The 57,671-nt window shown below is 71.9% G+C and carries 36 protein-coding genes and 1 riboswitch (2 of these 37 cut by a window edge); of the genes, 13 read left to right on the top strand and 23 right to left on the bottom strand.

Annotation, left to right across the window (positions count from 1 at the left end):
* Positions 1-1,534, bottom strand: the 5' portion of a protein-coding gene (locus tag ABZ854_RS01570) for a DUF5682 family protein (protein ID WP_361202507.1). The gene continues 920 nt to the left of window position 1, outside the view; 1,534 of the gene's 2,454 nt are visible here — the first part of the coding sequence; the start codon lies at positions 1,532-1,534; its stop codon lies off the left edge, out of view.
* Positions 1,531-2,730 carry an AAA family ATPase gene (locus ABZ854_RS01565; protein WP_361202505.1) on the bottom strand — a complete coding sequence of 400 codons (1,200 nt, stop codon included), beginning with the start codon at positions 2,728-2,730 and terminating at the stop codon, positions 1,531-1,533. Before ABZ854_RS01565 ends, ABZ854_RS01570 begins: the two co-directional genes overlap by 4 nt.
* 132 nt (positions 2,731-2,862) lie before the next feature.
* On the opposite strand from ABZ854_RS01565, the gene ABZ854_RS01560 reads away from it, so the two are divergent.
* Together ABZ854_RS01560 and ABZ854_RS01555 are read left to right on the top strand one after the other, a co-directional pair.
* The gene (locus ABZ854_RS01560; protein ID WP_361202503.1) at positions 2,863-4,215 is read left to right on the top strand and encodes an SWIM zinc finger family protein; all 1,353 of its coding nucleotides are present in this window, start codon (positions 2,863-2,865) and stop codon (positions 4,213-4,215) included.
* A gap of 185 nt (positions 4,216-4,400) precedes the next feature.
* Positions 4,401-6,035, top strand: coding sequence for a DUF5691 domain-containing protein (locus ABZ854_RS01555; RefSeq protein ID WP_361202501.1), 1,635 nt, complete (start codon positions 4,401-4,403; stop codon positions 6,033-6,035).
* Between the two features lie 110 nt (positions 6,036-6,145).
* Here the strand turns inward: ABZ854_RS01555 and ABZ854_RS01550 are convergent, their stop codons facing one another.
* The gene (locus ABZ854_RS01550; protein WP_129307316.1) at positions 6,146-6,562 is read right to left on the bottom strand and encodes a cobalamin B12-binding domain-containing protein; all 417 of its coding nucleotides are present in this window, start codon (positions 6,560-6,562) and stop codon (positions 6,146-6,148) included.
* A gap of 234 nt (positions 6,563-6,796) precedes the next feature.
* On the opposite strand from ABZ854_RS01550, the gene ABZ854_RS01545 reads away from it, so the two are divergent.
* The gene (locus ABZ854_RS01545; RefSeq protein WP_361202499.1) at positions 6,797-7,648 is read left to right on the top strand and encodes an alpha/beta fold hydrolase; all 852 of its coding nucleotides are present in this window, start codon (positions 6,797-6,799) and stop codon (positions 7,646-7,648) included.
* A gap of 220 nt (positions 7,649-7,868) precedes the next feature.
* The gene (locus ABZ854_RS01540; RefSeq protein WP_361202497.1) at positions 7,869-9,419 is read left to right on the top strand and encodes a M23 family metallopeptidase; all 1,551 of its coding nucleotides are present in this window, start codon (positions 7,869-7,871) and stop codon (positions 9,417-9,419) included.
* Between the two features lie 42 nt (positions 9,420-9,461).
* Here ABZ854_RS01540 and pcrA read toward each other — a convergent pair whose 3' ends face one another.
* Positions 9,462-11,942, bottom strand: coding sequence for a DNA helicase PcrA (gene pcrA / locus ABZ854_RS01535; RefSeq protein ID WP_361202495.1), 2,481 nt, complete (start codon positions 11,940-11,942; stop codon positions 9,462-9,464).
* Positions 11,943-12,225: 283 nt separating this feature from the next.
* Positions 12,226-12,398: riboswitch (cyclic di-AMP (ydaO/yuaA leader) on the top strand.
* Positions 12,399-12,405: 7 nt separating this feature from the next.
* Between pcrA and ABZ854_RS01530 the strand changes: the two genes are divergently transcribed.
* Together ABZ854_RS01530 and ABZ854_RS01525 are read left to right on the top strand one after the other, a co-directional pair.
* Positions 12,406-13,638 (top strand): C40 family peptidase, encoded by a 1,233-nt coding sequence (locus tag ABZ854_RS01530; RefSeq protein WP_361202493.1) that lies wholly within the window; start codon positions 12,406-12,408, stop codon positions 13,636-13,638.
* Between the two features lie 112 nt (positions 13,639-13,750).
* Positions 13,751-14,719 carry a tellurite resistance/C4-dicarboxylate transporter family protein gene (locus ABZ854_RS01525; protein ID WP_361202491.1) on the top strand — a complete coding sequence of 323 codons (969 nt, stop codon included), beginning with the start codon at positions 13,751-13,753 and terminating at the stop codon, positions 14,717-14,719.
* Positions 14,720-14,779: 60 nt separating this feature from the next.
* On the opposite strand, the gene ABZ854_RS01520 is transcribed toward ABZ854_RS01525, so the two are convergent.
* On the bottom strand, positions 14,780-15,133 hold the full coding sequence (locus ABZ854_RS01520; RefSeq protein WP_361202489.1) for a hypothetical protein: 354 nt from the start codon (positions 15,131-15,133) through the stop codon (positions 14,780-14,782).
* Between the two features lie 287 nt (positions 15,134-15,420).
* On the opposite strand from ABZ854_RS01520, the gene ABZ854_RS01515 reads away from it, so the two are divergent.
* Positions 15,421-16,485 carry an NlpC/P60 family protein gene (locus ABZ854_RS01515; protein ID WP_361202792.1) on the top strand — a complete coding sequence of 355 codons (1,065 nt, stop codon included), beginning with the start codon at positions 15,421-15,423 and terminating at the stop codon, positions 16,483-16,485.
* Positions 16,486-16,527: 42 nt separating this feature from the next.
* On the opposite strand, the gene ABZ854_RS01510 is transcribed toward ABZ854_RS01515, so the two are convergent.
* A complete protein-coding gene (locus ABZ854_RS01510) occupies positions 16,528-17,277 on the bottom strand; it encodes a response regulator transcription factor (RefSeq protein WP_361202487.1) in 750 nt (249 codons plus the stop codon).
* Positions 17,274-18,566 carry a PspC domain-containing protein gene (locus tag ABZ854_RS01505; RefSeq protein ID WP_361202485.1) on the bottom strand — a complete coding sequence of 431 codons (1,293 nt, stop codon included), beginning with the start codon at positions 18,564-18,566 and terminating at the stop codon, positions 17,274-17,276. Before ABZ854_RS01505 ends, ABZ854_RS01510 begins: the two co-directional genes overlap by 4 nt.
* Positions 18,567-18,747: 181 nt before the next feature.
* Here ABZ854_RS01505 and ABZ854_RS01500 point away from each other — a divergent pair, with 181 nt between their 5' ends.
* Positions 18,748-20,253 (top strand): PspC domain-containing protein, encoded by a 1,506-nt coding sequence (locus tag ABZ854_RS01500; RefSeq protein ID WP_361202483.1) that lies wholly within the window; start codon positions 18,748-18,750, stop codon positions 20,251-20,253.
* Positions 20,240-20,458, top strand: a complete 219-nt coding sequence (locus tag ABZ854_RS01495; protein WP_361202481.1) for a hypothetical protein — start codon at positions 20,240-20,242, stop codon at positions 20,456-20,458. The genes ABZ854_RS01500 and ABZ854_RS01495 overlap by 14 nt, the downstream gene beginning before the upstream one ends.
* Before the next feature lie 177 nt (positions 20,459-20,635).
* Here ABZ854_RS01495 and ABZ854_RS01490 read toward each other — a convergent pair whose 3' ends face one another.
* The gene (locus ABZ854_RS01490) at positions 20,636-21,166 is read right to left on the bottom strand and encodes a DoxX family protein (RefSeq protein WP_361202479.1); all 531 of its coding nucleotides are present in this window, start codon (positions 21,164-21,166) and stop codon (positions 20,636-20,638) included.
* A 204-nt stretch (positions 21,167-21,370) separates the two neighbouring features.
* Positions 21,371-22,657: a hypothetical protein gene (locus tag ABZ854_RS01485; RefSeq protein ID WP_361202477.1), complete on the bottom strand. Its 1,287-nt coding sequence runs from the start codon at positions 22,655-22,657 to the stop codon at positions 21,371-21,373.
* A gap of 190 nt (positions 22,658-22,847) precedes the next feature.
* On the opposite strand from ABZ854_RS01485, the gene ABZ854_RS01480 reads away from it, so the two are divergent.
* Entirely contained in the window at positions 22,848-23,753 is a 906-nt protein-coding gene (locus ABZ854_RS01480) for a DUF4429 domain-containing protein (RefSeq protein WP_361202475.1), read from the top strand.
* A 20-nt stretch (positions 23,754-23,773) separates the two neighbouring features.
* Here ABZ854_RS01480 and ABZ854_RS01475 read toward each other — a convergent pair whose 3' ends face one another.
* Together ABZ854_RS01475 and guaA are read right to left on the bottom strand one after the other, a co-directional pair.
* On the bottom strand, positions 23,774-24,568 hold the full coding sequence (locus ABZ854_RS01475; RefSeq protein WP_361202473.1) for a class II aldolase/adducin family protein: 795 nt from the start codon (positions 24,566-24,568) through the stop codon (positions 23,774-23,776).
* A gap of 128 nt (positions 24,569-24,696) precedes the next feature.
* A complete protein-coding gene (gene guaA / locus ABZ854_RS01470) occupies positions 24,697-26,274 on the bottom strand; it encodes a glutamine-hydrolyzing GMP synthase (protein ID WP_361202471.1) in 1,578 nt (525 codons plus the stop codon).
* A gap of 291 nt (positions 26,275-26,565) precedes the next feature.
* Between guaA and ABZ854_RS01465 the strand changes: the two genes are divergently transcribed.
* On the top strand, positions 26,566-26,871 hold the full coding sequence (locus ABZ854_RS01465) for a chorismate mutase (RefSeq protein ID WP_361202469.1): 306 nt from the start codon (positions 26,566-26,568) through the stop codon (positions 26,869-26,871).
* A 657-nt stretch (positions 26,872-27,528) separates the two neighbouring features.
* Here ABZ854_RS01465 and ABZ854_RS01460 read toward each other — a convergent pair.
* From ABZ854_RS01460 to ABZ854_RS01425, 8 genes are all read right to left on the bottom strand, one after another.
* Positions 27,529-29,346, bottom strand: a complete 1,818-nt coding sequence (locus ABZ854_RS01460; RefSeq protein ID WP_361202467.1) for a GMC family oxidoreductase — start codon at positions 29,344-29,346, stop codon at positions 27,529-27,531.
* A gap of 54 nt (positions 29,347-29,400) precedes the next feature.
* Entirely contained in the window at positions 29,401-31,020 is a 1,620-nt protein-coding gene (locus ABZ854_RS01455; RefSeq protein ID WP_361202465.1) for a succinic semialdehyde dehydrogenase, read from the bottom strand.
* Positions 31,021-31,502: 482 nt separating this feature from the next.
* Positions 31,503-31,925 (bottom strand): hypothetical protein, encoded by a 423-nt coding sequence (locus tag ABZ854_RS01450; protein ID WP_361202464.1) that lies wholly within the window; start codon positions 31,923-31,925, stop codon positions 31,503-31,505.
* Between the two features lie 12 nt (positions 31,926-31,937).
* Positions 31,938-38,777 carry an RHS repeat-associated core domain-containing protein gene (locus ABZ854_RS01445; RefSeq protein WP_361202462.1) on the bottom strand — a complete coding sequence of 2,280 codons (6,840 nt, stop codon included), beginning with the start codon at positions 38,775-38,777 and terminating at the stop codon, positions 31,938-31,940.
* A gap of 94 nt (positions 38,778-38,871) precedes the next feature.
* Positions 38,872-42,483 carry a LamG-like jellyroll fold domain-containing protein gene (locus ABZ854_RS01440; protein ID WP_361202460.1) on the bottom strand — a complete coding sequence of 1,204 codons (3,612 nt, stop codon included), beginning with the start codon at positions 42,481-42,483 and terminating at the stop codon, positions 38,872-38,874.
* A gap of 41 nt (positions 42,484-42,524) precedes the next feature.
* Positions 42,525-44,081, bottom strand: coding sequence for an integrin alpha (locus ABZ854_RS01435; RefSeq protein ID WP_361202458.1), 1,557 nt, complete (start codon positions 44,079-44,081; stop codon positions 42,525-42,527).
* A gap of 295 nt (positions 44,082-44,376) precedes the next feature.
* Complete coding sequence (locus ABZ854_RS01430; RefSeq protein ID WP_361202456.1) at positions 44,377-46,014, bottom strand: serine/threonine-protein kinase; 1,638 nt, start codon at positions 46,012-46,014, stop codon at positions 44,377-44,379.
* A gap of 53 nt (positions 46,015-46,067) precedes the next feature.
* Positions 46,068-47,738 carry a protein kinase gene (locus ABZ854_RS01425; protein WP_361202454.1) on the bottom strand — a complete coding sequence of 557 codons (1,671 nt, stop codon included), beginning with the start codon at positions 47,736-47,738 and terminating at the stop codon, positions 46,068-46,070.
* A 248-nt stretch (positions 47,739-47,986) separates the two neighbouring features.
* Between ABZ854_RS01425 and ABZ854_RS01420 the strand changes: the two genes are divergently transcribed.
* The gene (locus ABZ854_RS01420) at positions 47,987-48,400 is read left to right on the top strand and encodes a hypothetical protein (protein ID WP_361202452.1); all 414 of its coding nucleotides are present in this window, start codon (positions 47,987-47,989) and stop codon (positions 48,398-48,400) included.
* A 102-nt stretch (positions 48,401-48,502) separates the two neighbouring features.
* On the opposite strand, the gene ABZ854_RS01415 is transcribed toward ABZ854_RS01420, so the two are convergent.
* The 4 genes from ABZ854_RS01415 to ABZ854_RS01400 all read right to left on the bottom strand — a co-directional run bounded on the left by ABZ854_RS01415 (position 48,503) and on the right by ABZ854_RS01400 (position 57,225).
* The gene (locus ABZ854_RS01415) at positions 48,503-50,215 is read right to left on the bottom strand and encodes a protein kinase (RefSeq protein ID WP_361202789.1); all 1,713 of its coding nucleotides are present in this window, start codon (positions 50,213-50,215) and stop codon (positions 48,503-48,505) included.
* A gap of 128 nt (positions 50,216-50,343) precedes the next feature.
* The gene (locus tag ABZ854_RS01410) at positions 50,344-53,040 is read right to left on the bottom strand and encodes a protein kinase (RefSeq protein WP_361202450.1); all 2,697 of its coding nucleotides are present in this window, start codon (positions 53,038-53,040) and stop codon (positions 50,344-50,346) included.
* Between the two features lie 173 nt (positions 53,041-53,213).
* Positions 53,214-55,340 carry a protein kinase gene (locus tag ABZ854_RS01405; RefSeq protein ID WP_361202448.1) on the bottom strand — a complete coding sequence of 709 codons (2,127 nt, stop codon included), beginning with the start codon at positions 55,338-55,340 and terminating at the stop codon, positions 53,214-53,216.
* A gap of 178 nt (positions 55,341-55,518) precedes the next feature.
* Complete coding sequence (locus ABZ854_RS01400) at positions 55,519-57,225, bottom strand: glycerol-3-phosphate dehydrogenase/oxidase (protein ID WP_361202447.1); 1,707 nt, start codon at positions 57,223-57,225, stop codon at positions 55,519-55,521.
* A gap of 308 nt (positions 57,226-57,533) precedes the next feature.
* Here ABZ854_RS01400 and ABZ854_RS01395 point away from each other — a divergent pair, with 308 nt between their 5' ends.
* Positions 57,534-57,671: the start of a nucleotide sugar dehydrogenase gene (locus tag ABZ854_RS01395; RefSeq protein ID WP_361202445.1), read on the top strand. The gene runs 1,071 nt beyond the window's last position; 138 of the gene's 1,209 nt are visible here — the first part of the coding sequence; it begins with the start codon at positions 57,534-57,536; the stop codon falls past the right edge of the window.

Raw genomic sequence — 57,671 nt, 5'->3', positions numbered from 1 at the left:
CCGCCCGGTCCGCGAGCGCCTGGAGGACCACGGGCAGCGCCTCCGGCAGCCCGGCGAGCAGGCAGTGCTCGGCGAGCGCGGTGACGTCGGCGAGGGTCTTCGCCGCCGTCGCGTCCGCCTCGGCCCGGGCGGTGGCCGCGGCCAGCACGGTCGTCCCCCACACCCCCGCCTCGGCGACCCGCACCGACAGCTCGGGCTCCCAGCGCAGCCGCCAGGTCTCCCGGAAGGTGCCCGTACTCCCCCGCGACTCGGCCGGCTCCCCCCAGCCGACGCCGAGCAGCCGCAGCCGGTGCAGGAGTCCGCTCCGGCCGGCGTCGGTGTCCTTGCGCAGGTCGAGTTCCAGCTCCCGCTCCAGCGCCTCCGGCTTGAGCCGCAGCCGGCGCTGCTCCCGGGCCAAGTCGCGCTGCAGCGGCACCGCCGGCGAGGCCTCCGGGACCTCGCCCAGCACGTCACCCACCACGAGCCGGTCGTGCACCAGCGCCAGCGGCACGTCCGAGCCGTCGCACATCACCGCACGCACGGCGTCCGTGGTCTCCCCCAGGCCCGGCACCGGGCGCCCGCGCATCGCGGCCAGGGTCTCGGCGAGCCGGACCGCCTCGATGACATGCGCGGAGGACACGATGCGCCCCTCCTCGCGCAGCAGGCCCCCCACGTTCGTCAGCCACCGGGCGACGGGCCGGTCCGGCGACCGGAACAGATGCCCGTACCAGCCGGGCGACTCGATCCCGGCGCCGTACCCGCTCGTGCGGGCCAGCCTGCGGTGCGTCCACGGCACCCACGTCAGGTCCGCCTTGACCTTGGGCAGGCCCTTCAGCAGGGCGCGGTCGGCGGCGAGGGTGGTCTTCTGCCGCAGGGCCGGCACGTGCCAGGCACCGCAGACCACGGCCACCGCGTCCCCGCAGTCCCGCCGGGCCGCGCGCACCTGGAGCCGCATCTGCGCCTCACGCGCCAGGTCCCGAGGGCGCCCCCCGACGCCGTACCGCTCCCGCAGCGCGGCCATGGCCTCCGCCAGAGCGGCGAACGGTGCGAACGGGTCTCCCTTCCCGGCCCCCCGGTGCTCGACGGCGTCCTCCCACCACCGCTCGGGATCGTCGTACCCGGCGGTCTCGGCCAGTACGGCCAAGGGGTCGATCCGGACCTGGTCCTCGGCCCCCTCCGCCGGCTCCTCGCCCGGCCCCTCCCAGGCCAGGGTGTGTGCGGCCGGGAGGTCGACGAAGCGGGCCGGGACCCGGTGTTCCAGGGCCCAGCGGATCGCCACCCACTCGGGGCTGAACTCGGCGAACGGCCAGAAGGCCGAGCGGCCGGGCTCGTCCACCGCGTGGGCGAGCAGCGCCACCGGGGGCCGCATGCCGGGGTCGGCCGCCAGCGGGACGAGCGCGTCGGCCTCGGGCGGCCCCTCGATCAGGACGACGCCGGGCCGGGCGGCGTCCAGGGCGGCCCGCACCGCGCGGGCCGAGCCGGGCCCATGGTGCCGTACGCCGAGGAGCAGCGGCCCCGCGTCGAACGCCCCTGGCCGGACGGAGTCGTCGGTCATACGCTCACCTCCCGGCAGGCTCGGTAGAAGTCCTTCCAGCCGTCGCGCTCGCGGACGACCGTCTCCAGGTACTCCTGCCAGATCACCCGGTCGGCCGCCGGGTCGCGGACCACGGCGCCGAGGATGCCGGCGGCGACGTCCCCCGGGCGCATCACGCCGTCGCCGAAGTGGGCGGCCAGGGCAAGGCCGTTGGTGACCACGGAGATCGCCTCCGCGGTGGAGAGCGTGCCGCTGGGCGACTTCAGCTTCGTACGGCCGTCGGCGGTGACGCCGTCGCGCAGTTCGCGGAAGACGGTCACCACGCGCTGGATCTCCTCGATGCCGTCGGGTGCGGCGGGCAGGTCGAGGGAGCGGCCGATCTGGTCGACACGCCGGGTGACGATGTCGACCTCGGCGTCGGCGCTCTCCGGCAGGGGCAGCACGACGGTGTTGAAGCGGCGGCGCAGGGCGCTGGAGAGGTCGTTGACGCCGCGGTCGCGGTCGTTGGCGGTGGCGATGAGGTTGAAGCCGCGGACCGCCTGCACCTCCTGGCCCAGTTCCGGTATCGGCAGGGTCTTCTCGGACAGGATCGTGATCAGCGTGTCCTGGACGTCGGCCGGGATGCGGGTCAGTTCCTCGACGCGGGCGGTCATGCCTTCGGCCATGGCGCGCATGACAGGGCTGGGCACGAGGGCGTCGCGGCTGGGTCCGTGCGCGAGGAGCCGCGCGTAGTTCCAGCCGTAGCGGATCGCCTCTTCCGGCGTTCCGGCGGTGCCCTGGACGAGCAGCGTGGAGTCGCCGCTGACGGCCGCCGCCAGGTGTTCCGACACCCATGTCTTGGCGGTGCCGGGGACGCCGAGCAGGAGCAGGGCGCGGTCGGTGGCGAGTGTGGTCACCGCGACCTCGACGATGCGGCGCGGGCCCACGTACTTCGGTGTGATCACCGTGCCGTCCGGGAGGGTGCCGCCGAGCAGGTAGGTCGCCACCGCCCAGGGCGACAGCTTCCAGCGGGCCGGGCGCGGGCGGTCGTCCTGGGCGGCCAGCGCGGTGAGTTCGGCGGCGAAGGCGTGCTCGGCGTGCGGCCGCAGCGTGGACCCACCCGGCACTCCGGACGCCGGCTCCACGGAGTTCGGGTCTCCGGACACGGAGTTCGGGTCGACTGACGCGAGGTCGACGGACTTCGGGTCTACGGACGTCGGTTCCACGGACACAGTCATGGCTGAGGCCCCCTCCAGCTCGGCCGGTTCGGATCTGGTGTCCACCGTGCACCACGCCACTGACAATCGCTCTGACCTGCACAAACGAGCGCGCCGGGGTGATTGTCAGTGGTGGGATCTACCGTCGTTGGCATGACTGAGCACGGGGTGCGCTGGACCACGGAGCAGGTGCTGGCACTGGCGCCTGACGCCGCGTCACGCAGGGCGGGGAGCAAGCTGGGCGCCGCCGGGCCGTGGTCCGGGGCCGGCGGCAGCGGCGAGGGCACGGTGTGGGGGCTGTGCAAGGGCAGCGGCAGCAGGCCGTACCAGACGGTGGTGGACCTCGCGGACGCCGCAGGGCCCGCGTACAAGTGCAATTGCCCGAGCCGGAAGTTCCCGTGCAAGCACGCGCTCGGGCTGCTGCTGTTGTGGGCGGGCGGCGCCGAGGCGGTGCCGGTGGCGGAGCAGGCGCCGGACTGGGCCGAGCAGTGGCTGACGGGGAGACGCGAGCGCGCACAGGCCACACAGGGGGTAAGCGAGACAAGTTTCCCGGCCGCTGGCCCCGAGGCGGCGCGGCGCCGGGCGGAGCGGCGGGCCGAGCGGGTCACGGCAGGGGCGACCGAACTGGAGCAGCGCCTGGCCGACCTGCTGCGCGGCGGCCTGGCCGCGGCGGAGCAGGCCGGATACGGGCTGTGGGAGGAGACGGCGGCCCGCATGGTCGATGCGCAGGCGCCCGGACTCGCCTCGCGAGTACGGGGCTTGGGGTCCGTACCCGGCTCCGGGCCGGGCTGGCCGGTGCGACTGCTGGAGGAGTGCGCGCTGGTGCACCTCCTCGACCAGGGGTGGCTGCGCCGCGACCGGCTCCCGGCCGGCCTCGCGGCCACGGTCCGCTCCCGCGTCGGCGTACCGGCCCAGGCCGACGGCCCTCCGGTGCGCGACCGCTGGCTGGTCCTCGCCCAGTACGACACGGCCGACCCGAAACTGACGACGCGCCGGATCTGGCTGTTCGGCGCCGAGTCCGGTCACACTCGGCTGCTCCTCTCCTACGGCGCGGCCGGCCGGGCACCCGAACTGTCCCTGCCGGTCGGCCTGGCCCTGGAAGCCGAGCTGTCCGTGTTCCCCGGCGCCGGCCAGTCCCGGGCGGCCCTGGGCGAGCGGTTCGCCGCGCCCGCACCGGTTGCCGTACGCCCGCCGGGGCTGAGCCCGGCCGAGGCGGCGGCCCGCTACGGCGAGGCGCTGGGCGGGGATCCGTGGCTGGAGTCGGTGCCGGTCACCCTGGCCTCGGTCATACCGACCCCGGACGGCGAGACCTGGCAACTCGCCGACCCCGCCACCGAGTCGGCGCTCCCGCTCACCCCGGCCGCCCGCAGCCGCCCCGGTCTGTGGCGCCTGGTCGCCCTGTCCGGAGGTGGCCCGGTCACGGTCTTCGGAGAGTGCGGCCACCACGGCTTCACCCCACTGACGGCCTGGCCCGAGGGCCCCGGCGAACCGGTGACGCTGTGCTGAGGGCGTGACCTCAGCGGGACTCCGTGGCGTTGTCGCCGGGGCCGAGGACCACACCCTGTTCGGTTCGCCTCCGCTGAACCCCATCCGCTTGACCACATCCGACAGAAGGGAACCACATGGGCGGCACCTCGGCAGTCGTACGGAACCCGGCGCTCGTGACACCGGCGGGCGCCCCGGAACCTCGCATGTCACCGGATGACCCACACGCTCCGGCGGCGGCCCCGCCGGCCGCTTTCGCCTCCGCCGCCTGGGAAGACCTCGTCACCAGCGCGCTCCTCGGCACCGACCGGCGGCCGCCCGGGCGGGCCGGCGGCGGACGGGCGGCGCCCGTTGCACTGCTGGACGCCGCCGCCGTGGCGACCGTACGACGGCGGGCCGGGCTGCGGGCCGGACGGGCCGCGCGCCGCCCGGAACCCGCGCCCGCGGACCCGCGCCCGGCACTGCCCGGCGCGGCCGCGCGACGCCTGGCGCTGTTGCTCGCCGACCGGGCCGGGGGCGCGGGCGGCGGCCGCCGGGGCAGTTCACCGGACCTCATGGAGCTGTTGCCGCAGTGGCTCGCGGCAGCCAACGCACGCGGCTACGCGGCGCCTCCGCAGACGCTGCCCGCACTGCTCGACGCCGCACGCGGGCGAACCGACCTGCGCCCGGCGGCGCTGGCGTTCGCGGGCCCGCGGGCGTTGTGGCTGGCCCACCTGAACCCGGACTGGCGGTTCGCGCTGCGGGCCGCGCCGGGCGGCGGCTCGGCCCTGCCCGATCCCGCGGACGGTGAGGAGGTGCGGCGCCTGTGGGAGGAGGGGCTGTTCGCCGAGCGGGTCACGCTGCTCACCGCACTGCGGGCGCGTACACCCTCCGCGGCGCGGGAGTTGCTGACGTCGACCTGGCCGACGGAGCGGGCGGAGGACCGGCTGATGTTCCTCGATTCGCTGCGCACGGGGCTGGCCGCCGAGGACGAGCCGTTCCTGGAACAGGCCCTCAGCGACCGCAGCCGGAACGTCCGGGCGACGGCGGCCGAACTGCTGTCCGCCCTGCCGGACTCGGCGCTCGCCGCGCGGATGGCGGTGCGGGCCGCTGCCTGTGTCGCCGTCGACCGCACCGGCGAGCGGCCCGGACTCGTCGTCGAGGCGCCGCACGAGTGCGACCCGGGCATGGAGCGGGACGGCATCGTGGCCAAGCCCCCCACGGGACGCGGGGAACGGTCCTGGTGGCTGGGCCAGCTGGTGGAAGCGGCCCCGCTCAGCGCCTGGCCGGACCGGCTCGGCGGCCGTACACCGGAGCAGATCGTGGCCCTGCCGGTCGCCGACGACTGGCAGGGCGAGCTGCACGCGGCCTGGTGCCGGGCGGCGGTACGGCAGCGGGACGCGCGGTGGTCGCGGGCGCTGCTCGGGTCGCCGTCGGCTCCGGAGGCCGGTGGACCGGGCGCGGTGTCCCTGGCGGAGAGGGCCAAGTTGCTCGCCACGCTGGACTCCGCCGAACGGGCCGAGTGGGTGGCGGGATTCATCGCGACGCACGGCCTGTCGGAGGCGTTCCAGCTGCTCGGGGTGTGTGCGGTGCCGTGGGCTCCGCCGCTGGGCCGGGCGGTCGTGGACGCCCTCGACATCGCCCGGGACGCGGGCAGCTACCCGTGGAGCTTCAGCGGGGTGATGGGTCTGGCCGAGCGCTGCCTGGACACGGCGGAGGCGTCACGGCTGGACGCGCTGCTGGCGATACCCGACGAACGGGAGGACGCCTCGCCGGGGGCGGGCGGGTACTGGGCGGAGGCGTTCCAGCGGCTCGTCAGCACGTTGCGCTTGCGCTCGGCCATGGCCGAGGAGCTGGGGTGAGGGTGCGTTGACACGTGCGGTGGGCTGTGGTGGCCGGACCTGGGGGCTGCCGCCCCCAGACCCCCGCTTCGGCCTGCGGCCTCGTCCTCGAACGCCGGACGGGCTGGTCCTTACGCCCCCGCAGGCTGCCGCACGTTGCTGCGGACCCACTCCACGATGGACGCGGTCGTCGCGCCCGGGGTGAAGATCTCGGCGACGCCCTTCTCCTTCAGGGGCGGGATGTCCTCCTCCGGGATGATCCCGCCTCCGAAGACGAGGATGTCCGCGGCGTCGCGTTCCTTGAGCAGCTCGATGACGGCGGCGAACAGCGTGTTGTGGGCGCCGGAGAGGATGGACAGGCCAATGGCGTCGGCGTCCTCCTGGATGGCGGTGCCGACGATCTGTTCCGGCGTCTGGTGGAGCCCGGTGTAGATGACCTCCATGCCGGCGTCGCGCAGCGCCCGCGCGATGACCTTGGCCCCGCGATCGTGACCGTCGAGCCCCGGCTTGGCGACCACCACGCGGATCGGACCGGCTGCCACACCCATCACTGCCTCCATGAAGCGACTACAGAAGGACTACAGAAGCGACTGCTTCCGCCCGTATCGACAAGTACCGCACATTCCGGGCGGCCCGTCACCGTCGCGAAGTGAACGAACGTTATCTCCAGCATCCCGCAACCGGCAGTTTTACGGTGCGGACCGAGGGGGAAATCACATGGTGGGACATGAGGGCACACGGGGGACGGAGCCGTCCTCCCGTGCGCCGACAGGAGGTCGGCCATGAGGGTCACCGGTGCATTGCCGCTTTTCCTCCCGCTCTACCGCCGCCTGTGGCCCGGCAGACTCGCCGGTCTGTCCGTGGCCCTTCTGAAGGCCACCGCCCTGGAGGCGGCGATCCTGGCCGGTCACATGCTGCTGTACCCCACCGGTCTGCTGCAGGAGAGCCGGGCCCGCGTGCTCCCCGCGGGGGACGGTGCCGCCCGGCTGCCCGTCGAGTCCCGTCCGCCGGTCGTCCTGCTGCACGGCTTCATCGACAACCGCTCGGTCTTCGTCCTGCTGCGCCGCAGCCTCGCCCAGCAGGGCAGACAGCGCGTCGAGTCGCTCAACTACTCTCCGCTCACCTGTGACGTCCGCACCGCGGCCGAACTGCTCGGCCGGCACATCGAGGAGATCTGCGAGCGCACCGGAAGCGGCCGCGTCGACATCGTCGGCCACAGTCTGGGCGGCCTGATCGCCCGCTATTACGTGCAGTGCCTCGGCGGCGACCTGCGGGTGCGCACGCTCGTCACCCTAGGTACGCCGCACTCGGGCACCCGCGCGGTGCCGCTGGCCAACGCGCACCCGATCGTGCGGCAGATGCGCCCCGACTCGGCGGTCATCGAGGAGCTGACCAGGCCCGCGCCCGGTTGCCGTACCCGTTTCGTCGGCTTCTGGAGCGATCTGGACTCGGTGATGGACCCGCTGGACACGGCCTGCGTCGACCACCCCGACCTGATCGCGCAGAACGTCCGGGTGACCGGGATCGGCCACCTCGCCCTGCCCGTGCACCCCGCCGTCGCGGCCGGAATACGGGACGCCCTCGACGCCCCCCACCCGGCGGACCGGGTCACCGGCGGTCTGACGGTCGCCTGACGCCCCCCACAGGTGCGACACACAGGTGACGCACAGTCACCGCACATCGAACGACATTCGAACGCAAAGCCAAACTCGCGTCGGGCGTCCCCCGAAAGACGGGCGAATGCCCGTTTCAGGCCAACGCGAAACCAGCCGAAGATTGTCGCGCCCGTGTACTGCCGGGTACAGTCGCCGCACTGCTCTGGCAGCCCCTGTTGTCGAGGCGAAAGAGAAGTTGGTGAACGACCGTCACCCGTCGGGGAGCGCAACCGCCCCGGCCCCGGCTTCCGACGTCTCCGCCGCGCACTACGCGCCCTACGGCGGGCAGGAAGCCCAGTACGGCGACTTCACCACGTACGGCGATTACGCCGCCACCGGTTTTCCCGCACCGGTCACGTCCGCCACGGCCTTCGACAACGACCCCCTCTTCGGCAGCCTCCCGGGCACCGGACACGCCACCGCCGCCTACGACACCGGCCAGTGGCAGACGGACGGCACCGGCCACGCCTTCGCCCACGACCCGTACGCCGCCCAGCAGCACGCCCAGCACACCGGCTACGACTCCGGTGCCTACGACTCCGGTGCCTACGACACCACCGCCTGGACCGTCCCCGCGCAGGCCACCGGCAACGACATCAGCGGCCAGTGGGACGCGAGCGCCTGGCTCCAGCCGGACCCGGCCGCGAACGCCGACGCCACCCAGCAGTGGGCGTGGGGCACGCAGGCCTTCGACACGGGTGCGTACGACGCCACCCAGTGGAACTCCGCCGGCTCGGCGGCCGCGGAGCCCGCACCGCAGTCCGGAGAAGCGTTCGACGAACCGTTCGACCAGCAGGCCACCGCGACGTTCGCGCACGTCCCGTACGAGGAGCCCGGCGCCGGGCACGCGTACGCCGAGTCCGGTGCGACGCCGGACGGGTTCGGTGAACGCGGCGATGACGGCGGCGAGTTGACCGCCACCGGTGAGCTGCCCGCCGTACCGGACCTGCTGGACGACCAGGAAGAGGTCGTTCCCGTCCCCTCGCCCCGCGCGGGCGGTTCCCGCAGCGCCGGCCGGTCCCGTCGCCGTACGCCCCCCAAGCGGTCCGCGCTGCTGACCATCGCGGTGCCGTCGGCGTGCGTCATGGGTGTCGCCGGGATCGCGGCCGCCTCGGTCGGCAATCTCACCGACGGCGGCGCGGACACCACCGCCTCCGCCTCGGACGCGCACGCGGTGAAGCCGTCCGTCGCCAACAACAAGCTGGACACGCAGCTGCGCAGCCTCTCCGCCGGCGCCGACGACTTCGCCGACCGGGCCAGCCGCACGCAGGAGCGGATCGACCTCAAGACCCAGCAGGCGGAGGAGAAGAAGAAGGCGGCCGCCGAGGCGGCGCTCAAGGAGCGGCTGCGCCCCAAGTTCGTGCTCCCCGTCACGCAGAAGGGGCTCAGCGCCTACTTCGGCCAGGCCGGCGTCAACTGGATGTCCGTGCACACGGGCATCGACTTCCCGGTGTCGTACGGCACCACGGTGATGGCCGCCACCGACGGCGTCGTGTCCACGAAGTGGAACAGCGCCTACGGCAACATGATGATGGTGACGGCGAAGGACGGCACCCAGACCTGGTACTGCCACCTCTCGCACTACCGGGTCGCGCCCGGTACGACGGTCAAGGCCGGCGAGCCGATCGCCTACTCCGGCAACTCGGGCAACTCCACCGGCCCGCACCTTCACTTCGAGGTGCGCCCGGGCGGCGGGGCGGCCGTCGACCCGCTGCCGTGGCTGCGCAGCCACGGCCTGGACCCGACGTAACCCACCCCGACGCCGCCACCTCTCCGGCTCCGGTGCCGGTTCCTACAGCTTCTCCACCGGTGCGTACCGCAGCAGCAGCCGCTTCGGCTTGTCGTCGCCGAAGTCGACCGTCGCCTCCGCGTTCCCGCCGGTGCCCTTGACGGCGACGACCGTACCGAGGCCGAACTGGTCGTGCGTCACCCGGTCGCCGACGGCCAGGGCGACCACCGGCTTCTCGGCGGTGCGCCGCGTCGCGAAGCCGGACGCGCCGGAGGCCGAGGACCGGGAGCGGGTCGAGGACAGCGAGGCCGCGATCCCGGACGCGGGCCCGGAGGACGTCGGCGCGGTCGCTCCCGTCCGCTTCCACTCCACGTGGGTGGCCGGGATCTCCTCCAGGAAACGGGACGGCGGGTTGTACGACGGCTGTCCCCAGGCGCTGCGCATCGCCGACCGCGTCAGGTACAGCCGCTCCCGCGCGCGCGTGATGCCGACGTACGCCAGGCGCCGCTCCTCCTCCAGTTCCTTGGCCTGGCCGAGGGCGCGCATGTGCGGGAAGACGCCGTCCTCCATGCCGGTCAGGAACACCACGGGGAACTCCAGGCCCTTGGCGGTGTGCAGGGTCATCAGCGTGATGACGCCGTCGCCGTCCTCCTCGTCGGGGATCTGGTCGGAGTCGGCGACCAGGGCGACCTGTTCCAGGAAGTCGGAGAGGGTGCCCTGCTCGTCCTCGCCGCGCTCCTGCTCGAACTCCAGGGCGACGGCCGCGAGTTCCTGGAGGTTCTCGATGCGGGTCTCGTCCTGGGGGTCGGTGGAGTTCTGCAACTCGGCCAGGTAGCCGGTGCGTTCCAGTATGGCTTCCAGGACGGTCGCCGGTCCGGCACCGGACTCGACGATCGTGCGCAGGTCTTCCATCAGGGTGTTGAACCGCTTGACCGCGTTGGCGGAGCGCGCGGCCATGCCGTACGCCTCGTCGACCCGCTTCAGCGCCTGCGGGAAGCTGATCTTCTCGCGCTGGGCGAGGGCGTCGATCATCGCCTCGGCGCGGTCGCCGATGCCCCGCTTGGGCACGTTCAGGATGCGGCGCAGGGGCACCGAGTCCTCGGGGTTGGCGAGGACCCGCAGGTAGGCCAGGACGTCCCGGACCTCCTTGCGCTCGTAGAAGCGGACGCCGCCGACGACCTTGTAGGGCAGGCCGACGCGGATGAAGATCTCCTCGAAGACACGGGACTGGGCGTTGGTGCGGTAGAAGACGGCGACGTCTCCCGCGCGCGCGTCGCCCGCGTCGGTGAGGCGGTCTATCTCCTCGGCGACGAACTGCGCCTCGTCGTGCTCGGTGTCGGCGACGTAGCCGGTGATCCGCGCGCCCGTGCCGGCGTTGGTCCACAGGTTCTTCGGGCGGCGGGACTCGTTGCGCTCGATGACCGCGTTGGCGGCGGAGAGGATGGTCTGCGTGGAGCGGTAGTTCTGCTCCAGCAGGATCGTCGTCGCGTCCGGGTAGTCCTCCTCGAACTGGAGGATGTTGCGGATGGTCGCGCCGCGGAAGGCGTAGATCGACTGGTCGGCGTCGCCCACCACGCAGAGCTCGGCGGGCGGGAGGTCGTCCGGTCCGGGCGGTACGTCCTCGTCGTGCGCGCCGGTGCCGACCAGTTCCCGCACGAGCGCGTACTGCGCGTGGTTGGTGTCCTGGTACTCGTCCACCAGGACGTGCCGGAAGCGGCGGCGGTAGTGCTCGGCGACGTCCGGGAAGGCGCGCAGCAGGTTGACCGTGGTCATGATCAGGTCGTCGAAGTCGAGCGCGTTGGCCTCGCGCAGCCGCGACTGGTACAGGGCGTACGCCTGGGCGAGGGTCTTCTCGAAGCCGTCGGTGGCCTGGGCGGCGAAGTCCTCCTCGTCGATCAGCTCGTTCTTCAGGTTGCTGATCTTGGCGCTGAAGGACTTGGGCGGGAAGCGCTTGGGATCGAGGTCCAGGTCACGGCAGACCAGGGCCATCAGGCGCTTGCTGTCGGCGGCGTCGTAGATCGAGAACGAGGAAGTGAAGCCGAGCTTCTTCGACTCCCGGCGCAGGATGCGCACGCACGCGCTGTGGAAGGTCATCACCCACATCGCGTTCGCGCGGGGACCCACGAGGTGCTCGACGCGCTCCTTCATCTCGCCGGCGGCCTTGTTGGTGAAGGTGATCGCGAGGATCTGGCCCGGGTGCACGTGCCGCTCGGCGAGCAGGTGCGCGATGCGGTGGGTGAGCACACGGGTCTTACCGGAGCCGGCGCCGGCGACGATGAGCAGGGGCGAGCCGGCGTGCACGACCGCGGCGCGCTGGTTGTCGTTCAGCCCCTCCAGCAGCGCGGCGGTGTCGATGGCGGGGCGCGGGGCGCCGTCGCGGTAGTACGTGTCCCGGTCCGGGGGTACGTCGAACTCCCCGCCGAACAGATCGCCCGGAAGCGGCTCCGGAGCGTGATCGTCCTCGGGCGGTGGCGGGGGTTCCTCCTCGCGCCCGCGGGGGGGCTGGAGGGCCGCCAGGAAGCTGTCGTCAAAGAGGCTGCTCATCGCTCTCCGAGTCTAGGGCGCCCCACTGACAGCCGGTCGCCGACCCGGGAACATGGCCGGATTCCCGAAGAGTTGATCTACCCGCCTCGCGGGCCGTCCATTCCCTCACGCTGCGAAAGTGCCTGCTGGACGGTGTGTGACCGCCGCGCGGGGCAAGCGCGTTCATCCTTCGAGGTAACGAAAATGTATCGGACATATCACGCATCGACCTTCACAGAAGTCACACGAGTTGGCTAGGTTGCGTTCGGGCCGCACGACCCCTTCCGGTGAACCTCGCCGGTCCGGGCGGCCCCCGCCGAGTCCGGCAGCCCCCGTGCAGCGGGGCCCGGAGCCGGGGACCCACCGATCCTGGGGTGAATCGCCCTGTCCCGTCCGGGCCAGGGCCGTAGGGCAGCCTTCCGAACCATCCGCCCGAACCCGACAGCTAACCCGGTAGGCGGCACATTGGAAGGAGTCGCCACCCTTGGCGTCGCACCGCAAGCCGCGCCCCGCGGGGGCGCGCGGAGCAGGTCTCCGCACCCCCGCACTCGCCACCGCCGCGCTCACCTCCGTGGCCGTGCTGTCCCAGACGGCCGACGCCGCGCCCGCCGCCTCCGACGACGGCAGGCCGAGCCGGGAGGAGATCGAGAAGAAGGTCGACGACCTGTACCGGCACGCCGAGTCGGCGACCGAGAAGTACGCGGAGAGGCAAGCGGAGAAATACGCCGAGAAGTACGCCGGGACGTACGACGCGCCGAAGTACAACGCGGCCAGGGAGCGTGACGGCCGGCAGCGCAGCAGCCTCGACGCGCTGCGCGAGGAGGTGGCCCGGCGCTCGGGCCGCCTCAACAAGCCCCGCGCGGACCAGGTTTCGCCCGCCGGAGCCTCCGCGACCGTCCGGAGGCGGCTGGACGCCACCCCCGCGGCCGACTCGCCGGCCACGTCGCAGAACGACCTCCGGACCGCCAAGTCCGCCGTCCAGCACAAGCTCGCCACCGCGCGCGGGATGCTGATCCGACTGACCGAACAGGGGGCGGTGCGGCCGGCGGCAGCCGAACGTCACGGCTGGCAGGACACCCCTGACCGGCCGTCCAAGCCGACACCGCAACGAACGCACTGGCAGGACCCCGGCCCGGCGCCGACCCCACAGCCCGACACGACGACACCGAGTGGAATGTCGGGGCCGGTGGAGTCCGGCGGGTTGCCCGGGGTCGTCGAGTCGGCAGGGTCGCCCGGGGTGGCCGCGGCCGACGGGTTGCCCGGGTCGGTGCAGTCGGCGTCCGGCGGGTTGCCCGGGGTCGTCGAGTCGGGTGGCTCTCTTGGGCCGGGGGGATGGGCCGGGTCGGGCGGGTCGCGTGTCACCAAGGCCGAGAAGGCGCTCGCCTTCGCCCGCGCGCAGATCGGCAAGCCGTGCGTGTGGGGTGCGTCGGGGCCGGGCTCGTACGACTGCTCCGGCCTCACCCAGGCCGCCTGGAAGGCCGCCGGAGTCGCGCTGCCCCGCGCCACCCGCGACCAGGTCCACGCGGGCAGGACCGTCACCCTGGCCGAAGCCCGCCCCGGTGACCTGGTCTTCTTCCACGGCGACGCCGGCCACGTGGGCCTCTGGCTGGGCGACGGAATGATGATCCACGCCCCCAAACCCGGCACGTACGTCCGCGAGGAGTCGGTCCACCACGGCGGCGAATCCATGATCCACAGCGTGGTCCGACCGGCCTGACGGACGCGGCTACGGCGCCGTACCGTTCCTTTTCCCGGCCGCGCCGGACTTTTCGGCCGCCACGCGCGCGTGCCCCGCGCCCACGGCTCGCGCCGCTCCCTAGCATCGGCGCATGCCCGCTCTTTCCGCCCTGCTCGTCTGGTGGGCGTCGCGGCCGCCCGCCGCCGGGGCCGCCGTGATGGCGACCGGCATCCTGTCGGTGGCGCTGCACCTGACGGGCCGCGAGACGCTGTCGCTCGTCGTGCTCGCCATGGCCTGCGTCGGCTGGGTGGCCCTGGCCGCCGACTTCGTCCTACGGCTGCTCCGGGAGCGCCGGCGCTGGGTGGCCGAGGCGGAGACGCCGGGCGCTCTGACGGCCGTGGCGGCGACGACGGTGCTGGGGTCCCGGTTCGCGGCGCTCGGCTGGCCGGACCTCTCCAACGCGCTGCTGGCCCTGGCGGCGCTGCTCTGGCCCGTGCTGCTCGTGCTCGTCGTACGGCACTGGGGGCGGCGCATGCCGGGCGCGGTGTTCCTGTGCTGCGTGGCCACCGAGGGGCTCGCCGTCCTGTCCGCCACGATGGCGGCGGCGGAGACGGCGGCGTGGCTCGCGCGCGTGGGCCTGGTGTTCTTCTGGCTGGGCCTGGCCCTCTACGCGCTGGCCCTGACCCACTTCGACCCCCGGCAGTTGGCGCAGGGCGCCGGGGACCACTGGATCTCGGCCGGGGCGCTCGCCATCTCCGCGCTGGCCGGGGCGAAGCTGCTGGTCGCCGACAGCGCGCGCCTGTATCTGTGGAACAACGACGACCGCGATGTCCTGCGGACCGTGACGGTCGTGCTGCTCGCCATCGTCCTGGCCGCGTGGCTCGTCCTGATCGTCTGCGAGGTGGTCTGGCCTCGGTTCCACTACGACATGCGGCGGTGGTCGACGGTGTTCCCGCTGGGGATGACGGCGGCGGCGACTCTGTCGGCCTCGTCCGCCGTCGGCATCCCGTGGCTGAAAGATCTGGGCCGGGTGCTGGTGTGGGTGGCGGCGGCGGCCTGGCTCGTGGTCGCCACCGGCGCGGTGTTCGCGGCCCGCGAGGGGATCAGGAGGGAACGCTGACGACGCCCGGAACGCTCAGGGAGCGCTCCGGGTCACCACCTCCGGGTCACCACGTCGAGGTCACGACCACAGCACCGCGATGAAGATGTTCGCCATGGTCAGCCCGCCGACGAGGGCGAACAGGCCCTTGTCGATCCGTTCCTCGTCGCGCTTGACGTAGACCAGCCCGAGGATCACGATCAGCACGGCCAGCTTCACGCCCATCTTGACGGCGTTGACGTGGTGGTCTTCGGCCTGGTTGAGGCCGATCAGGGCCACGCCGGTGACCAGCATGGTCAGAGCGCCGTGCAGCATCCCGGGGACGAACCGGGCTGTGCCCTGGCCCATCGCCTTCATCTGGGTGAGGAAACCGCCGAGGAGCGCGGCGATGCCGATGATGTGCAGGCCGACGAAGAGATGGATGAGTACGTCCATGAGCCCGGAGCCTAATCAGGGGGCTCCGGGCCACTTGTCACCGGCCCCTCCCACCCGACCCATAGCACCGCAGGGCTCCCGCTCGCCCCAGGTCGGTCGCTTCGGTCAGCACGCTGTGTGAAGGGGACCACTCCAGTCACGCCATGCGGTCACATGCGGTCACCCGGCGGTCCAGGACAGCCAGTTCCGTACACGCGTTACCAAGCCGTCACCATTCGGCCTAGCGTCCTGCTCCAGATGACCGGGCCTCGGTCGTCCCAGCCGTACGGAAGGACGTGACGGTCCAGGTGGCAGCGCACCGCAAGCCCCGACAGCGCTCGCTCAGCGGCACGACGGTCCGGACGGCCGCCACCATAGCCCTGGCGGGCGCGGCCACCGCGACGGCGTTCGACGGGACCGGGCAGGCCGCGCCGCAGCTGACACCGGCGCAGGTGAAGACCAAGGTGGACAAGCTGTACCGGGAGGCGGAGACCGCCACCGAGAAGTACGACGGGGCCAAGGAGCAGGCCGACAAGGCCCAGCGGCGGCTGAGCTCGCTGCAGGACGAGTCCGCCCGCCGCCGGCTGAAGCTGAACTCGGCGCAGGAGGCGCTGGGTCTGGTCGCGGCCGCCCAGTACCGCGACGGCGGCATCGACCCCGCCTGGCAGCTCGCGCTGTCGAGCGATCCGGACCGGTACCTGGACAACGCCTCGTTCGCGGAGCGCGCCGGCCATCGGCAGGCCGGGCAGGTGGCCCGAGTGCGCCGGCAGTTGAGGGAGATCGAGCAGTTGCGGGGCGCCGCCCGAGTCGAACTGACCTCGCTCCGGTCGCGGCAGGCCGAACTGAAGCGGCAGAAGGAGACCATCAACGGCAAGCTGGACGAGGCCCGGCGGCTGCTGGCGCGGCTCAGCCCGCAGCAGCGGGCGCAGGTCACCGGCGCCGGCGCGGAGACCGACCGCGCTTCCCGGTCCGCGGCGGACGCCCGGACCGTCCTGGAGGGGGCCGGTTCCGCCACCGCCCCGAACTCCCGTGCCGCGGCGGCCGTCGCCTACGCCTACAGCAAGCTCGGCAGCCCCTATGTGTGGGGCGCGACCGGCCCCGACGCCTTCGACTGCTCGGGACTGGCGCAGGCCGCCTACCGCTCGGCCGGTGTCTCCCTCCCCCGCACCACCTACGCCCAGATCGACGCGGGCCGCCGCGTCTCCCGCTCCGAACTTCAGCCGGGGGACCTGGTGTTCTTCTACTCCGGCATCAGCCACGTCGGGATCTACGTCGGCAACGGCCAGATGATCCACGCGCCGAACCCCTCGGCCCCGGTCCGGCTGGCCCCGATCGACCTGATGCCGTTCGCGGGGGCGACCCGGGTGGCGTGAGGGGTGGCCCGTGAGGGTCGCGACCGCGCGTGCCGGCCGGGTTCAGACCAGGCGGCGTGCCGTCGCCCAGCGGGTCAGCTCGTGCCGGTTGGACAGCTGGAGCTTGCGCAGGACCGCCGAGACATGGGACTCGACCGTCTTCACCGAGATGAACAGCTGCTTGGCGATCTCCTTGTACGCGTAGCCCCGAGCGATCAGGCGCAGCACCTCCCGTTCCCGCTGGGTGAGCCGGTCGAGGTCCTCGTCGACGGGCGGAGCATCGGTCGAGGCGAAGGCGTCGAGGACGAACCCGGCGAGGCGCGGGGAGAAGACGGCGTCGCCCTCCTGGACCCGGAAGATCGAGTCGACCAGGTCGGTGCCGGTGATGGTCTTGGTGACGTAGCCGCGGGCGCCGCCGCGGATCACGCCGATCACGTCCTCGGCGGCGTCCGAGACGGACAGCGCCAGGAAGCGGACGGGCCGCTCGGCGTCCGCCATCAGCGGGGCGCAGCGGCGCAGGACCTCCACCCCGCCGCCGCCGGGCAGGTGCACGTCGAGGAGGACCACCTCGGGCCGGGTGGCGGTGATGACCGTGACCGCCTGGTCGACGTCGGCAGCCTCGCCGACGACCTCGACACCGGTCCGGTCGGTCTGGCCGATCTCGGCCTGCACGCCGGTGCGGAACATACGGTGGTCGTCGACGAGCACCACACGCACCCGCCGCCCGCCCGCGCCCTCGTCCACGGGCCGGCCGGACCCGGCCGTCTCCGCGGCCCCCGCCGCTGTGCCGTTCGCCTCGGTCGCGTCGCTCATGACGTCTTCTCCGCCCTCTCCATCTCCAGCTCGACCTCCGTGCCACCGCCCGGCACCGCCCGCAGCCGGGCCGTGCCACCGTTGCGTTCCATACGGCCGATGATCGATTCTCTGACGCCCATGCGGTCGGCGGGTATCGAATCCAGGTCGAACCCGGGGCCGCGGTCGCGTACGGACACGAAGACCGTCCTTCCCTCGACCTCGGCGTAGACCTGTACGGCGCCGCCGTCGCCACCGTACTTGGCGGCGTTGACCATCGCCTCGCGCGCGGCCTGCATCTGCGCCGCGGTCCGCTCGTCGAGGGGGCAGTCGCCGACCACGACGACCTCGATGGGCACCCCGTGCTTGTCCTCGACCTCGGCGGCGTTGCGGCGCACCGCCTCGGCGACCGTGTCCGGCTCGTCGGCCTCGTCCTTGCCCGTGCCCTCGGGCTTGTACAGCCAGGTGCGCAGGTCGCGCTCCTGGGCGCGGGCGAGGCGCCGGACCTCTCCGGCGTTGTCGGCGTTGCGCTGGATCAGGGTGAGGGTGTGCAGCACGGAGTCGTGGACGTGCGCGGCGACCTCGGCCCGCTCCTGGGCGCGGATGCGCATCAGACGCTCCTCGGACAGGTCCTGCGTCATCCGCACCAGGTAGGGGCCGGCGAGCAGCGTGATGCCGACCAGGACGGCGAGCGCGGCCTGGAGGACCGCGCCGAGGTGGGCGGCCGAGCCCTGCATGATGAAGATGGCGGAGACGCCGGCCGTGACCAGCAGGACGCCGCCGCCGGCCCGCAGGAGACTCAGGGTGCGGCGCCGGCGGCCGGCCTCGACCCAGCGCGCCCGGCGGGCGTTGTCCGCCTGGCGCCAGACGAGGGCGACACCCGCCGCGACCAGCACGGCGGGGACGAGGTACGCCTTGGCGGCACTGCCCAGGTTGACACTGCTCACGAAGACCATGGACACGATGACCATGAGCAGCAGTGCGGCCAACTGTCCCTTGTCCGGCTTGCGGGCCACGAGCCTGCGGCGGCCGTCCGCCGCGGTCTCGGTGCCGACGAGCGCGGGCGGTTTGTGGTCGCCGACGCCTCCGACACCGAGCGGGACGAAGAACCAGAACGCGGCGTAGAGCAGCGCGCCGAGTCCGTTGGCCATGAACAGGCCGACGAAGACGAGCCGGACCCAGACGACGGGCAGCCCGAGATGCCCGGCGAGGCCCCGCGCCACTCCGCCCAGCCAGCGACCGTCGCTGCTGCGGTAGAGCTTGCGCGGCGGCCGCGGGTCGTCGAGGGGTGTCGCTGCGGCTTCCGGCATGCCATCGATGGTCACACGGCCGCCGGATCCGGGGCATCAGGGTCGACCCCCGAGACTCCCCTGATCTTCGATTCGACTGCGGTGATCGAACATCTCCCCCGGCCGTCTCAGGGCCGATTTCAGGGTTCGCCCAGGGTCGTCCCGGCTCCCGCCACGGCTGCCGGGCCGTCACCATGGACGCATGACGGATCACGAGCACGCCGCGACGGGTCCGGGACCCGGCACCGGCCCGCGCCCGGCCCCGGGCTCCGGACCGACGGATGCCGCGCCCGCCGCGACGGACAGGACGGGAGCGACGGAGGCGCCAGGCGACCACGCGGAGAAGCGGAACAGCCGAGCGGGCGCGGACAAGGGGGCCGACGGTCCGGGCGACGGCCCCGGCGGTTTCGAGCCGGACACCTCCGGCACCCCTCAGCCTTTCCTGCGCGACCGCCGGCACCGGGTGATCGCGGGTGTGTGCGCGGGGCTGGGGCGGCGGACCGACCTGGACCCGGTGATCTTCCGCATCACCCTGGCCGTGCTGGCCGCGACCGGCGGGATCGGCCTCATCTTCTACGGGTTCGCCTGGCTCCTCGTGCCCTACGAGGGCGAGGAGGAGAACGAGGTCCGCAAGCTCCTGACGGGCCGGGTCGACGGCCAGGCGCTGGCCGCCGTGCTGTTCGCGCTGGTCGGCTGCGGAGTGCTGCTGACCATGATCAAGAACGGAGGGGTGCTGGCCTTCGCCGTGGTGCTGTCCGTGCTGCTCGCCGGCGCCGGGTACTGGTCGCAGCGGCGCGGTGCGCCCGACCCCGACCCGGTGGCCGCGCAGGCCGCGGCCGACGCCCCACCGGAGGCCCAGGCGCCGCCGGTGGTCACCAGTTATCCGTCCTGGTGGCGGGACCCGATCGTCAAGGACGGCACCCATGTCGGCGGCACCGGTTATCTCTGGGGCCCCGGTGACGCCCGCGAGCGGGAGGTCGGACCGGTGATCGACGCGGCCCTCGCCATGCCGTGGACGCACTCCGGCTCCCCGGGGACCGCGCGACCGGAGCCGCCGAGACCGCGGGCGCCGCGCGGTCCGCGCTGGATCGGGGGCTGGGTGTTCCTGCTCGCCCTGCTGGCACTCGGCCTGGGGACCGGGCTGACCTGGGACACGCGTCCGCTGGGCACGAGCCTGCAGATCGGGCTGGCCTGCGCGCTCGGGGTCTTCGGGCTGGGCATCGCCGCCAGCTCGTTCCTGGGGCGTACGGGCGCGGGGTCGGTGTTCCTCGCGGTACTGACGGCGGCGCTGCTGGCCGGGGCGGCGGCGCTGCCCAAGGACATCACGACGCACTGGAGACACACGGTGTGGCAGCCGGCCGCCACGGCGGACCTGCACCGCACGTACGACCAGGGCACCGGCGTCGGCACCCTCGACCTCAGCCGGATGCACCTGGTCAAGGGACAGAGCGCCGGAACGGACGCCCATGTGGGCGCGGGGCGGCTGAGAGTGATCGTCCCGGCGGACGCGACCGTGCGGATGAGCATCGACGTGGGCGTGGGCGACATCCAGTTGCCCGGGGAAGGGAAGGGAGACGTGGACGTGCAGCCTGGCAGGCACAAGGACGTGACCCTGTCGCCGGTCAAGGGCGGCAAGGAAGCCGGCACCCTGCGGCTCGACCTCCGGGTCGGGGTCGGACAGGTGGAGGTCAGTCGTGCTGCGTCATGAGTTCCAGCCCGGGAAGCTGGTCGCCGGGCTCTTCCTCACCGCCACCGGAGCGCTGTTCGCCGGGGACGCGGCCGGCCGGTGGGAGACCCCGTGGTTCGTGGTCGTCCCGTTGATCGTGGGCGGCCTGGTCCTGGCCGGCGTCACCGCCGCCCTGACCCGGGGGATACGCCGACGGCGTGGCACCGCCGGCGCCGCTCCCCGCTAGGGCCTGTCCGGCGGTCCTCGTGGAGCAGCCCGCGGCGTCTGGTGCGTGCTCTCGGCGTGCGCCCGGATCGCCCTCGTACGTACTTGGATGATTCGGGCGTGCGGCGAGAGGGCGTGCCAGTCGTCGCGGGCCCACGAAGATCCGCCGGACAGGTCCTAGCCGCGCCTCACCGGCCGGTCACCGGTAGCCGGCCGCCCGTTGCCGGCGCCGGGCCCGCCAGGCCGCGTCCACGGAGAGGTACGGGGCACCGGCGAGGACGAGGGGCAGCCAGGCCATCAGGTAGGCGAGGTCGTTGCCGTAGTAGTAGGGCGTCGAGGCCCAGCTCACGGTCAGCCACAGGCTGAGCGAGATCAGCGCGCCGCCGAGGGCCGCCAGCCGGCCGAGGACACCTAGCAGCGTGCCTATGCCGACGGCCAGTTCGCCGAGGGCGATGGCGTACCCGAAGCCGACCGGGCTCTTCAGGGCCAGATCGACCAGGGCCGGGATGGCGGCGGAGCCGCGCACCGAGTTCATCGTGTCACCGATGGAACCGGCACCCCCGGCCTTCAGGAAGGAGCTGTCGGTGAGTTTGTCCAGGCCGGCGTAGATGAAGGTGACGCCGAGGAAGATGCGGAGCGGAAGGAGGGCGTAATGACCAGCGGTGTCCCGCCAGGTGCGGCCGCCAATCGGATGGGAGGTGTGCGTGTCGGTCCGAATGCCATGAGTCATCGCTACTGGCCGCCTCTCGCCCGCTGTCTGGAGACCGTCACCCGACGATACGTACGACACCCGTTCCCGGTTCAATCCCGTCGCTGCTGTTTTTCCGGGATTTGTCCGCGGTTCTCCTTCTTCGCACCGTTCTCCCTGTTCTCCCTCTGCTCCCCCTCCTCACGGCTCTCCTGGTTCTCAGGGCTCTCGCCGCTCTCGCCGCGCTCACTCCGTGATCTGGACGATGCACCGGTTGGTGGCCAATCCGGCCGCGGTCACCACCTGGATCTCCACGGAGCCGGGCTCCACCTCGGCGGGCACGGGGACGGTCAGCACCGTGTCCGTGGGGTTGCTGAAGCCACCGCTGACGGGGACCAGCGGGACGTGGACGTCGACCGGGCCGATGCGGACGACCATCCGGGCCAGCCGGTCGGCGCTCCTCGCCCCGGGCGGGACGAAGCCGGTGCCGCGGATCTCGATGTCGTCGCCGGTGCGGATCGGCCCGTCCAAGTCCCCGGGCTCGCGGCTGCGGACCACGGAGAAGATCACGGCACGGCTGCCCTCGGCGTACTTGCCGGCCAGGTAGGTCGCGGCCGAGACGAGCACCAGCACCGCCAGGCCCCAGGGCAGGTCGGGCAGCCGGTCCGGGCGGCGGACCAGCCGTACGGCGGTGAAGAGCAGGGCGGCGGCGTTCAGGGCGACGTACTGGAGGTCGGCGAAGGCACCCCGGCCGGCGTCGTCCGTCAACAGGTCGGCGGCGTACGGCCGGTGGGCCGGGACCTTCTGCAGCCGCTGGGTGAGGACGCGCAGCCCGACGACCCGGCGGACCAGTACGGCGATCCCGCTGACCACGGCGAGGACGGTCACCAGGCCCGCCCCGCGCGCGAGGCCGAGTCCGGCGAGCAGCGCGTCGCGTTCGGCGGGGTCGGAGGCGACGGCCAGCCGGGCCGCCAGCAGCAGGACCGTGTAGCCGGCGAACAGCGCCCAGCAGGCGGCGACCGTACGGGAGGTGGACATCCGGTTGTCCTCGCCGATCACCGGCGCCAGTGCCCCGCCACGGGCCCGGTGGAACCAGGACGCGGCGGTCAGCGCGCCGCCGGTGACAAGGGCGGCGAGCAGTGCGGCGGTGCGCGCGTGGCTCCAGCCCGCGCCGATCGCGGTGAGGGCCTCACTGATCAGCAGGACGACGACGACGCCCCAGACCGCACAGGCGGTGCGCGGCCACAGCCGGGCGAGCCACGCCTCGCCCTCGGTCCGGCCGCGCTCCGCGACCGCGTCCGCCCGCTGGGTCAGTTCCTCCGAGACCCACTGCCGGGACGCGGAGGCCGAGTGCGCGACGGCCGCCGGCAGGCCCTGCCCCGCCGCGAACTCGTCGCGCCGGCGCAGGAACGCGGCGACGGCCCGCCGATGCCCCTCCCGGGCCCCGTGCGGACAGTCCCCGCAGGTGCAGCCGCCCTTGTGGGTCCGCTCGGCACCTGTCGCCGCATCCTGTCTCGCCTCCTGCACCGCCACGCCCGACGCCCACCTTCCCCTCGACCCGAGTCACGGCAGGCGACCCGTTCGGCGGGCCGCGTCAGCGCCGTGCAACTCCCCTGTGACGAGAGCGCATTGTGCCCTACACCGGGGTGCCCGGAACGGCCGGTCCGGGTCAGGGCGGGTGAAGGCCGGGCCGGCGTGTTGACCCGGCTGGGAGAATTCCCGTATGGCCGAGATCATCCAGCGGGACGGGACCTGGGCCTTCGACGGCAGCACGATCCGGATCACTCCCGGACTCCACCGCACCGTCCCGCTGTTGCGGCAGACGTACGGGGAGATCTCCGTGCCCCTGGAAGCGGTGTCGGCCGTCTGCTTCGAACCGGAGCGCAAACACGGCCGGCTGCGGATGCGGCTGCGCGAGGGCGCCGACCCGCTGTTGCAGGCCACGGGCGGCCGGTTGCCGGAGGCCGCCGACCCCTACCGGCTGTCGGTGGACGCGGACCGCTGCGGGGTCGCGGAGTACGTGGCGGAGGAGATCCGGCACGCGCTGTTCCTCGACCAGGTGCCCAAGGAGCCCACAGTGGGCTATCTGCTGCCGGGTCCGCCGGTGCCGGTCTCGGTGCGGTCCTCCGACGGCACGGTCTCCTTCGACGGCACCCAGGTCCGCATCGACTGGGCGGACACCTCCGACCGGGTGAAACGCGCGACCGGCCCGCGGATCATCGGCCTCGGCGACCTGGTGCAGGTCGAGTGGCTGCCCAACTCTGGCTACGAGGACGGGTTCCTGCGGTTCGTGACCCGCGAGACGATGTTCTCGAAGCTGCCGCCCGAGCGGGACCCCTTCACCCTGGACCTGTGGGGCAGCGTCCGGCGCGATCTGCTGACGGCCCTGGTGGCGGCGGCCGTCACCCACCGGCTGCCGCACCCCTCCACCCGTACCGGCGAGGCGTACGCCGGCCCGAACCGCCCCGAGGCGCCCGCGCCCGGGCCGTGCGGGCAGGCCGGGCCGTACGCGGACCATGACGTGCTGCTGCGCCGTCTGCGGGAGCTGGGCGAGCTGCGCCGGGACGGGGTGCTCACGGACGACGAGTTCGCGCTGGCCAAGGCGGCCGTGCTCAAGGGGTTCGGCTGAAGGCGTGATGGCCGTACGGGTCAGCTGAGCAGGTCGGGTTCGCCGCGGCTGATGTCCTGCCACAGCGGCTGGTAGTTGATCCAGGCCACCAGGTCGCCGCCGAGCTGCTCGCGGGTGGCGACGGCCTGCCGGTGGTCGATGAGGATTGGGCGGCCGGCGGCCCTGGCCATCAACTGCACCTGGCAGGACCGTTCCAGGGACATGAACCACCAGGCGGCCGCGTCCACCGAGTCCCCGACGGTCAGCAGCCCGTGGTTGCGCAGCACGAGCGCCTTGCGGGAGCCGAGCGCGCCCGCGATGCGGCGACCCTCCTCGGCGTCGACGGTGACGCCGCTGTAGGCGTCGTACAGCGCGAGGTCCTCGTAGAAGGCGCAGCTCTCCTGGGTGATGGGGTCGATCAGCTCGCCGAGGGCGGCCAGGGCGCGGCCGTGGACGGAGTGGCAGTGGGCGACGGCGACGACGTCGGGGCGGGCGGCGTGGACCTGGGCGTGCACGGTGAACGCGGCCTGGTTGACGTGGTAGCGGCCCTCGACGACCTGTCCGTCCTGGTTGGCGAGGACGAGGTCGCCGACGGTGACGTGCCGGAACGGCATGCCGAAGGGGTTGACCCAGAAGCAGTCGGTGAACTCGGGGTCCCGGGCGGTGATGTGCCCGGACACGCCGTCCTCGAAGCCGGCCCGGCCGAAGATCCGCAGGGCGCCGGCGAGGCGTTCCTTGCGGTGGCGGCGTTCGTCGTCGACCGAGTCGTGCATCGGCGGCATGGCGAACTGCAGCTGGTCGGTGGGCAGCGGCAGCGGTGGGGTCGGCCCGTGCATCGGTCCTCCAGCACTGGGTTGGCTGTACGGTCCGGAAGTTACCGTCGGTCAGCGCAAATGGGCAGTGCCGTGGTGTGAAGAAAGAGGTGGAACGGCCGTAGCCGCTCCACCTCTCCACGTCACCGGGGTCACTCCCACTCGATGGTGCCCGGGGGCTTGGAGGTCACGTCGAGGACGACGCGGTTGACGTCCCGGACCTCGTTGGTGATGCGGGTGGAGATCTTCGCCAGCACCTCGTACGGCAGCCGGGACCAGTCGGCGGTCATGGCGTCCTCGGAGGAGACCGGGCGCAGGACGATGGGGTGGCCGTAGGTGCGGCCGTCGCCCTGGACGCCGACCGAGCGGACGTCGGCGAGGAGGACCACCGGGCACTGCCAGATGTCACGGTCCAGGCCGGCCGCGGTCAGTTCCTCGCGGGCGATGGCGTCGGCCTCGCGGAGGAGGTCCAGGCGCTCCTTGGAGACCTCGCCGACGATGCGGATGCCGAGGCCGGGGCCCGGGAAGGGCTGGCGCTGGACGATCTCCTCGGGCAGGCCCAGCTCCTGGCCGACCATGCGGACCTCGTCCTTGAACAGCTTGCGCAGCGGCTCGATGAGCTGGAACTCGAGGTCCTCGGGGAGGCCGCCCACGTTGTGGTGGGACTTGATGTTGGCGGTGCCGGTGCCGCCGCCGGACTCGACGACGTCCGGGTAGAGGGTGCCCTGGACCAGGAACTCGACGGCCGGGCCGGCGTCGGCGATGATCTCGGCCTGCGCCTGCTCGAAGACGCGGATGAACTCGCGGCCGATGATCTTCCGCTTCTCCTCGGGGTCGGAGACTCCCTTGAGGGCGGTGAGGAAGCGCTCCTCGGCGTCGACGACCTTCAGCTGGACGCCGGTGGCGGCGACGAAGTCCTTCTCGACCTGCTCGGTCTCGCCCTTGCGCATCAGGCCGTGGTCGACGTACACGCAGGTCAGCTGGGAGCCGATGGCCTTCTGGACGAGGGCGGCGGCGACGGCGGAGTCCACGCCGCCGGACAGGCCACAGATGGCGCGCTTGTCGCCGACCTGCTCGCGGATCGCGGCGACCTGCTCGTCGATGACGTTGCCGGTCGTCCAGTCCGGCTTGAGGCCGGCGCCGCGGTACAGGAAGTGCTCCAGGACCTGCTGGCCGTGCGTGGAGTGCATGACCTCCGGGTGGTGCTGGACGCCGTACAGCTTCTTCTCGTCGTTCTCGAAGGCAGCGACCGGAACGACGTCGGTGGAGGCCGTGACGGAGAAGCCCTCGGGGGCCGCGGAGCAGGCGTCGCCGTGCGACATCCACACGGCCTGCTCGGCGGGGGTGCCCTCGAAGAGGGTGGAGGAGGTCCGGGAGACGTGCAGGTCGGTGCGGCCGTACTCGCGGGCGCCGGTGTTGTCCACCGTGCCGCCGAGGGTCTGTGCCATCAACTGGAAGCCGTAGCACATGCCGAAGACCGGGACGCCGGCCTCGAAGAGGGCACGGTCGAGGCGGGGGGCGCCTTCCTCGTAGACCGAGGAGGGGCCTCCGGAGAGGATGATGGCCGCGGGGTTCTTGGCGAGCATCTCGGCGACCGGCATGGTGCTCGGCACGATCTCGCTGTAGACCCGCGCCTCGCGGACGCGACGGGCGATGAGCTGGGCGTACTGCGCGCCGAAGTCGACGACCAGGACGGTGTCGGGAGTGGCGGCAGCGGGGGTCGATGACACGGGGTGCCTGGCCTTCCGGCGGTCTGGGCGGGGTCTGTGTCTTCGATTCTAACGGGCCGGGCGGGCCGCCCCTGCTGCGGTGCCATGGCATACTGTGCGCCATGCTCACGCACTCGACCTTCCTCTTTACCTATGGCAACCGGCCCGCCGGCTGCCACGGTCGAGCTGCTTGAGCGCACCGCCAAGCGACTTCCCAGGCGCCCCGGGCCGACAAGGCCCGGGGCGTCTGGCGTTTCCGGGCTCTGTCGCCTCCGGGGCAGCCGTCAGCCGTACTCACCAGGAGGCCCCGACATGACCACGACCACGGAAGACATCACCGAAGACATCACAGAAGGCGTCACGGAGGAGATCAAGGCCGGCGCGTCCATCGCGGACGCCCGCGCGCGGATCGACGCGCTCGACGACCGGATCATCGGCCTGATCCAGGAACGGATGGCCGTCTCCGCCGTCATCCAGGAGACCCGTATCGCCTCCGGCGGCCGACGGGTGAGCCTGTCGCGGGAGATGGAGGTGCTCGGTCACTTCCGGGACGCCCTGGGCAAGCCGGGCACGGCGCTGGCGATGACCCTGCTGGAGCTGTGCCGGGGTCGTATCTGAGTTCGGGGCCGCTCTCACCCGTACGGCGCCGTGACCGGCCGGCGCACCCCTTCGTTGAGCCAGGTGTCCGTGCCAGCCAGGGGCGGGCCCGACAGAACCACGCGTGGCTCGCTGGGGCGATGAGGCGTACGGGTCGTGCCGTACGCCGTGGGACCTCGCTCCAGGACGTGACCGGACGGCAGGGGACAGCAGCCCGGTCATCCAAGAGAACGGTCGGCTCCGGGGACGCCCGGGGCCGGCCGGCGGAACCGTTCAGCACCGATGCGCAGCAGCTCCCCGCGTCCCCGCGCAGACGGATCGAGCCCCTCCACGACGCCCACCGCACGACACCCACGAACCCCGCACGACCCGGCACGACCGCAACACGACCATCCACGCGGCGCACCTCCCCCCGGCGCCGCTCCCCGGGCACCGGCGCACCCCGACGCCGGTGCTGACGAAAGAAGGGCCCCGCGGCCGGCACTCCCGCGGGGCCCTTCGTCGTGCGCAGGCGAGGCATATGTGACGCGAGACACACGAAGAGGTGACGGAGGCCGTGCAACCTTCCTGTGTTCTCGCTGATCAAACCTGCTACCGGATCACAAAAGCGGTAAGACCGAGGGACCTGCGTTCGGAGGGGGACGCAGGTCCTTCGCCGTGCCCCGCACGCCCGCCGGTCTACTCCTTGGGCGGCACCGTCGGCATTCCCAGGAAGGGCAGGCGCAGCGCGCCGAACGCCTCCGTCGGGACCGCCGGCCGCAGCGGCTCGACCGGCTTCAGCCGCTCGTACGCCGCTCCGGGCACCGGACGCGGGTCCTCCTCGCCCTTGTTCGGCCAGTACGACATCGCGCGCTCGGCCTGCGCCGTGATCGTCAGCGACGGGTTGACGCCCAGGTTCGCCGACACCGCCGCACCGTCCACCACCGAGATGCCGGGGTGGCCGTACAGCCGGTGGTACGGGTCGATCACCCCGGTCTCGGCGGAGTCGCCGATGGGGCAGCCGCCGAGGAAGTGCGCGGTCAGCGGGGTGCCCATCAGTTCGCCGACGTTGCTGCCGGCGAAGCCGTTGATCTCGTCGGCGAGGACCGTGGCGGCCTCGGAGGCGGCCTTGATCTGCCTGGGGTTGGGGGCGCCGTGCCCCTGCCGCGCGGTGAGCAGGCCCTTGCCGACGCCGCCGGGCTTCAGGTAGGTCGTCAGCGAGTTGTCCAGCGACTGCATCACCAGGCCGATGATCGTCCGCTCCGACCAGCGCCGGTTGGACAGCGAGCGGGCCACCAGCATCGGATGCCGGGCCGCGTTCGCAAGCCAGGCCAGCAGGCGGGAGGAGCCCTCGGCGTACGGCACCTGGAGGATCGACAGGCCGCCCATCGAGTTGGAGCCCTTGCCGTACCGGACCGGCTCGATGTGGGTGTTCTCGTCCGGATGGATCGAGGAGGTGATGGCGACACCGCGCGTGAAGTCGGCCCTCGGCGCACCGGTCGCCTTGCGGTAGCGGCGGTTGTCGGTCTGCGCGCCGACCACGGCCTCGGAGTTCGTGCGGGTCAGGTCGCCGAGCCGGGCGGAGACGTACGGCAACTGGCCGCCCGCCTTCAGCCGGTGCAGCAGGGTCTGCGTGCCGTAGGTGCCGGCCGCGATGACGACCTTGCGGGCGGTGAGGATGCGGCCCTTGCCCTTCTTCTTCTGGTCCGTGGGCAGGGTCGCGACGGCGAAGCCGCCGCGGGAGTCGTCGGTGACCGACACGACGGTCGTCATGGGGTGGACCACCGCGCCCGCCTTCTCGGCGAGGTAGAGGTAGTTCTCGTTGAGGGTGTTCTTCGCGCCGTGCCGGCAGCCCGTCATGCACTCCCCGCACTCGGTGCACGCCTTGCGGGACGGGCCGGCGCCGCCGAAGTACGGGTCGTTCACCTCGCCGCCCGGCTTGGCCTTCGCGTGGCCGTCGGCGTCCTTGCCGTCGCCGAAGAACACGCCGACGGGTGCCATGTGGAAGGTGTCGCCGACGCCCATCCGCTGTGCCGCGGCCTTCAGGTGCACGTCGGAGGGGGTCATGGTGGGGTTGAGCCGGACGCCGAGCATGCGCCGGGCCTGGTCGTAGTACGGCTTCAGCTCCTCCTGCCAGTCGGTGATGCCCCGCCACTGGGGGTCGTCGAAGAAGGCCTTCGGCGGGACGTAGAGGGTGTTGGCGTAGTTGAGCGAGCCGCCGCCGACGCCCGCGCCGGCCAGCACCATGACGTTGCCGAGCAGGTGGATGCGCTGGATGCCGAACATGCCGAGCCTGGGGGCCCACAGGTAGTTCTTCAGGTCCCAGGAGTTCTTGGGCAGGGTGTCGCGGGTGTAGCGGCGGCCGGCCTCCAGGACGCCCACCTTGTAGCCCTTCTCGGTCAGGCGCAGGGCGGACACGGAGCCGCCGAATCCCGATCCGACCACGATGACGTCATAGTCGTACCCCTCGTCGTACCCGTCCTCGTCCCGGGTCTGGACAGACTTCTCCTGCGACACGTGCTCTCCTCGTCGGGACGGGGGTCGGCCACCGGACGGTGACCCGGTTGGTGGCTAGCGGAACCGGAGTGCCTTCATGGCCCTCAGGCTCGTGCTCATGAAGCGGGCGTACCCCTCGTCCGACATGCCCAGGGAGGGCGCCATCGGCAGCAGGCGCTGGTGGGCGATCGTCTGGGCCTCGGTGTACTTGAGGATGCCCTCGGAGCCGTGGCGGCGGCCGAGGCCGGAGTCCTTCATGCCGCCCATCGGGGACTGGACGCTGCCGTAGGCCGGTGCGTAGCCCTCGTTGACGTTGACCGTGCCGGTGCGCAGGCGGGAGGCGATGTCCCGGGCGCGGCGGGCGCTGCTCGTCCACACGGACGCGTTCAGCCCGTACGGCGTGGCGTTGGCGCGCTCGACGGCATCGTCGTCGCTGCTGAAGCGGTAGACGGAGACGACCGGTCCGAAGGTCTCCTCCTCGCAGACGGCCATGGAGTCCTCGACGCCGTCCAGGACGGTGGGCTCGAAGAAGTAGGGGCCGATGTCGGGACGGGCGGCGCCGCCGGCGAGCACCTTCGCGCCCTTGGCGACGGCCTCCTCGACGTGCCGTTCGACGGTCTCCAGCTGCCGTTCCCCGACCAGCGAGCCCATGTCGGCGCCGTAGGCGAGGGAGTTGCCGAGCCGCATGGCCCGGGTGCGGGCGGCGAAGCGCTCGAGGAAGGCGTCGGCGACCGACTCGTGGACGTACAGCCGCTCGATGGAGATGCACAGTTGGCCGGCGGAGGAGAAGCAGGCGCGGACCGCGCCCGCGGCGGCCTTCTCGATGTCGGCGTCGTCGAGGACCAGCATGGCGTTCTTGCCGCCGAGTTCGAGGGAGACGCCGACCAGGCGGGAGGCGGCGCCGACGGCGACCTCGCGGCCGGTGCGGGTGGAGCCGGTGAAGGAGACGTAGTCGGCGTGCCGGACCAGCTCGGGGCCGACGACCGGGCCCTCGCCGAGGACGACCTGGAAGACGTCGGCCGGCAGGCCCGCCTCGACGAGCAGGTCGCGGGCCCACAGGGCGGTGAGGCAGGTCTCGGTGTCCGGCTTCATCACGACGGCGTTGCCGGAGACGAAGGCGGGCAGCGCGTCGCCGACGGACAGTTCGAGCGGGTAGTTCCAGGGGGCGATCTGCCCGACGACACCACGTGGGTGGCGCAGTTCGGTGACCTTGGTGAGGGTCGGGATCGCGCCGGTGTGCCGCTTGGGCCGCAGGTAGGCGGCGGCCCGGCGGCCGTAGTGCCGGGCGGCGACGGCGACGGCCTGCACCTCCTCGTGCGCGTGCAGGCGGGCCTTGCCGGTCTCCAGCTGCACGAGGTCGAGCACCTCGGCCTGCCGCTCCAGCAGCAGGTCGTGGAAGCGGAGGAGGACGGCGGCCCGCTGCCGTACCGGCGTCTTCGCCCACACGGACTGGGCGGCGCGCGCGGCCTCGAAGGCGCGCTGGACGTCCTCGGGGGTGGACTCGGGCAGGTCGGCCAGCTTCTCGCCGGTGAACGGCGTGTGACTGGCGGTACGGCCGGAGCCGACGACGCCCTTGGTGAGCTGCGCCACCAGCTCGGGCGTCACCACGTCGGCGGCGGTACGGGCGCCTTCCGGGGCGGGCGCGATGGGGTTGGTGCCGGTGCCGGTCTTCTCCGGGGCCTGCGAGTCCGTCATGAGGCGCAGGGTATGCCGCGCGGGCCCGTTTGTGTACCCGTCGGTAACAGGGATTCACCGACTGCACACACAACGCCAGTGATCACTGGCAGCAAATGCGCTGATCAGGGGGTTGTCGAGGGACGATCACTCGCTCCGGGTTTTCTAGCGAGGAGCGGGCGGAGAGCGGAGAAGGCGGTACGCCGCCGGGGCGGGGACTCGCTCACAGGCGCCGTCGGACCGGGCCGGGGCTCGGACGCCGCGTGCAGGAGCCCCGTACACCGTGACGGCGGTGGATGTGGTGAGTGACACGATCTCCGCGGTCCGGGTCGACTGGCCCTCCTCGGACCGGCTCCGGGTGAGCGGCGCCGGACCCCTGGGGCTGGCTCCGTACGCCAACCGCCCCTGGGGCCCGCCGCATAGCGGTGAGCCCCAGAGGCGGTTACTCAGCATGGAAGCCGCAGAATTTGCAGCTTTCATGACGTCGCGCACCTCTGATCCCGCTAAGTGCCGACTCGATCCAAAACATCCAGGTCGCCCTCGAAGGAGACCACCACAATCCAGGCCCGATCTTCTGCGAGGAAGTAGTGATGCTCCGGCACCTCAAGAAGTGCAGCCGTGACCGAAGCGGCGCCATCTTCCGTAAAACGCACACCGTAGGGAGAAAGTCCGTCTCCCACATGTTCGACTACAGAGCCTGGCCGGATCCTTGCGCAGATTTCCCTGGCGGCACTCGCTGCGAGTAGCTGCGCATCGTCGATTCGCCAATGCTCATGCCTACCGCTCACGCGAGACCAATCGATCTTCCCTCCCGCGAAATCGAAATGGAGCTCCAACCAATCGAATACGTCTGGCGCGCTTGTTTTCCTCAGGGCAGCTAGAGGCGGTATGGAGAATACCTCTTCTTCCCAATAATCACCGGACAAGCCATTCCTCCATCACCCGCATCCGTGCAGACCCTGAAGCTTCGTCACGGTCTCTTCAGTGGCCTTGAACTGGAAGTGCGGACCCTTCTCTTTTCCTGCCCATACGTTGATGTGGGCCCCGCTTCGATCATCGAACTCGATTCGGAATCCCACCTTGCCGTTGGCCGTTTGCATGCCGATGGGCTTACCTTTGATCGTCCCGAACTTGCCCAATGTCACTTTGTCAGCTTTGAATCCGCGAGAGCTCAGCCAATCCAGAGCTTGATTCCGCGCCTGATTGAAGTCATCGGTGACAGGCTCGCCATCATTGTGCACCAATACTGGCGTTGCACCCGCCAGCACATAGTACGTATGCAGCTCGCTGACCGTCAGGTTGCGCACGGTCGCCGTCAGAGCCGTCCAGTGGGCGACCGCGGTGATCCGGACCCGAGTGCCGGTGCTCGTGCGGAGCCATTCTCCGGACTTCAGGCCGGTCGCCGGGAGCCAGGCGTGGAGGGCCGGGACCCAGAACGGGTGGCCGTCGGTCGCGGTGACCGATGCCGTCTTCGAGCCCTTCTTGCCGTCCGTGTCGACGGTGACCTTGACCAGGTGCTTGAGGCCGGTGCCCTTGATCTCGGCGGTGACGGTCTCGGTCTTGGTCTTTCCGGTCTCGGGATCGGTGGCCAGGACCTTGTCGCCGATCCTGATGTCCGCGATCTTCTTCCTGGACCCGTCGGCCATCAGCACCAGAGTTTCTGGTGTGAAGCTGTTGACCTTGCAGGCTGTGGCCGCCTCCTCCAGCCGCTTCGCTTCCTTGCGGCTCTTCTGCCAGTCCTTGAAGGTGCTCAGGAGCTTCTTGCCCAGGCCCCAGACTCGCTTGGCCAGGGCTGCTGCCTTGTCCCAGCGCAACAAATATTTCTTGGCCAGCTTGGCGAGCGGGCCGCCGCCCAGGAAGGAGGACACTACGTTGAGGGCTGTGTTGCCGCAGGCACCGAGGGCGCCCGTGGTGAAGCAGTCCAGGGCGTCCGTGATGCCCAGCTCATCGGCGGCGATCTTGCCGAGCTCCTTGGCGATCGCGATCGCCTTCTGCTTGGCGGAGTCCTCGTCGATCTTGGCGACGTCCGCCTCGGCCTGGGCCGTCGTGTACGTCGAGTGGCCGCCCGACTTGCTCATGGGTTGGCCGCCGGGGTCGTCGGTCCAGGCGCCCCGGTGCTTCGACGGGCCGGGTCCGCACTCGTTCCAGCCGCCCACGCAGTTGGCCAGCCGCAGACCCGACGCGTCGTTGTACGTCACGGGGCTGTTGTTGGCGTAGGCGTAGCCGTTGATCTGCTGCGGGTCGGTGTAGTCGACGATCGGGTCGGCCGAGATGAAGCGGCCCGTGTCTGCGTCGTACTCGCGTGCGCCGAGGGTGATCAGACCCGTGGACGCCTCGATGGTGCCGCCGACGAAACCCTTGTCGTTGACCCAGCCGGAACCGGAGGACGAGGACTCGTCCCGCGCGTTGCCGAACGGGTCGGAGCGGCGACGGATGGTCGCGCCCGTCTTGGCGTCGACGGCGAGGTCGGCCGTGCCCTGGTGGTCCGAGGCCAGGAAGTGGACGCCGTCCGCCCCCCGCATCGCCACCGTGGTGTCGCCGAAGCTGTAGTAGCGCGTCGCCGTCACCTTGGACGTGGACTTGTCCAGGTCCAGTTCCATGCCCGGCAGGTAGAACGTCTTCCCGGTCGGGGTGTCCCGGAGGACCCGGGTGCCCGTGGCGTCGTACTGGTACGACGTCACCGAGTCGTCGGCGTTCGTGACCGTGGTCAGTTCACCCTGCTTGTCCCAGGCCAGCGACTGGGTGTCGCCGTCCAGGACGCGCTTGGTGGTGTTGCCGGTGGCGTCGTAGCCGTAGGTGTTCTGGGAGGTGACCTCCGGGGTGGTGGCCGTGGCGTCCGTCTTCTGGACGATCGACGACACGGTGTGCGGGCCGGAGTCCTGGCCGTTCGGTCCCGAGCCCTTGCCGTACGCGTACGTGCGGCTGGAGGTCGGGGTGCCGTTCAGTCCGTGCCGGACCTCGCTGGTGCGGTTGCCTATCGAGTCGTAGCCGTAGTCCGTCCAGTAGGGGGTGACGCCGCCCACCGTGGACGGCGAGGCGCCCGACGCGCAGGACGTGTCCGTGCTGCCCGTGCCCTTGGCGTCGTTGGACGCCAAGGAGGACGTCCAGGACGAGGACATGCGTCCGAGACCGTCGTACGCGAAGCACTGCACGTCGCTCGTGCCGCCGGTCGGCGTGTCCGCGATGGACAGGATGTCGCCGGCGTCGTCGTAGGTGTAGTTCGCGTCGTAGGCGACGCTCGCCGCGCCCTCCACGTCCACCCGCGAGTTGGTCAGCCGGTCGGTGCCCGCCTCGAAGGAGTTCGTGATCCACGTCTTCGGCGTCCCCGAGACCCCGGTGGACAGCTCGAGCTGCTCCAGGTTCGAGGTGGGCGAGTAGGACGCGCTGGTGACGTAACTCCCGCCGGTGAGAGATGTGTTGAGGCCGGTCAGGCGCTGCAGGTTGTCGTAGGCGTACGAGAGTGCCTCGGCCGGCAGGTCGCCCGCGGCCGGAAGACCCTCGCCCTGGAGCGTGCCGTCCCGGTTGTACTGGTCGGTGTACTCGTAGGTGCCGCCCAGCTGCGGCTCGGCCGTCTTGGACAGGTAGTACTTGGTCGAAACCGGCTTGTAGTCGTTGTCCGGGTCGAGGACCGGGTAGGTCGTCGACGAGTAGACCGCGCCGTTCTTGTACGTGTAGACGCCGTACAGCTCGCCCTTGGCGACCGTGTCGTACTTGGTCACGGACAGCTTGGTGCCGGTGTTCGCCTCGCCCTGCCAGGTGGAGACGGCACGGCCCAGCTCGTCGTAGACGGTGGACGTCTTGTCCCCGTTGACGGTGGCCGAGGTCTGCCGGTCCATGGCGTCGTAGGTGTAGGACGCCGAGCCGGTGTCGGGGTCGGTCGAGGTCTTCTTCCGGCCCATCTGGTCGTAGGTGTACGACCAGGCGTCGCCCTTGTCGTCCGTGACCTTCGTCAGCCGGCCGGCGGCGTCGTAGCCGTACGACGTGGTGACCGTGTCGCCGTCGGCGGGGTACTGGACCTGGGTGATCGTCCGCTCACGGGCGTCCGTGACGGCCGTCGTCTTCACGCCGCCCTTCGGCGGGGTCGTGGTGACGCGGTCGCCGCCGTACGCGTAGGTCGTCCGGTACTTCTCCGTTCCCTGGACCTCGGTGATGGTCGCCGTGGTGCGGCCCGCGCCGTCGTACTGGGTGACCGTCTGCGCGTCGAGGTCGGCGTTGACGGGCTGGAACAGTGTCGAGGACGGGGCACCGGAGGTGTAGTAGGTGTCGTTGACCTTCACCACCCGGCCGGAGCCGTCGTACAGGGTGTCGGCGACCATACGGCCGCCCCCGGGCCCCTCCGTCTGCTGCTGGCGTGGCCGCAGGAAGCCGTCGTACAGGGCCCATTCGCTGCCGTACGTGGTGCCGTCGGCCTGGATCTTCTCGGTTTGCACGGCGGTGGGGCCGGCGTCCGAGCGGATCAGGTACTCGTACTTGAGGGACGGGGTGAGGCCGGATGCCTTGGAGCGGTCGGGCAACCAGACCGAGACCAGGCGGCCGAGGCCGTCGTAGGCGAGGTCGGCGCGCTTGCCGTTCTCATCGGTCTTCGCCGTGGGCAGACCCCACTGCGGAGCGTACTCCGTCGTGGTCGTCCAGCCGTCGACGTTGGTGACCGTCGACTTGGTCGCCAGGCCGTAGGTGTCCGTGTAGGCCGTCGACGACGTGTACTTCGTCGAGGACGAGGCGGTGTCCGCGTCCTTCACGACCAGCGGGCGGCCGTAGGCGTCGTACGTGCTCACGGCGGTCGTCTGGTACGTGGCCGTCGTGCCGTCGTGCGCCGACAGCCGCTTGGTCATGGTGATGTCGCCCTTGGTGGGGGCGGCGCCCAGGGTGGTCGAACCGTCGTAGTAGGTCAGGTCGTCGGAGATGACGTCCTTGGCACGGTCGGGGGTGGTGGCGCAGTCGACGCCGACCGTCTCCACCCGCGAGACGAGCGAGTAGATGTGCGCGCTCGCGCTGTCCGCGTACTCGGTGCGGGTGCACTGGTTGTCGGCGACGCCGACCTCACCGGCGTCGGCGGTCTGGATCTCGCGGCCGGTCGTGTCGTCGTACGTCGTGGTCGACGCGGTGTGCCGCCAGCCGCCCACCGCGAGCGCGGTGTACGTGTCGGTCGAACCGGTGGCGACATAGCGGGCCTTGTGCGTCCCCCAGTCATGGGTTTCGGTGGCGGTCACCGCGGTCCACGGCACGGTCACCGACTTCTCGGTGACGGCGGAGCCGTTGTAGGTGATCGTCTCCAGCTCCTGGCCGGCCTTCCAGTCGGTGTCCTCGTACGAGACGCCGTTGGAGTCGGTGACCGTGGCCGAGCGGGTGTGGCCGTCCTTGTCGACGTCACCGTCGAGTCCGCGGAAGAAGACGTGCTCCGTCTTGGTGTTGGACGGGTCGTTGGTGCCGGCGGAGGTGACCACCTGCACCTTGCCGTAGCCGCGCCAGTCGCTCCAGGTGCGGTCCTCGGACTTGGTGATGCCGTCGGCGGGCGTCTTGCGCCAGCCGGCGTCGCCCAGGTACGTGTACGAGGTGACCTGGTCCGGGTTCTGGCCGGTCAGGTCGGTCTGGACGACCGAGCTGACCACGTACTTGTGGAACCAGTCCGTGATCGGGTCGGTGACGCCCGGCGGGCTCCACTTCACGGGGAAGCAGCGCTTGGTGGAGGAGTCCTCGGCCGGGACGTTGCTGGTCGTGCACTGGTTGTCGGCGTAGTTGACGCTGAGCGCGCCGCCCGACTCGTTCTTCACGCCGGAGAGGCGGAAGCGGTAGAACGGCTGGAGGTTGTCGCCGGTCTGGTCCACGCGGTTGGGCAGCTGGGTGCCGTACAGCTCGACGGACGGGACCGAGACGTCGGTGCCGGTCTTTCCGGTGTGGTCGATCTTGCTGAGCCACAGGGACTTGGAGCCGTCGCCGTTGTCGGTGAAGACGTGGGTGAGGCTCCACTCGTCGACCGGCGAGTACGTCGCGTCACCGGTGCGGATCTGCGTGGTGACCTTGGTGAGCTTCTTGCGGGTCCAGAACGTCGGCGAGTTCTGGCCCGGGCACTTGGTACCGCTGGCGCAGTTCTGGTCCCACGGGACGTCGGGCCAGTCGGCGGCGGTGTCGTCCTTCAGCGCGCCGGCGGAGCAGTCCGTCAGGGAACCGACACAGCGTTCGGCGGTGCTGAAGAGCACCTGGGCGGCCGGCTTGTCCGCGTACGCCTTGCCGTCGCGCTGACCGTAGTCGATGCGCTTGAGGTAGCCGCCCCGGATGTAGGCCTTGCCGTTCTCGGTGGTCTTCAGGCCCTGGGTGTAGTAGTTCGTCTCCGTGCCGTAGAAGTACGACATGGCGTCGCCGTGCGGGTCGACGACGTAGTCGAGGTTCCAGCGCCAGGCCTGGGTGCAGTAGGCGTCGGCGAAAGTGGCGTTGTAGCAGGGTTCGCCGGAGTCGTCGCCGTAGACCGGCGTGGTCCAGGTGGAGTTCGTCGCCTCGTCACCGCTCGCGTATCCGGGCAGGTGGTTGAGTCCGAAGTAGTACTGGGTGCCGTCGGAGGTCGTGATCTTCCAGTACTCGCCGTTGTTGTCGCCGTTCGTGGCGGAGGTGAGGTGCTCGACCTTGGAGTTGTCGTCGGAGCCGATCCGCCACTCACCGGTCTTGTCGTCCTTGACGAGCTGTCCGGAGGTCCCTCCGGTGAGGGACAACGTGGCGTTGTCGAACGCCCAGCACTCGTCGCCGTTGGTGTCGTCGTGCCCGTCGTCGGCGCACGGCTTGTAGCTGCGCTCGATGTAGCCGGGGTCGTAGGAGAAGCCCTGGCCGATCCACGAGCCCTGGTTGTTGGTGGTCGCCGTCTGGCCGTCGATGGACTGGGAGTTGTAGCTCAGTCCGACCGTGGGCTGCAGGCCGCCGGGGACCGGCGGGACGGTCATGGGGTACGACCAGGTGAACGCGCCGGAGCTGGCGTCGACACCCCACTGCGAGGAGGGCGCGAGGCTGGTCGCCTTGTAGTCGCCGCCGTCACCGCTGCTGCCCGCCGTCGCCGCCACGACCGTGGCCGAGGAGCCGGTGGAGCCCGCTTCGAGCAGCTGGGTGGAGGGGCCGGAGGTGTCGGCCGCCGCCTGCACGGTCGCCGTGACCGTCTGCTTCGCCGCGTCGTTGCTGCTCTTCAGGTACGTCGGTGTGGAGCAGGACTTCTTGTGCGGCGTGGTCAGGACGCACGCCGGATACTGGGCGAGCCGGATCCTGGAGGCGTAGTCGCCGCCGTAGGCGCCCGCGAAGCCCGAGTAGTCGAGGGTGACGCGGGCGTCGCCCTTGGTGGTGCCACCGTCGGTGCGGGCGAGGGTGAACAGGACACCGTCCACGCCCGCCGTCCGGGCGGCCGCGCGGTCCAGCATGCGGACCTGGACGGAGTGCGCGCCCTTCTTCCCGCCGGCCGACTTCGCCGACAGCGGCAGGCCCTTGGCGCCGGCCGCCTTGCCGGACAGTCTGACCTCGGCGGCGCCGGCCTTGGGCCAGTGCGCCTTGTGCGTCGTGCGGACCGCGGCCTTCTTGGCCTGGTCGGTCCTCTTGAACGCCTTGGCCGCGACGTCGTGGCCGGGGACCGGCTTGTCGAGGCTGGTCTGGGTCTTCGGCCGGGTCAGGCCGTCGTGGGCGACGGCCTCGGGGACATAGGTCGGAAGCAGCCCTATGGACAGGGCCAGTCCGAGGACCAGCGCCGTCCGCCTTCGGCCGCGTCGCCAGGCCGGTCTGATCGACCGGAACCAGGGAGGCGAGGACATGAAGTCTCCATTGGATCAGGGGTGATGAAGGAAAAGGTGCGCACGCCGAGATGGGCGGGCGGCACCGAGGCCGCCCGCCCATGCACGGAGATGGTCAGGCCGGGGTCTCCTCGATGCTGGAGCCGCCCGGCAGCACCGCGACGGTGGTCACCAGTGAGGCGTCCAGCGGACCCTGGTACATGCGCACCTCGTCGACGGCACCGGAGAAGTACTCGCCCGCCGTCTGTCCGGTCAGCGCACGGCCGACCTGGAGGCTGGTCGTACTGAAGTCCCAGGTGTTGTCCCAGGAGGCGTCCGCCACCGCGGTGCCGTTGACGTACAGCAGCACGTCGCCGAAGACCGCGTTGTAGACCAGTGCGAGGTGGTCGCCGTCGCCCTCCGAGCTGGGCGGGTCGGCGTTGTCGAGCAGCGTGGTGGTCACGGGGGTCGCCGAGTCCGCGCTGGTCACCACGAGCTGCCAGCGGTCGCTGGAGGCCTGGTACCTGACCTTGATCGCGCTGTCGTTGGCGCCCGCCAGGGACAGCACCGTCTCGTCCGCGGCCGGGTTGGCCGACGCGAGGCGGGCGCGGGCGGTCAGGGTGAAGCTGTCCTGTGCGGAGAGCGGTCCTGTGGCGCGGGTGGCGTACGCGTCCGTGCCGTTGAGGACCAGGTTCCCGTCGCCCCACAGGGGCGGGGCCGGCGGCACGCAGTCCGGGTCGGCCTCGGGGTCGCAGGACTCGTCCGGTACGTAGATGGAGGCGCCTCCGCCGAGGGTGAGCCCGGTGCCGCCGTTCGTCTCGGGAGAAAGCCCGGCCGTGGCCTGGTCCAGCTGCCAGTAGGCCAGCTGGTGCGGCTGGATGCCGCCGAGTTCCTGTCCCTCGGTGGGCGGGATGACCCGGTCGTGGAACTTGACGTCGGCGACGCTGCCCTTGAACTGGTTGATGTAGCCGCCGGGCGAGAGCTTGCGTCCGATCTGTACGGCGCCCGTGGCGTTCCAGGTGGTGTGGCGGCCCTGGACGTCGTCTGCGACGAGGACGCCGTTGACGTAGAGCATCATCTTGCCGAGTTCGGCGTCGTACACGCCGATCAGATGCGTCCAGCTGTTGGCGACGGCCATCGCGCCCGAGACCTTCCAGGTGCCCAGCGACTCCATGTCGCTGAGGGGGATGCGGAAGGTCCAGGAGTGCGTGTCGACGTCGTATCCGAGTTCGAAGCCCGGCTGTGCCGTGCCGTCCTGGCTGACGACGGTCGCGTTCTGGGTGGGCAGCGTGGGCAGCATCACCCAGGCGCTCACCGAGAAGGTCTTGCCCGTGTCGACGGCGGGCGCGCCCGCGTCGAGGTAGGCGTTCTCGGTGCCGTCGAACGAGGCGGCCGTGTCGGTCGAGCCGAGCGGGCCCTGGGCGCCGAAGGTCACTCCGGAACCGGCGGTGGCGTCGGGTGTGCCACTGGAGCCGGCCGCCTTCGTGGCGCCCTTCGCGTCGCCGAGGGTCCAGCCGGCGACGGGTGCGCGGCCGTCGCTGACCAGGAAGACGTAGGCCGTCGGGGTCAGCTGCGCGTTGCCCGCGCCGTCGATGGCGGTGACGTGCAGGGTGTACGAGCCTTCGCTCGGCGGCATCCAGCGCACGGTGGCAGGGCCGCCGGTGACCGCGGGAGTCACCTTCCGCTTGGTGGTGTCGGCCTGCGGGCCGGTGAAGTAGTAGGAGTAGGCCGTCACGTCGGTGGACGGCGAGTCCATGGTGAAGGAGCCGTAGTCGCCGACGCCCGCGTGCCAGGCGTCGTCCGCCGGGTATTCGGCCGACGTGATGGCGGCGGACTTGGGCTTGTGGGTGTCGTAGATGAACTCGCAGCGCGTCTGGTCGCCGTCGGTGGACCAGGGGCCGTAGGCCTGCTGGTCGTAGCCCTGGACCTGCCAGGCGATGGTGGTGTTCTCCGGGATCGAGAAGCCCGGTTCGCCGTCGCCGGAGACGTCGTCGCCCACCTTGTACTTGAACGTGGCCTGACCGGTCTGGCCCGTGCCCGTGGTCGTCTTCTTCTGTGTCGTGGCGTAGTGGACGACCTCGGTGGAGCCACTGGTCCACCAGATCTTGAAGTGCGCCTGGAGGCTCTCGCTGTTGGAACCCGTGTCGTTGTGGTCGTAGTCCTTGATGACCGCGTACAGGGTCGGCGCCTCGGTCACGTAGTGGTCGGTGGCGTGACCGTACTCGCACGTGTCGCCGGGGACCATGCTCAGGTCGCTCTGGGCCGGCTCCAGCGGCGGCCTGTTGTACGTGACTTCCAGGTGCGCGTTGCCGCAGAACCGCTTCCAGTACGACGTGTCGGACTCACTTCCCGCCTTGAGGCGGAAGGTGGTGGTGCCCCAGCCGTTGTCGGCGGCCTTCTGAACGGTGCCGGTCACGCCGAAGCGCACGTTCTGGTTGGTCGAGGTGCACGAACCCGCTGTCTCCGTGGGCGACTTCGTGGCGATCGTCTCCTTGGACGAAGGCTGGTTCGACCAGGTGGTGGACGAGCTGATCGCGCTCGCACCGGTGCTGTTGACCCGGGCCAGCTGCACCTCGCGGGCGCTGGAGCTGTAGGTGAAGACCTGGGTCACGGCGAACTCCGCGCTGACGATGTCCTTGCCCGCGAAGGTGGCGGTGGGAATCGCGAAGAACTGCCGTTTGACGTCGGTGGAGCTGGCGCAGCGGTACGACACGTCGGCCGGGCACCGGCCCACGCCCTCGTCGTCGTCGAACTTCCAGAACGAGGTGCCCGAGTAGTACGAGGACACCATGGTCCAGGAGCTGCGATTGGCGGTCTTGACCACGGGGTCGATGTAGACCGGGTAGACCGTGTCTTTGCCGGTGAGCAGGCCGCTGTCGGGGGTCAGGGTCATGGCGTCCGACGTGACGTCCACGCCGACGTCGGCGACCCGGGCACCCTCGGGGGGCGTCTGGGTGCTCGTGTCCGCCGTGGCCGGCCGGTCGGTGGCGGCGTGGCTGGAGTCCCACATCACCGGTTGCGGCGCCTCGAAGACGGTGCCGCCGGAGCCGGCGTCGGTGGCGCTGAGACCGCCGTCCCCGGTCTCCTTCAGCTTCACCGACGAGGTGTCCAGCCCGAGCCGCAGCTTGTCGAGTTCGGGGTCGGCGGCCGCCTTGGCGTTCTTGACGACCAGCACGTGCGAGAAGCCCTCGGCGCTCGCGGTCACCGTGAGGTCGACGCCGGGCAGGACACCGGGATAGGTGGCGGTCGAGCCGTCGACCTTCGGCCGGGGCAGCCTCTTCGGCCAGTCGAGGGAGAGCGCACGCCCGTCCTGCTGGATCTCGGCGAAGGTCGTGTCGCCGCCGCCGGAGAACGACATGGCGGACAGGGCGGCCCTGGGCGCGTAGGAGCCGTTCTTCTGCCGGACCAGAGTGGTGTCGATGTCCTTCCACGTGCCGTCGACGCGGGTGCGCACGGGCTGGACGTACTCGTCGGTCGTGAACGTGCCGTCGGGGTTGGCGTAGGTGGTGCTGCGCTCGTCGCGCAGGCTGAGGATCTCCTGCCGGTGGCCGGACCGGTGGGCCGCGGCCTGGGCGGCGTTCGCGGTCAGCGCCGCGGGGCCCTTGGCCGGGTGCTTGTCCTTGACGGCCGTCGCCGTGGCGGCGGCCTGGCCCTCGGCCGGCACGGCGCTCAGCCCGGTCGCCAGCAGCGCCGCGAGCGCGGTCGCGGCGGCGACGCCTCGGCGTCTGCCGCTTCTGCGGAGTTTCATGGTGCGGTTGTTCCTTCTGCCCGAAGTCTGGTGACCGTCGTTCATCCGACCGTTCCGAACGCCTCGCCCGCGTCGGGCAGGCCGCCCTGGCCCGGCAGGTACGTCGTCGTACCGGTGCTGGTCGTCCCGTCGGCGTCCGTCCACGGCAGGACGTACAGCACGCCCTTCGAGGAGTCGGCGGCCTTGCTGAACGGCACGCCGACGTAGAGGTTCGTGCTGCCGCAGGCCAGGGCCATGCCGAGGTAGTCGCGTGCCGTGGCCATGCCCGGCAGGCCCGAACCGCGGGTGAGCAGCCTGTCGTTCGCGCCGATCGCGGCGTCCAGGGGGCGGAAGATCTGGATCGCCCCCGCGTCCTTGACGGTGGCGGTGTCCTTGCCGGGGATGCCGACGGCGAGCCGGATGTCGGCGCTCGTGGTGACGACGCCGGTGTCGGTGTTGGCGATCGTCACCCGCTGGCCCAGGAAGTCCCCGGCCACCGCGTCTCCTTCGACGTCCGGGGTGGTGGCGTCGGCCGACGCCATCTGCGTGACCGCCCCGGACGGCTGGACCCGCACCACCGTGACGCTGCCCGCGTCCGGCGTGGTCCCGATGTCCTCACCGGGGACGCCGATGGCGATGAGCGCGTCGGAGTTGTACGTCTGGTCGCTCGGCCGGTAGTTCGTCACGGAGATCGACGTGCCGAAGCCGTCACCCGCCTCGGGGACGCCCCCGATACCGGTGCTGTCCTGGTCGATGCCCACGAGGGGCGTGGGCCGCCCGCCGGAGAGGGTCTGGCTGAAGATCGCGACGCCGCCCGCGAAGGCCTGGTCGCCGATGGCCTCGCCGGGCGAGCCGACCGCGAAGTAGCGGTTCGTCCCGCCGACGGAGTAGCCGAACCGGTCGTTGGTCTCGACGTTGCCGGGTACGTTCGGGCTGTCCTCGTTCTCCGAGACGACGGTCGTCCCCTGGACGTATTCGACGCAGCCGGCGTCCCGGTAGGTGGTGCCGTCCACGGTGACGTCCTCACCGGGCACCCCGACGACCAGGTACGGCGCGCCGCTCGCGGCCGAGCCCGCCCGCACCGAGTAGCCGAACCAGTCGTACGCCTCGGTGGAGGTGGCCGGGTCGAGCTGTGTCTGGGTGTATTCGTCGATCTGCGAACCCGCGCCGATACCGGTCGGCGTGCCGTGGAAGACGTAGATCGCGCCGGCGTCGACCAGTTGCTTGCCGTCCTGGGCGATGTCCTCGAAGGGGGTGCCGACCACCAGGTCCGTGCATCCGTCCCCGTCGACGTCGTACGACGTGCGCGAGAACCCGAAGCCGTCTCCCTGCTCGGGAGTCGCGTTCATGCCGGGAAGAGCCTGGGAGAGCTCCGACACGCCTTTGCCGCCGCCGAGCACGATCCGCACGAGTCCGGCCTTCTTGGCTCCGTCCACCGTGGCGTCCGGGTCGGCGATGACCGTGTCGGTGATTCCGTCCCCGTTGAAGTCACTGGCCGTTCCGCCCGTGCACGTGGTCGCAGTCGCCGGGGGCGCACCCAGCGTCACGACCCCCATTGCCGTCAGGAAGACGCCGGCCGCCGTGGCCAGCGCTCCCGTCAGACGTGTACGCGTACGCACACCCCACCCCTAGTTGTTTTGCGGGGCCGCCCAAGTAAGGGCGGCCTGTGAATCACGTAAGGGTTGACTAAATATGAGCTGCATAAAAGACGTCAAGCAGACCGGGCGGCCGCGGGGACGCGGCGGCCCCACGGAATCCAGCCATTGGCGCCGCATGCACCTCAATGGACCGGACCGGATCCTTCCGTATCCAATGCCGGCATACCGAACGTCATCCGCGGTGGGATTGATGCCTGATCGTCCCGGTCCGGCCGGTGGGCGGGCGACGTCGGCATGGCGGAGGGGACGGCGCAGGTCAAGGTTTGTTGATGTCCAGGCTCGCGATCGCCGTCTTCGCCACCTCGCGGCCGCGGGCCGTGAAGTCGCCCTCGCCCGGGTAAGAGATGAGGATCCGGTACATGTCGCCGGACTTGGTGCGGTAGTAGAAGACCTGCAGTTCGCGCTTGCGAGGGTTCTGGCTGTCGTCCGTCGTGTAGTCGACGGTGTTCTGGGCCGCCTGCTCGCCGTGGTAACTGACCTTGTCGTCCGTGTGCGTCCGCGCGCCGCCGGGCATGTCGAGGTCGTAGTAGCCGTCGTTGCGGAACGTCTTGTCGTCGGCGTACATCTGGGCCGGTGCGGTGTGCTCGATGGTGTGCGAGGTGTCCTGGGACTTGCGGGCGAGGTTGACCCTGACCCACAGGGCGCCGCTCTCGTCCTCGTACATCACCCAGTTCTTGTCGCTGTCGTCCTTGCCGGGCCTGATGACGTGGTACGACGCCGGGGTGGCGACCGTGGCGCCGAGCGCGGCCTCCGTCCGCTTCTCGAAGCCTGGGGGCAGCGGGCCCGCGAACGGGTCGGCGAGCACCAGGTAGCCGGCGACCACGGCCGCGAGCAGCGCGGCGCCCGCACCGAGCCACGCCTTGGGGCCGATGCGGAAGGTGCGGGCGGGGGCGGTGGGCAGGGGCACCGGGCGGGTGGGCTCCGGCGGGGCGGGCGGCTGGGCCGGCGGCTGGGCGGCCTTCTCCAGCAGGGTCCGGACCTGGGCCGCCGTGGGACGGTGGGCCGGGTCCTTCTGGAGCAGGCCCGTCACGGCCTCGGCCAGCGGGCCCGGTGCGGACGGCGGGGCCGGGACGGCGTTGAGGACGGACTGCAGCGTGGCCGGGGTGTTGCTGCGACGGAACGGGGAGACGCCCTCGGTGGCGGTGTAGAGGACCACGCCGAGGGACCACAGGTCGCTCGCGGGGCCGGGACGCTGCCCCAGCACCCGTTCCGGCGCGATGTACTCGGGCGAGCCGACGAAGCCGCCGGTGTCCGTCAGATTGGTCTCGCCCTCGATCTGCGCGATGCCGAAGTCGGTGAGGACGACCCGGTCGTGCCGGCCGAGCAGCACGTTGTCGGGTTTGACGTCCCGGTGCAGGACGCCGGCCGCGTGCGCCGCCTCCAGCGCGCCGAGCACGTGCAGGCCGATCCGGGCCGCCTCGCGCGTGTCGAGGGTGCCCTCCTGGAGGGCGGCGCCGAGGGTGCGGCCCCGCACCAGCTCCATCACGATCCAGGGGCGTTCGTCGACGACCGCGACGTCGTGCACGTCGACCACGGCCGGGTGGTCGAGGCGGGCCGCCGCGCGGGCCTCGCGGCGCATCCGCTCGAACGCGTTGGCGCGTTCGCGCTCGGGAAGGTGTTCCGGTACGCGGGGCTCTTTGACGGCGACCTCGCGGTCCACCGTCTCGTCCTTGGCCCGCCACACCGTGCCCATGCCGCCGTGTCCCAGCTTGGCGAGCAGCCGGTAGCGACCGGCGATGAGCCGCCCGGCACCCGGATCCGCAGGGCGGGACGGGGCCGGTACGGCGGCGGGCGTGGCGTACGGATTCGGCGGGCCGGGCTGCGCGTTCGGCGGTTGCAGAACAAAACTCGTCGTGTCGTCGGCGCCGCGGCCGGATCCCCCGTCAGTACTCATGGTTCATCCATATCGCGCCATGCGCGTCCGAATCCACAGCGGGCGCCAACCGGTCACAGACCCGTGACCGAGAAGGTGTCGACGGCCACGTCGTAGTACTCCCGGGCCTCCCGCACCTGCCCGACCGGCGCCGAGACCCAGACGTCGTACATCCGGCCGCCCTCCTCCCAGCACAGGTCGTAGGTGTGGCGCGGGCCCTCGGCCGCGGTGTAGCCGTTCCAGGTGAACTCCCAGAGCGTGGCCGGATGTCCGCGGTGGGTGGTCCGGGTGAGCCGGCCGTCTCGGTATCCGGGGTTCGTCCGGGCGCCGGCCGCCGCCTGCCGTTTCATCACCGCCGCGGGGCCGCCCGGCTCGGGGTCGGCGACCTTGATGCCGAGGCGGAAGGTCTGCCCGTCGGACAGGTAGAAGACGCGCTCGCCCTGCGGGCTGCGGGAGAACCCGTCCGGTACGGCGAGGGAGAAGCCGCCGGGGTCCCGGGCGAGGTGGTAACCCGAGGGCACGGCGGGCGGTTTGGCGGCGGTCGGGGAACCGGTGGCCGACCTGGTCACGGTGACCGTCGGGCCCGGGGAGGCGCTGGGGCGCGTGTGCGGGACCGGGCTGCGGCTCGCCGTGGCGCCCGGAGTGCCGCCGCCCCCGTCCCCGCCGCGGTCGAACAGCAGCGCCGCCGCCGACACGCCCGCCCCGGCAACGGCGGCGACCAGCAGGGCGGCGATCAGCACCCCCCGCGTGGACTGCCGGCCGGTGGGCGGCGGCTCGGCGCGCTGCGACGCGAGGGCGGTGAGGGCGGGGTGCGGGACGTCGGCTTGCGTCGGGGTGTAGGGCGTGGTGTGCGTACGGTCGCCCGTGCCGCCGGACCTGGACGACGCGCCGCCGTCGCCGGTCTCGGGCGTGTGTCCCGTCTCCAGGAACGCCCACAGCATCCGCTCGGCCTCCGCCGCGTCCAGGCGGCGGTCCGGATCCCGCTCCAGCAGGCCCCGGACGACGGGCAGCAGCGGCGCGGCCTCGGCGGGTGGCCGGATCTCGGCGGCGACGACGGCGTGCAGGATGCCGCCGAGCGAGTCGCGCCGGAACGGCGACTCGCCGCTGAGCACCGTGCACAGCAGCGCGCCCAGCGACCACAGGTCGGACTCCGGCCCGGTCCGCACCCCGGACATCCGCTCCGGGGCGGTGTACTCGGGCGAGCCGACGAAGGACCCGGTCTCGGTGAGCGTCGTGGCGCCGGCGACCTGCGCGATACCGAAGTCGGTGAGCACCGCGCGGTCGGTTCCGGACTCCATCAGCACGTTGGCGGGCTTGATGTCCCGGTGCAGGACGCCCGCCGCGTGCGCGGTGCGCAGCGCACTGAGCAGGGCGATGCCGATCCGGGCGGCCTCGGTGGCGTCGACGGGTCCGCGCGCGCTGATCCGGTCGGCGAGCGAGCCGCCTCCGACCAGCTCCATCACGATGTACGGCCGCCCGTCGTGCTCCACCACGTCGTGCACGACGATGATGTGCGGGTGCCGCAGCTGGGCGACCGCCCGGGCCTCGCGGAAGGTGCGGTCACGGCGGCGGCGGGCGTCGTCGTCGGCGAGCGCGTCGTCCGGGGCGAGTTCCTTGACCGCCACCTGCCGGCCCAGGACCTGGTCGCTCGCCCGCCACACGACACCCATGCCACCGCGCCCGATCCGCTCCTGAAGGCGGTAACGGCCCGCGATCAGACGGAAGTCGTCCCCCAGGGTCCCCATGAGCCCCATCATGCCGCACCGGACGGATGCCCTCCGGGGATGCGACAGGCCAAGTATGCCTGTGCGAAGGCACCGACAGCCCGCCGCTCTGGTGTTCCACCGCCACGGCTGCACCCGTAAGAGCCGGTCTCCCTGCTCAATCCGTCTCGGGATGGCTGCTCACGGGGGACGGTACCCAGTCATGCACGCTTGATCGGGTGGCTTGAATCGCGCTGTCATGTGCATCATGAGGCCGCTATTTTCGCCGGATGGGAAACACACTCAAGCGTCTTTCCATCACAGGCGTCGCGGCGGTGGCGATATTCGCGACGACCACGGTGACCAACGCCAGCGCGGCGGGTGGCGGAGCCGCGTGCTCCGTGACCGGCGCATCGGGAAGTCTCACGTTCAGCAACTGGTCGGCCCACCACGTGAACATCAGCGGCTGGGTCAAGGACACCGCCGCGGATGGCCACCATGTGGCCATCAGATTCGTTTCCATAGACGACAACGCCGGATGGGTGACCGAGTGGGCCTGGCATTCCGAATACAGCGGAAAGGGCTCGACTGCCTCGTTCACCACCTACGCGTCGCCCAGCGGTGATCATCTCGACCACATCGGTGCGCAAGTGGCCGTCATGGAAGGGAGCAAGATAGTTCGCGCTTGCACAGACTACGCCTGAGTCCCGCACCGAAGCTCTTCTCGCCCTGATCGCCCGGCGATCAGGGCGAGCTTAGTCGTGTCGGCCCGCGGGGCAGGAGCCTCCCCCGGCTGTCCTCTTGGATCAACCCTCCTGGAAGCTGCGCAGCATCCAGCTGAACTGCTTCTTGGTGGTGCCCCAGTCGGCCGCCGGTGAGGCCGCGTAGATGGCGTACTCGGTGCCGTTGCTCTCCATGTACCCGACGTCGATCGCATGGTAGGGCCCCGGAAAGTAGTGCGGCGGGTCCTTGGCCAGCGCGTTCCACGTGTACTCCCAGCGGACGCCCGGCAGGTCGCGGAAAAGCTCCTTCTTGAACTTCAGCTGCTTGTAGTCGATCAGCCGCCGTGAGACCCGCTGGTCCAGGTTGCTCATGTGCTCGTACGCGGTGCGGAAGTCCGGCGCGGTGTCGACGGCGATCCGCACGAGGTGCTTGCCCTTGTCGGGCGAGTAGTCGACCTGCCGCAGGCCGTCCTGGTCGATGGAGACGGACCGCTTCCAGCCCTTGGGCAGGGAGATGCTGAAGCCGAAAGGATCGTGCCGGACCTGCCAGTTCGCCGGCACCGCGCCCCCGGGGTCAGGGGTGCTGCTCGCCGAGGGGGTCTGGCCGGAGGGCGTACCGGCGTCGCTTCCGCCCTGGTTGTGCCACCGCTGGAAGCCGACGGCCGCGGCTGAGCCCACTACGGCGGCGACCGCGATGACGAGTGCGAGGGTGCGCAGCCGTCGGCGGGGGCGGGGGGCTGTGGGACCACCGAGGGGGGTGCCGACGGGGGTTCCGGCGGATGCGACGGCCGTCGGGCCGGTGGTGGAAGGGCCCTGGGGCGCCGTGCCGGTGCCGGGGCCCGGGGTGGTCGCTCCGGTCGCGTACGGGCCGGTCGTATACGGGCCTGATGTGCCGCCCGTGCCCCTGAACCCGGCCGCCCCGTGCGGGTCCACGCGGGTGCCCGTCCCCTGGGTGGGGATGAACGCCTGGGCCGTGCTCGGGCGGCGGCCCTCCGCCGCCTCGGCGAGCATCAGCTCCGCCTCCTCGGCGCCCGGCCGCCGGTCCGGCTCCTTGCGGAGCAGGGCGGCGATGACGGGTCCGAGCGGACCGGCGTGACGCGGCTCGTCCGCCTCCTCCTCCACGACCGCCTGCATGGTGCCGAGCGGTGAGGTGCGGCGGAACGGCGAGCGCCCTTCGACCGCCGTGTACAGCGTGGCGCCCAGCGCCCACAAGTCGGAGGACGGGCCGGGGTCGTGGCCGCGCACGCGCTCGGGCGCGAGGTAGTCGACCGAGCCGACGACCTCGCCGGTGCGCGTGATCGTGGAGTCGCCCTCTATCTGGGCGATGCCGAAGTCGGTGAGCAGGACCCGGCCGTCCCGGCCGAGCAGCACGTTGCCGGGCTTGATGTCGCGGTGCAGCACCCCGGCCGAGTGCGCGGCGCGCAGGGCCCGCAGCACCCACAGCCCGATCCGCGCGGCCTCGCGCGGCTCGACCCGGCCGCGCTCCTTGACCTCGTCGGCCAGCGAGTTGCCCTCGACCAGCTCCATGACGATCCACGGCCGGCCGTCGTGTTCGAGGACGTCGTGCACGGTGACGACGGCGGAGTGGTTGATGCGCGCGGCGGCGCGCGCCTCGGCCCGGGTACGGGCCAGCAGGACGGCCCGGTCCGCGTCGGAGACGTAGAGCGCGGCGGTCAACTCCTTGACGGCGACCGTCCGGTGCAGCACCTCGTCGTAGGCGCGCCACACCCGGCCCATGCCGCCGCTGCCGATGGAATCGGCGAGCCGGTAGCGGCCCGCGACGAGCAGGCCCTGCATCTGATTCACGTTGCCCCGCAATGCTCTTGACAGGGTCAGACTAAGGACCGGTCAACCGTCAGGGAACAAGCGGGGTACCAAGGTGACAGCACTGTGACGGTTCGCGCCGCCGTACCCGCACGGGCTGTTCAACGCGTGTAGCGGTACGTCGCGGTAGCCTGCTCGTACAGCCGCGTCACCTCGTCCCGCTCGGCCTCCGGGCCGCGCACCTGCACGATGTGGTAGCGGCCGTCGAGCAGGATCGCCATGTTGCGTACGAACAGGTCGTGTCCCTGGTCGTCGGTCCAGGTGAACTGGCCCTCCGCCATGGTCCGTCCGCCCACCTCGATGGTGCGCAGTCCGGTCGCCGTGGCCCAGCTGGAGTCGCGGTACGGCTGGAGCTCGCGCTCCTTGTTCCGCTGGTAGGCCATCGGGTCGCCGCCGTACTGCGAGGCGCTGTCCCGGCCCGGGACGACGAGCAGTTCGAAACCGCCGTGCGCGTACACCACCTCGCCGCTGCCGTTCTTCGGGGAGCGGTCCCAGCCCTTGGCCACGGCCACCTTGAAGCCCTCGGGGTCGCTGCGCAGGGTGAAGCCGTCGGCCACGCTGCTGTCGCCCTGCGTCTGCGTCTCGGTGGAGGGGGCGGGGGTGCCGTGTCCGGTCGGGCTGGGGGTGTCCTGCCGCGCGGGCGCCGTGGGGGCCGGGCTCACCTGCCCGGCGCTGCCCGTGCGGTCGCCGCGGTCGCCGCTGTCGTCCTTCGGCATGAACAGCAGGGCGTACGCGACCGCGCCGGCCAGGAGCAGCAGGACGACCAGCAGCAGCGTACGGCCCAGGTGGTGCGGCGAACCCCGGTCGTCGCGGGCCCGCTTGTGCCGTCCGTGCGGACCGGCCGCGGGCAGCCCGGCGCGGCGCCGGCGCACCAGCTCACCGCGTCGCCGCACGATCGGCAGCCGGCTCGGGTCGGCGGGCGGGACGGGGACGACGTGCGCGCCGGCGTCGGGCTCGGGCGCGGACCGCACCAGGCTGCGCAGCCAGCCGCGCAGCTCCTCGAACTCCGGGCGCTCGGTGGGGTCCTGACGCAGCAGGGACTCCACGACCGGCCTGAGCGGACCACACTCCTCGGCGAACGCGGGCGGCTCGGCGCACACCAGCTGCACCAGCTCGGCCGTCGACTCCTCCGGATACGGCGCGTGCCCCTGCACCGCCCGGAACAGCAGCGCCCCGAGCGCCCACAGGTCGGTGGCGGGCCCGATGGGCGCCGCCAGCTGCCAGTTCTCGTGCACGGACCCGGCCTGCTCGGGCGCCCACCGCTCGGTCACCGGCCCCACGACGGTCATCCGCACCTGCCGGGCCCGCTCGGCCGCGAGCGCCGTGGCGGGCCCGCGCTGCGGGGCACCGGCCGGAAATCCCGACCGGGGGGCGGCGGGGGCGAGTTCGGCCGGCGGCACGGGCTCCCTGGACTGGGCGGGGAGAGCGGGGGCGGCCCCACCCGGACGTGCGGCCGCCTGGCCCGGCTCCGGTCCGCCGGGACCGGTGCGCGGGGCGGCGCCGTGCCAGGGGGCCCCTTGGACGCCGTACGGGTCGGCGATACGCCCCGGAGGCCCGGGGACCGGCCCGGCCGGATACGGTCGCTGCTCGCCGTCGGCCCAGCCCATGCCGGACGGATACGGCTGCTGCACCGCCCCGTTCGTTCGCTCCGCTCCGGTGTCGTCGTCCTCGGTGGAGGGGCGGGCCGCGGGGAGGGCGGCTCGGGTGTTCTGCTGGGCCTCCTGGACGCGGGCCGCGGCGCGGGCGCCCGCCCGGTAGGCGGCGATGGCTCCGGCCCGCGCGGCCCGGATGTCCTCGACGCCGTCGGCCGCGCTCCGGCCCGGCGCACCGGCGCCGCCCGCGCTCGGGGCGCCGCCGGACGTCCCGCTCGCACCCGGCACCGGCAGCCCGCCGGCGCCCCGTGCCTGGATGGCGGCCCGCCGGGCGGCCTCGGGATCGGCTTCGACCTGCGGCACGGCCCTCCCGGCACCCGGTCCGGCACCCGCTCCGGCGCTCGCCCCACCGCCCGGCCGGCCCGAACCGAGCGCGGCTGCCGGGTACGGGGCGGCCGTTCCCGAGGGCGTCGGGCCCGGAGCCGTCGGGCGCGGGCCCGTCGCAGGCGGGGCGTCGCCGCTCGTGCCGTAGCCGCCGAACTCGCCGTGTCCGGCCGCTCCCCCGGTACCCGGCTCACCGCCCTCCTCGGGCGGGACCGGGTCGTACCCGCACAGCGCCTCCTCCGCCGCGCCGACCGCGAGGCCGGTCAGCATGACGCGGCCGTCGTCGCAGACGAGGACCGTGCGGGCGGTGATGTTGCGGTGGACCCAACCGTGGCCGTGCAGGACGCGCAGGGCCATGAGGACGTCGGAGGCGACCTCCGCCGCACGGTACGGCGACAGCGGCTGCTCGGCCAGCATCGCGGCGAGCGGCCGGGCCGCCACCAACTCGCTGACGACCCACAGGGAGCCGCCCTCCGCGAAGACATCGAAGACCTGGTCCAGCCGGGGGTGGTCGGGGATGCGGGCTGCCGCCTGCACGGCCTCGACGGCGCGCCGCACCGCCGGGTCGGCCGGCTGCCGGGTCGCGGTCCGCCCGGCGGGACTCGGGCGCGCCCCGCGCTGCCGCGGGGTGAAGCCCTCGGGCAGCCCCTCCGCGTCGAGCACCTCCGCCTCGACGACCTCCGGCAAAGGCACCTGCCGGACCAGCACTTCCTGACCGCTGTAGGTGTCGAAGGCGCGGGTCTCGGTGAGTTCGTACTCGTCGGCGGGGGGCAGCGGCAGACGGTAGCGGTCGGCGAGCACCCGACCCGCATAGTCCTCCACGTTGCCTCCCCCGGCCGGCGGTTGGTCACATCCGTTCGCTTCTGGGCCCGTTCCGCCCGTTCCGCATACAGAGTGGATGCGTACGGTCCTCAACCATTCACGATACGTGCCGGAGGCAACCCGCACCGAGGGGATGACGGATTCTCACGTTTCAACTCCCGGCCGGATCCCGCTCACTGCTTGGGCTGGAAGGACTTGGTCAGGGTCCGCCAGGTGTCCTTGCGCAGATCGCTGTGCCAGTGGGTGTCCTTCGCCGTGTACATCAGCGCGTACCCCTGGTGGTCATTGACGACGAACCCGCGGTCGATGGTGCGGTACGTGGTGCCGCCGTCGACGTAGGTGAACTCCCAGTCGGCGGTGTTCCAGCCCCGGTAGCCGACCTTCTCTATGCGGATCCGGTGGTACTGGGAGCGCACCATGTACCCCTCCTGGTTCTTCCAGTCCGCCACCGGGTCCCCCTTGGGCGAACCGGTCCAGGCGACGAGGAGTTTCTGCCCGTCGGGGCCGGTGTACCGGTCGCCGGCCGATCCGGTGGACTGGTACTTCCAGCCCTTGGGGAGCCCGATGGAGTAGCCCTGGGTGCCCTGGTGCGTGGACGCCACGGGCGCGCTGCCGCCGTCCTTCGACGAGCCGGACGCGGAGTCGCCGGCGTCGTCCGCGTCCGTGCCCGTGTTCGCGCCCGCCGAACCGGTGTTGGCGGACGCCGAGGAGGTGCCGTCGGCCTGGGCCCCGCTGCCGGAACCCGCCTTGCCGTCGCCCTTGCCCTTGCCCTGGTCCGCCTTGCCGCCCTTGTCCTTCTTGGTGGACGCACCGCTGCTCGCCACGGCCTTGGCGCCGCTGCTCCCCTTGTCGCCCTTGTCGCCGCCGAGGGTCAGGGCCAGCACGGTGCCGATCACCGCGAGGACGACCACCACGGCGATGACGACCAGCGTCCGCTTGGGCACCACGTCGGTCAGCGGCGCCCTCGGCACCTGCCGCGGCGGCAGGTCCAGGTCCGGCGGCGGAACGACGGGCCAGCCCGAACTCGGCTTGGCGGCCTCGGGGTTCGAGGCGCCCGCCGCGCCTGCCGCACCCTTGGCACCCTGCGCCGGAGGGGCCGTGGGCCGGGCGGGCACCCCGCCGGCGGCACCCGCACCCGCACCCGCAGCGCCGGACGACGACTGGGCCGGCACGCTCGCCTTGCCCGAAGTCCGCCCCGGGTTCCCGCTCGGCGTGCCCGAGGCAGCCCCGGACCCGGCGGTCCCCGTCGCCGCCGTACCCCCGCCGCTCTTGGCTCGCGTCACCGCCGCCGCGCTCGCCGCGCCCGCCGCCTTGCGGACCGAACGCAGCGCCCCGCGCAGCTTGTCGGCGGCCTCCTCGCCCCGCTTGCCGTCGGGGCCACCGGACTGGGCGGGCAGCGGAACGACCCGCGTGGCGTCCATCGACTCGGGCTCGGGCGCGTGGAGCACGGTGTTGAGCAGGGCCCGCGCACCCGCGTCGTCCAGGCGCTGCGCCGGGTCCTTGTTGAGCAGGCCGAAGATGACGTCCCGGAGGGGGCCGGCGTTCTTGGGCTCCTCCAGCGGCTCGGTCATCACCGCGGTGAGCGTGGCGATCGCCGAGCCCTTGTCGTACGGCGGCGTTCCCTCGACCGCCGCGTACAGCAGGCCGCCCAGCGACCACAGGTCGGCCGCGGGGCCCGGCTTGTGGCCGCGGGCGCGCTCCGGGGAGATGTAGGAGGGGGCGCCGACGAGCATGCCGGTGGAGGTGATGGACGGGTCGCCCTCGACCTGCGCGATGCCGAAGTCGGTGAGGACGACCCGGCCGTCCTCGGCGATGAGCACGTTGGACGGCTTCACGTCCCGGTGCAGGATGCCCTCGCGGTGCGCGGAGCGCAGGACGTCGAGGATCGCGAGCCCTACCTCGGCGGCGCGCCGGGGCTCCAGCAGGCCGTCCTCGCGGATGGCCTCGGCGAGGGACTTGCCCTCGACCAACTCCATGACGATCCACGGCCGGTCGTCCTCGTCGACGACGTCGAAGACCGTGACCGCGCTGTTGTTGCGGATCCGGGCGATCGCCTTGGCCTCGCGCAGCGTGCGCGTGATCAGGCGCCGCTTCTCCTCCTCGTCGATGTTCGACGGGAACCGCAGTTCCTTGACGGCGACCGTACGGCCCAGGGTTTCGTCCTCGGCCCGCCACACCGTGCCCATGCCGCCGCGGCCCAGTACGTCTCCCAGCCGGTAGCGACCGGCAAGGAGACGACGCTCGCTCTTGTCCTGACGAGTCTCCTGACGGGATGTCCCCGCCCGCTCCGCCTCCGACATGCGTCCCCTCATAACCCGCCCTGACAGAGCCTTCATTGTCCCTCACCCGACAAGTGCCCGACGCCCAGGGTGCCGGGCGCCCGGAGCCGGGCCCGCGCACCCCGGCCGACCCGGTGAACATGGGGCTCCGGTTGCCGGGATGATGGTGATTCAGGCGCTCTCCTCCCCCCTCCCGCGGCTACAGCGGGACGATGTCCGGGGCGCCCAGGCGGGCCGCGTCCGCGGTCAGGTCGTCCGGTTGGCGCTGCGACTCGCGTTCGGCCTCGACCCGCTTCTCGTAGTGCTCGACCTCGCGTTCGATCTGGCCCTTGTCCCAGCCGAGGACGGGGGCCATGAGTTCCGCCGCCTCGCGGGCGCTGCGGGTGCCGCGGTCGAAGGTCTCGATGGAGATGCGGGTGCGGCGGGTGAGGACGTCGTCCAGGTGGCGGGCGCCCTCGTGCGAGGCGGCGTAGACGACCTCGGCGCGCAGGTAGTCGTCGGCGGCCTGCAGCGGGGCGCCCAGGGCGGGGTCGCCCGCGATGAGGTCGAGGAGTTCCTCGGCCATGGAGCCGTACCGGTTGAGCAGGTGCTCGACGCGGACGACGTGGATGCCGGTGCGGGCGGCGATGCGGGCCCGCGCGTTCCACATGGCCCGGTAGCCCTCGGCGCCGATCAGCGGGACGTCCTCGGTGACGCAGTCGGCGACGCGCATGTCCAGCCCGTGCACGGCCTCGTCGACGGCGTCCTTGGCCATCACGCGGTACGTGGTGTACTTGCCGCCCGCCACGACCACCAGGCCCGGCGCCGGATGCGCCACGGTGTGCTCGCGGGACAGCTTGCTGGTGGCGTCGGACTCACCGGCCAGCAGGGGCCTCAGCCCGGCGTACACGCCCTGTACGTCGTCGCGGCTGAGCGGCACCCGCAGCACCGAGTTGACGTGTTCCAGCAGGTAGTCGATGTCGGCGCTGGAGGCGGCCGGGTGGGCCTTGTCGAGGTCCCAGTCGGTGTCGGTGGTGCCGACGATCCAGTGCCGGCCCCAGGGGATGACGAACAGGACGGACTTCTCGGTGCGCAGGATCAGCCCGGTGGTGGAGTGGATGCGGTCCTTGGGCACGACCAGGTGGATGCCCTTGGAGGCGCGGACGTGGAACTGGCCGCGCTCCCCCACCATGGCCTGCGTGTCGTCGGTCCACACGCCGGTCGCGTTGACGACCTGCTGGGCGCGGATCTCGTACTCCCCGCCGCCCTCCACGTCCTGCACACGGGCGCCGACCACCCGCTCGCCCTCGCGCAGGAACCCGGTCACGCGCGCGCGGTTGGCCGCCTTCGCGCCGTACGACACCGCCGTGCGGACCAGGGTGGCGACGAAGCGGGCGTCGTCCATCTGCGCGTCGTAGTACTGCAGGGCGCCGACGAGGGCGTCCTTCTTCAGGCAGGGGGCGACGCGCAGGGCGTGCCGGCGGGTCAGGTGGCGGTGCAGGGGCAGGCCCCGGCCGTGTCCGCGGGCCATCGACATCGCGTCATAGAGGGCGACGCCCGAGCCCGCGTACAGCCGCTCCCAGCCCTGGTGCTGGAGCGGGTAGAGGAACGGCACCGGTTTGACCAGGTGGGGGGCGAGCCGCTCCAGGAGCAGGCCGCGTTCCTTGAGGGCCTCGCGGACCAGGGCGAAGTCCAGCATCTCCAGATAGCGCAGGCCGCCGTGGATCAGTTTGCTGGACCTGCTGGAGGTGCCCGACGCCCAGTCGCGGGCCTCGACCAGGCCGGTGGCCAGGCCTCGGGTCGCCGCGTCCAGCGCGGTGCCGGCGCCGACCACTCCGCCGCCGACCACCAGCACGTCCAGCTCGCGCTCCGCCATCGCCGCCAGTGCCTCGGCCCGCTGCGCCGGCCCCAGAGTCGCTGTCCTCACCGCTGCCTCCCGCTGTCGCGCACCGCTTCTTCCCGGTCCGGTCCCCTTCGGCCCACTCGCCTCCTCCTGCCCAAAGTCCTCCTGTCCAAAGTCTGACCGGGATGCGCGGCTTCAGCCAGCCGCGCTCCCAGCCTGTGGACAACTCACGGGCGACGCCCCGAAAACCCGCGTAACCGCTGGCCCGACACACGAACAGAATCCCGCATAACGGTCATATTTACTCCTAGTCTGACAGTGCACTCGCTCATGCTGTCCACAGCGGTTGCGCACCTGTCCCGCTTCGGTTATTGGGAAGGACGGCCCACGCCATGCCCGCAGATCTCGCCGTCATCGGACTCGGTCCCTACGGCCTGCCACTGGCCCAGGCCGCCGTCGCCGCAGGCATCCCCACCCTCGGGTACGCCACCGGCCCCGAGGCCGGTTCCCTCAGCCCCGCCGAGCTGCGC

Source organism: Streptomyces sp. NPDC047028, from assembly GCF_040644095.1.
Lineage (GTDB): Bacteria > Actinomycetota > Actinomycetes > Streptomycetales > Streptomycetaceae > Streptomyces.
Note: the sequence above shows the minus strand (reverse complement) of the source record. Positions and strands in the feature narration are given on the sequence as shown.

Excerpts from the sequence above, each read along its gene's own strand:
- ABZ854_RS01420 (WP_361202452.1), top strand. The coding sequence starts at position 47,987 with ATGGGAAACACACTCAAGCGTCTTTCCATCACAGGCGTCGCGGCGGTG.
- ABZ854_RS01520 (WP_361202489.1), bottom strand. The coding sequence starts at position 15,133 with ATGGACGTACTCATCCATCTCTTCGTCGGCCTGCACATCATCGGCATC.
- ABZ854_RS01425 (WP_361202454.1), bottom strand. The coding sequence starts at position 47,738 with ATGGGGACCCTGGGGGACGACTTCCGTCTGATCGCGGGCCGTTACCGC.
- ABZ854_RS01510 (WP_361202487.1), bottom strand. The coding sequence starts at position 17,277 with ATGAGCGACGCGACCGAGGCGAACGGCACAGCGGCGGGGGCCGCGGAG.
- ABZ854_RS01555 (WP_361202501.1), top strand. The coding sequence starts at position 4,401 with ATGTCACCGGATGACCCACACGCTCCGGCGGCGGCCCCGCCGGCCGCT.
- ABZ854_RS01565 (WP_361202505.1), bottom strand. The coding sequence starts at position 2,730 with ATGACTGTGTCCGTGGAACCGACGTCCGTAGACCCGAAGTCCGTCGAC.
- ABZ854_RS01415 (WP_361202789.1), bottom strand. The coding sequence starts at position 50,215 with ATGCAGGGCCTGCTCGTCGCGGGCCGCTACCGGCTCGCCGATTCCATC.
- ABZ854_RS01430 (WP_361202456.1), bottom strand. The coding sequence starts at position 46,014 with ATGAGTACTGACGGGGGATCCGGCCGCGGCGCCGACGACACGACGAGT.
- ABZ854_RS01445 (WP_361202462.1), bottom strand. The coding sequence starts at position 38,777 with ATGTCCTCGCCTCCCTGGTTCCGGTCGATCAGACCGGCCTGGCGACGC.
- ABZ854_RS01490 (WP_361202479.1), bottom strand. The coding sequence starts at position 21,166 with ATGACTCATGGCATTCGGACCGACACGCACACCTCCCATCCGATTGGC.
- ABZ854_RS01560 (WP_361202503.1), top strand. The coding sequence starts at position 2,863 with ATGACTGAGCACGGGGTGCGCTGGACCACGGAGCAGGTGCTGGCACTG.
- ABZ854_RS01525 (WP_361202491.1), top strand. The coding sequence starts at position 13,751 with ATGCCCGCTCTTTCCGCCCTGCTCGTCTGGTGGGCGTCGCGGCCGCCC.
- ABZ854_RS01465 (WP_361202469.1), top strand. The coding sequence starts at position 26,566 with ATGACCACGACCACGGAAGACATCACCGAAGACATCACAGAAGGCGTC.
- pcrA (WP_361202495.1), bottom strand. The coding sequence starts at position 11,942 with ATGAGCAGCCTCTTTGACGACAGCTTCCTGGCGGCCCTCCAGCCCCCC.
- ABZ854_RS01500 (WP_361202483.1), top strand. The coding sequence starts at position 18,748 with ATGACGGATCACGAGCACGCCGCGACGGGTCCGGGACCCGGCACCGGC.
- ABZ854_RS01550 (WP_129307316.1), bottom strand. The coding sequence starts at position 6,562 with ATGGGTGTGGCAGCCGGTCCGATCCGCGTGGTGGTCGCCAAGCCGGGG.
- ABZ854_RS01455 (WP_361202465.1), bottom strand. The coding sequence starts at position 31,020 with ATGACGGACTCGCAGGCCCCGGAGAAGACCGGCACCGGCACCAACCCC.
- ABZ854_RS01475 (WP_361202473.1), bottom strand. The coding sequence starts at position 24,568 with ATGCACGGGCCGACCCCACCGCTGCCGCTGCCCACCGACCAGCTGCAG.
- ABZ854_RS01405 (WP_361202448.1), bottom strand. The coding sequence starts at position 55,340 with ATGTCGGAGGCGGAGCGGGCGGGGACATCCCGTCAGGAGACTCGTCAG.
- ABZ854_RS01505 (WP_361202485.1), bottom strand. The coding sequence starts at position 18,566 with ATGCCGGAAGCCGCAGCGACACCCCTCGACGACCCGCGGCCGCCGCGC.
- ABZ854_RS01440 (WP_361202460.1), bottom strand. The coding sequence starts at position 42,483 with ATGAAACTCCGCAGAAGCGGCAGACGCCGAGGCGTCGCCGCCGCGACC.
- ABZ854_RS01480 (WP_361202475.1), top strand. The coding sequence starts at position 22,848 with ATGGCCGAGATCATCCAGCGGGACGGGACCTGGGCCTTCGACGGCAGC.
- ABZ854_RS01545 (WP_361202499.1), top strand. The coding sequence starts at position 6,797 with ATGAGGGTCACCGGTGCATTGCCGCTTTTCCTCCCGCTCTACCGCCGC.